Genomic DNA, 50983 nt, shown 5'->3' with positions numbered 1-50983 from the left:
GTTCCTGGTACTACTTCATAGCCAGTTGGTACTTGTAATGGAGTTTCTCCATTTCCGTTACCAATAGTTACGCTAGTTCCAGTCTTACCAGTTAAGGTTTGAGTTCCAACAGTGTTGCCATTATCTACAAAGACGATCTTTCTAGTTTGACCATCTGCAGTGTAGTTAAATGTTACGGTTGAATCTTCAGTTGTACCGGTAATTGCTACTTCTGGTGCGGCATCTGGATTAGTTACTGTGTAACCAGCTTCTTCTGGAGCAGTCATTGCATCAAACTTAGCTCCATCCACGTTCCATGCACCGTAAGTTACTTCACCAGTTACTAAGTCTTCAGTAGCACTTCTGTGAAGAGTTACATTTTGCTTAGTGTATTCACTAGTCTTGCCTGCAATGTCAAGATCAATTGTTCTAGTTACTGTCTTGCTTACTTTATCTGCTTGACTTGGATCATTAGTTACATCCTTTGTTCCGTGTTCAATGTTTACATTGATTGGAGCTGGATTATCTGAACCAAATGTAATTTGACCTGGAACTGTCTTGTCAGTAATTACCCAACCTTCTGGAACATTACTTTGAATGTTAGTATCTACAGTTTCACCGGTCTTACCAGTTACGTCATAATGCTTAATTACATTACCATCTTTATCAACATAGTTGATTAATTGACTGTGTTGGTCAGCACCGTAAACAAAGGTTACTGTTGAATCTTCAGTTTTTGCAGTTACATCCATTGCTGGAGCAGCATCTGCATTTGATGCAGTGTAGCCATCAATTGTTGGTGCAGTAACAGCATCAAACTTAGGAGTACCAACTGGAGACCATGCACCGTAATTTACGTCACCGGTTACTAAGTCCTTAGTTGCGGTTCTATGGAATTGTACTGATTGAACTTTGTATTGCTTAGTTTCACCAGTAGTTGGATCTACATAATCAATAGTTCTAGTTATTGTCTTGTTAACGTTCTTATCTTCTGATGGATCGTTAGTTACATCTTCAGTCTTGTGATCTAAGTAAATCTTAATTACTGGGTTAGTTACACCTAAAACAGGAGTTTCGGTTGGTAAAGTTTGACCTTCAGCTAATTCATAGTTATCTGGAACAGTTAAACTTACTCGAACTTGTTTACCAAAGTCACCCTTAACTGAAATTGGGTCACCAACATTTTGACCATTAGTCTTATCAACAAATTGATATTGTTGAGTTTCTGAATCAATGTTGTAAGTTACATTTACAGTTACATCTGCAGTATTTGGAGTTACGTTGTTGTTTGCAGGAATTACTGTTGCGTCATTACCATCTACTTGTGAAGTGTAGCCATCTACTTGTGGTACATCTACTTGAGCAAAGCTACCAGTAGTCTTGTCAGTTTGTGCACCATTTTCAAATACTTTGTAGTCTCCAAAAGTAGTTACAGCCTTACCATCTTGTTCAGTGACAGTCTTAGTACGTGCAAAGACTACTGTTTGTGGATCTGAAACCTTCTTACCATCTGGAGTAGTTCCATCAATAGTTCTAGTTACGATCTTGAATAAGTCTTTTTGATCTTCATTAGTTGGATCAGTTGGCTTTTCAGTACCAGTTACGATGATCGTAGTTGGTACGTCTTGGGTATTGCCATCTGGGTAGTGAACAGTTACTGTGACTGGACTTTCACCAATCTTGCTTACATCTGGAGTCTTATCATCTTTCCAAGTGTAGGTTGTACCTGTTGGTAGGTCTGGTACATTACCAATACCTTGTTCTGGGTTTGGTTCTTGACCTTGTGGAGTAACAATTGGAGTTGGCGTAGCTTCACTTACGATGACCTTAACTGGAACATCTTCACTTGAACCATCTGGGTAGTTTACAACTACTACAGCGTCCTTAGTTCCTGGAGTCTTGGTATCTGGTTCGCCATCTTTCCAAGTGTAAGTTGTACCTGTTGGTAAGCTTGGAATATTGCCAATTCCTTGTGATGCTTCTGGAGTACCACCAATGTTGGTGTGAACATCTTGTCCTTCTGGAGTGTACTTGTGTGCATCAGTTTCTTTGTAAGTTACGTTTACAGTTACGTTTTCAGTATCTGGAGTTACATTATCAACTGCAGGAATTACTGTTGCGTTCTTACCGTCTACTTGTGAAGTGTAACCATCTACTTGTGGTACATCTACTTGAGCAAAGCTACCAGTAGTCTTGTCAGTTTGTGCACCATTTTCAAATACTTTGTAGTCTCCATAAGTAGTTACAGCCTTACCATCTTGTTCAGTGACAGTCTTAGTACGTGCAAAGACTACTGTTTGTGGATCGGAAACCTTCTTACCATCTGGCGTAGTTCCATCGATAGTTCTAGTTACAGTCTTGAATAAGTCTTTTTGATCGTCACTAGTTGGATCAGTTGGTTTTTCAGTACCAGTTACGATGATAGTAGTTGGTACGTCTTGGGTATTGCCATCTGGGTAGTGAACAGTTACTGTTACTGGGCTTTCACCAATCTTGCTTACATCTGGTTCACCATCTTTCCAAGTGTAGGTGGTGCCTGTTGGTAAGTCTGGTACATTGCCAATACCTTGTTCTGGGTTTGGTTCTTGACCTTGTGGAGTAACAATTGGTTTACCTGTTGCATCTTCAGTACCGACATTAAGTGAACCTGCTGGCAATTCAACGTTCAAGTAAGTTGCTTGACCATCTTTAGCCTTATCACTAAATGTGATCTTAACAGTACCCTTAGTATCACCAGCCTTAAGGTCATTTGCCCAAGTGTATGATACTGGCTTGTTAGCAGTTAACTTGTTTAAGTTAGTAAGATCAAGTAAAGCCTTTTCTGCATCAGTTAAAGCATCACCGGCATTGGCTGGACTAACTACAAGTTTCTTAGAAGCTGCATCAGCAACTGGAGTAGCACCTTGTACAGTTACAGCATTACCATACCAACGAACGGTTTGATTACCACCTTGAGGAGTAAATAGTCCGTTACCAGTATCCTTAATTAAATCACTGTTTGCACCGTAAGTTACCTTGATTGCTGGGTTTACATCAGAAACAGTTGAAGTACCAGTACCTGGAAGAGTTTCAGAACTTGTAGCTGAATCTACATTAGTGTTAATTGGAGTAGTCCATTCTGCACTAACATCAGTAAGGTTACCAGTACCATTAGCTCTGTCGTAAACTACTGTACCTTGAGTATTAATACCCTTGCGAACATCATTATTGTTCCAGTAAGTAATCTTGCTAATGATGCTAGTAGCATCTGGATACATACTGTTATCAGTAGTTTCGTGAAGGTTGTTCAAGTTAGTTTCAACAGTAACACTGTAATCAGTACCGATGAATGTGTTTGAACCAACAGCGATTGGTGCATCAATAGTTTCTTGTGAACCATCTGGGTAAGTTACTGTTACTGGTACAAAGATTGGTCCTTCTGGAGTGTTTGAACTAGTAGTTACAGTTACGTTACCAGTGTTTGGATCAACAGTTGCAGTTACACCAGTTGGGTAAGTAGTGCCATCTGGAATCTTGTAAGTAGTGCCTGTTGGAGCAGTTACACCTTCACCATATGATGGAACACCAGTTTCAACTTTACCACCTTGGTTTACCTTTGCTGGGTTGTATTTTGGATTGTAATTATCAGCATCATTCTTACTAATAGTTACCTTAGCAGTAGTGTTATCTACTGAACCATCTGGATAAGTTACAGTAACTGGAATATCAACTTCACCAACTGGGGTATTATCCTTAGTAGTTACCTTAATTTCACCACTAGTTGGGTCAACAGTGATAGTTGCACCATCTGGAGTAGTAAAATCACCTGCTTTAAATTGAGTACCTGCTGGTACAGTAGTGGTCTTACCATCAGCACCGGTAATAGTTACTGGAATAGTAGTATCTGAACCACGTTTTACAGTAGTATCTTGGTAACTTGGTGTGTAAGTATTAGCATCACTTGCAGTGACAGTAATCTTAGCAGTTACGTTATCAGTAGAATTATCACCTGGGTAAGTTACTGTTACTGGTACGTCAATTTCACCGACTGGAGTTTTTGCACCAGCATTAACAGTAATCTTACCAGTAGTACTATCGATAGTTACAGTAGCATCTGCTGGAGCTTGGAAACTATCATCAATCTTGTAACTAGTACCTGCTGGAGCAGTTGCAGCCTTACCATCATCAGTAGTGTAAGTTGGAGCTTCAGTAGTTACACTCTCACCTTGTTTTACACTAGTATCTTGGTAACTTGGTGTGTAAATATCTGCATTAGTCTTATCAGTAATGTTTAATGGGATATTTACGAAATCAATTGAGCCATCGTTGTAAGTAACCTTTGCCCATGCTGAAGTATCAGTAGTCTTCAAGTTGCCTTCTGGGTTAGTTGGTGCATCAATACCACTCATGTTGTTAGACCAATCAGTTGCATCAGCTGGAGTGTACCAAGCAACACTTTGAACATTCCCATCAACTGGAACAGTAGTCTTAGTCCAGTTACCATCTGCATCCATGGTTGCCTTTAAAAGATCCTTAATACCATCTTTTGGATCAAGGTCATTTAAGGTCTCACGAGTATTACCATTAATGGTTTGAACTTCTGGATCATATAAATCGTTATCCTTAACTGGAACTGGTGAATCAGGAGTCAAAAGTTGTGAACCCATTGCTAAACGTTGTGAGTCCCAGTAGTTGTAATTATTTAAGAATTGGTTCAAGTATGGAGTGTAATAATTTACGCTACCAGAACCTTGAACGATAATACCTTGGTTACTGTCTTTATTTGCCTTTTGACTACCATTGTATTCAAATGAGTTAGTACCTGATTGGCTTGGTGCCATGATAACTTTACCATTTGAGTACAAGAATTTATCTTGCCCATCTTTATTTTGAGGACTAGTTTGACCAGCTACAGTAAGACCGTATTTAGCATTAGTCCCCCAGTTGTTCATTGAGTTAACACTTTGAACCATCCAAGTGAAGTTTGGTGCAGTTGACATATTAGCTGCTTGCCATTCTGCAATTGGAGAGTTGGTAATGTTAATTCCGTTATTTCCACCTTCAAGGTAGATTAAGTCTGATCCGTTCTTAGGAAGCGGATTGTTTAATCTTTGTAAGTTGACGTACTTAGGGTTAACGATGTTAAGGTGTGAATCAACTGATGAACCTGATACATAAATCATACCAAGGTCAGTTTGAGTTCTTGAACTTTGTAAATCTAAAGTAGCACCTTGGTTAATATTAATGGTAAAGTTACCTTTGATTAAACCAGATGAACCTGATCCCATTGAGATAATTGGGTTCATACCTTCATTAGTTGAGGTAACTTTAACTCTAATCACACCATTATCATTAATTGTGTTTGAATCTTGGTTAGTTAAGTTAACTGGGTTACCATTACCAATTGAAAGCACACCATATTGTTCACCGTTGAAGTTAGAGAATGATTTCTGAATTTGACCCCAGTCATGTGTCGCATCGTAAGCAGTAGTTACATCAAGAACACCATCTTTACCAACATTTAAGTTACCAGCAAAGACTGCCATTGAGTGACCAGTACCTAAGTCCATCTTGACATTACCATCAATATTTACAGTACCTTGAGTACCATCTACAGCAAAGATACCTCTAACATCTTTACCACCTTTGATGTTTAAAGTAGCATCCTTAGCAATATCAAAAGTGTACTTAGTAATAGCACCATTTTCGGTTACATCTTTTTGTGTAGTACGGATAGCATCCCCACCGTAGTTGTTAGAAGCATCACTAGTATCAGTCATTTCTAAGTTAGTGGTACCATTTGCAACTTTTACATAACCTGCACTAATAGCTGAACCACTATCAGCTGAGCCATTAGTATTAGCCTTATTGTAAATAGTGTTGTTACCTTCAAGTACTACAGTAATATATTCGCTACCATGGCCAGTTCCTTTAGCACCACGAATTAAGCCACGATCGCTAATGTTAGCGTCAATATCTTTAAAAGTAATCGTATCTTTCTTTTGATTATCAGCACTTACTTCACCAAAGTAAAATGGAGGGTACCAACCAGCTTCATTACTACCTACATCGCCGGCTTTAATCTTAGTGTTATCAACAGTAATATCCCATGAACCACCATCTTTTTGGTTCTGATCTTGGAATTCTAAGTAGTACTTACCAAAATCAACAGTATGACCATTACCAGTAATTGTAAGCTTACGAGCAACGTTAGTACCATCTAATTCCATTAAGCCTTTGTAACGTGGGAAGTGGAATGCACTTGATCCAGTAATACCACTAACGGCACCAGTTACAGTAATATCTTTAGTAATGTTAATATTATCAACACTAGCATCGTTTAAAGCATTAGCAAAACTTTGCCAGTCATCTACATTCATAGTGTTCTTGTAAGCTACTGGAGCTGCTGGAGTAGTAGCATCCATAGCTGCCCAAGTACCCTTTGAGTTCTTACCAGTTATAACACCGTTACCATTGGAAGTAATAACATTCTCATCTTTAGCAGCCGAACCAGTTACTGGGGCGTTGTTTTCTGCTGTCCCTGATAGATCAGTAGATAAGTTGGTAAGTAATTCATTAATATTGGTTGTGATTGCATCGGAACTAGTTAATGAAGAATCACTTTCTCCTGAAGCACTTACAGGAGTTTTAATTGCACTCTTAGTATTAGCTGCCGCATTAGTATCAGCAGCGGAGCTAGTTGCTGAAGCATTACTTTCATTAGCTGCACTAGCAGAAGTTTGGGCCGCACTCTTAATATTAGCTGCCACATTAGCAGCAACAGCTGATTGGTAACTATCGGCCACCGGTGTAGCAGGTGCAACATTAGTTGGCTTAGCAGATTCAGAATTTACTTGTGATGCACTATTGTTTAATGTGACACTAGCTGTACTCTGTAAAGCAGTACTTGCATTTGATTGTGTATCATCATTACTGTTAGCCGGTTGGGTTGGGGTATCATCAGCACTTGCTTGGGTATTGAGGCCCATAAAAGTGAACCCAATTAAAACAGAAGCTACCCCCACTGTTAGCTTCTTAATCGCAAACCGTTGCTTTTTCGGCTCCTGTTTGCGGAATTGTTCTTGTCTGTTATTCTTAGATAACATAAAGTTAACTCCTCCTTTTATTGTGCGTGATAAGCAGGACTTATAAATTGATAGGTGATCAACCTAAATAAGCTGTTTTCTTAATCACTCGTTCAACAGAATTATAATACATCTCATACCAATAAAAAAGGCTTAATTTAAATAAAAGCGTTTAAACCGTTGCTTTCACAAACTCTAGTGGTAAAGCATAGTCTTTCGATCATTAAGCATAACGTTGCTTATCTTACTTTTTAAGTGAAAAATTATCAGCAAAACATTTATATCCCTATAAAAGTTTTTTCATATCTTTCAATCCCCCAATTAGGATGGCTAGAATATATTTTTAGGATTTTTCGAATATTATAATCAAGTCCTCCGCAAAGAAAAATCATATACTTTACGATAAAACTGCAGGTAAACAAAACAGGCGCCACCGCTCGAATAAATTCGACCGTTGACGCCTTTTTTGCTCTTTAATTAGATTTTTATTTAAGTATATAAATCACATCTTACCACCATAAACTGGGAAGACATCGAAATCGCCGTAGTCTAATGGCTTTACTCGCCGTAATAAGTCCATATCAGCTTCGGAAATTTCAAAATCGATTTCAGCATTCTCCTTCATGTGTTGTGGATTGGTTGTCTTTGGTAAAACAATCATTCCTAATTGCCAATCATAGCGAATACACAATTGGGGAACAGAAACATGATACTTCTTTGCCATCTTTTCAATTACAGGATTATCCAAAGCTGCCCCATGAGCAACTGGTGAATAAGCTTCAACTGCAATATCGTGTTCGTGAGTGAATGAAAGGAGATTAAATGGCGTATGACCAATGTGGGCTAACACTTGATCAACCGCAGGAACGGTATCACTATTCTTGATAATGTTTTCCAAGTCTGCTTTTTCAAAATTAGAAACCCCAATTGTCCGAATCTTACCCTCATTTACAGCATCTTCCATAGCCCGCCATGCCGCAAGATTTCCTTCAAGGTATCGATTGTCAGACTGATTTACTTCTTTCCATGGTTGTGGACTATGAATGATCATCATATCGATATAATCAAGACCCATCTTTTCGAGAGTTTCATCAATTGACTTTTTAGTTACATCATAGTCTTTGTGTTCGGCCGCAACCTTTGAAGTAACAAAGATTTTATCTCGATCTACACCGGCTGTGCGAACGCCTTCACCAACTCCTCGCTCATTTCCATATGCTTGAGCAGTATCAATATGTCGGTAACCAATTTTAACGGCATTACGAACTGCTTCCGCTGCCTGATCATCATCAATCATCCATGTCCCTAAGGCAAATTTGGGAATTTTCACCCCACTATTAAGCGTAATTGTCTCATCTAAAATCATTGTTCTCCATCCTTTCACGTTTTAAGTTCTACTTACAAGACCATTGTCGTCATTTTTTCCATAAATGTAAAATGGTAAGCCTTGATAAAAGAAAAGAGATTAGAAAATAACCCTCTCGACAAGACGATGGACTAAGCTAATTCCACGTTATCTTATATTGTTCGTGAAGACAGTAGAGGCTGAGAGAAAACTTTTGTTTTCTCTCAGCCTCTACATTAATTAAAATGGCGACCCATCATATAGAGGGAACGCATCCGACCATTGATTTTTGATATTTGTGGGAGCTTTCCCCATTTTTCATACCCACAGGAGGTAAATAAGCGATAACTGGCATTATTTTCAACATAAATATAAGCAATTACTGTCCTTATATCTAAATTACCTTCTGCCTGCTTTTGAACATAAGTCAATAAGTCATGACCAAGGTGTTGTCCTCGATAATCCTCATGAATATAAATCGCAATCTGTGCCGAATGATCATAAGCGGGGTGCGGGTAAAAGTATTCCAGTGCACACCATGCAATTACTTGACCATTCACTACTGCTACCCAAATTGGATGGGTGTGATCAAACTGTCTAAACCATTCACGCCGATCAGCGACTTTAATTGGTGTACTTTCATCGTTAACCTGTAATGGAACAGCTTGGTTAAAAATCTCAACAATCGTTGGTAAATCATCAATTGTTGCTAAACGAATTTGATAATCCATAGTATGGCTTCCTTATAGAATTCTTTTCTAACCCATCTTACTTATCATAGAAGTGTTGCCACTCTTTATTAACATTTTCACGGGTTGTCTTTGTACCAGTCCACGATGGTACCTTTACCACCCCATCAATTTTACTCTTCGGAACAAATCCCCAGTAGCGGCCATCATTTGAAACGCTCCGGTGGTCCCCAAGAACAAAGTATTCACCCTTCGGAACTTTTGTGGCACCATTATTCTTTAGCCAACTATTCTGAACTGAAATACTACGCAATGTCCAGTTTCCCGTACCGGTTGTTCGTTGACTCTTGCTAATGTAGTCTTGATTAATCTTTTTGCCGTTAACATAAATATTTCCATTCTTAGAGCTAACAGTATCACCAGGAAGCCCAATTACTCGCTTAACATAATCAGTCTTGACTGATACTTGGGGGTCAACGCCATTAGCATCAAAAACAACAACACTTCCATGATGGATCTTGGCAGCTTTCAAACAAAATACTCGTTCATTATTTTGTAAGTTTGGTTGCATGGAAGGTCCATCAACCCGGACAATTTGAAAGAAAAACTGCTTAATTACTAATGCGATTATTAACCCAATTAAAATGGGAATAATCCAACTCATTGCTTCACGAAATGTTTTCATTATAATAATTCCTCAATTTCTTTATTTAACTGTTATTAATCATACAACTAGTAATAAAACCTGAAAAGTTATTTATAATAAATAATATATTATTTTCACATTTAATAGCATTAGACAGAAAATCCACTCATGACTTCGTTTTTCGACGCGAAGATAGCTGGGAGTCCCTGCAATCAACAAGGCCTCCAATATTCGGTTTTACCGAGCATTGGAGGCCATTGTTGCACTGTGCTATTTGTCTTTTGTGAAAGGAACCTGACTTATGTCACAACCCCTTTAATTTTTATTTCTTTTCGACAAAATATTTTTCAAAGTTCTTTTGGTAGTTATGATTAATCCGTTTTTCCATCAACCACCGCATAAAGTTCATATCCTTATTATAATGGAAAGTTGTTCCATAGCGACCTTCTTGAATTAGCTTTTCAGCCTGCTTTTTAATTTCATTATTTTTAGCATACTGAAGGAAGGTCTTTTTCGAAACCCCAAGCCATAACTTGTAATTACTTTCATCTTTGTTTCCATAAATTGTATCTTGATCCTTTAAGTTATCAAAAACATAATCTTCTACTGGGAAAGTAGCAAGTTGATAGCCATTTAATGAAACGAAGAAACTACTGCGGCCTTGGCGTGGATTGAGGTCAAATACCTTAAATTGACCATCACGACGGTCATACTTTAAATCAAAGTTAACGAAGCCAGTAAATTCAATCTTTTCCAGGAAGTTTTTGATATTATCGTAAATTTGTTGGTCATATGCTGGCATAATCGCAACGTAATTACCAACATTTGCTGGATTACAGTCTTCAAGTAGCGGGTGACCCAAACACATCATCTTTACTTTATGATCTTTATCAACGTAACAATTAATTGTCCGCATATTACTATCATCGCCCGGAATAAATTCTTGTAAAACAAGATCTCCCTTATATGGACTGTGCTCATAAATTATCTCAAGAACTTCTGCCAATCGTTCTGGTGTTTTAATAATATAAGCTTTTTCGTATCCCTCAAAATTTCCCTTATGCCATTGCACCGCATCAGCAGCCTTCAAAGCAATTGGGAATTCAAATGGTGATTTATAGTTCTTATAATCAAGGTCGGGTTTTAAAATATCCGTCTTTGGATAAGGCAGACCATACTTTTCACAAACGTTGTAAAACTTCTCTTTATCAGTTAATGTTGCTACTTCCTCGTAGTCAGCATACGGGCAGAACATATGCTGAGAAAGTTCTTTACGATTTTTTGCAACTAATTCAGTATAGTCATCCCCACAACTAATTAAAACGGTCTTCTTACCTTGCTTAGCATACTCATCAGCCGCTTCAATTAATACCTTCGTAAATACTTCTGGTGATTGTAATTGTTCATTATAATGTAACTCGACAATTTTTGAATAACGGGTTGGTGCCAATGGTTGTCGAGCATATAATTGTGACTTAATTCCATACTTTTCATACATTGATCGCGCCATTCCATAAGCGTTGAAATCACTACCTAGAATCAATGGAACAAATGGTTGTTCACTCATTAAATCCCCACTCCTCTTTATTTTTCTAGTTCATTAAGATAATCATATGCAATCTTCACATCAGTTGGGTAAGGGACATCTTTCCCGTTAATCTTTTGGTAAGGATCTTCACCTTTCCCTGCAAGAACTACAATATCATTATTTTTACTACCGTCAATTGCCTTTTTAATCGCCGTTTCCCGGTCCATTTCAAATTGAATATGCTTAACCTTATCGTGATCAATATAAGAATCTATTTCCCGGGCAATAGTCATCGGATCTTCAAATCCGGGATCATCAGTCGTCAAAATCACTTCATCTGGTTGTTCCTCAGTTAAAGCTTTCCCAAATCCTGGACGACGCGAAATACCTTTATCGCCAGTCGCTCCTAAGACAACTGTTACTTTGCCAGCACTTGTTTGTCGTTTTAAAAATGCTAACAGTCGCTTCAAGCTAGCGTAATTATGGGCATAGTCAACATAAATTGTTCCATGTGTATTACTGTTAATCATTTCCATTCGACCACGGATGTGAACATGATTTAATGTTTCGACAGCATCATTAGCACTCGCCCCAGCTAATCCACTAGCAATGATTGCAGCAACCGCATTTCCTTCATTATAATCTCCTGGAACACTCGTTTTATAACGGCCATCTAACTTCAACTGCTTTGCTTTCTCAGTTAAGGCGGTCAATTCAAATTCACTTTCATGGAGATCTTCCAAATCATTTCGGTATTCAAAGTCTACTTGTGCATCATCAGGTAATTTAATTTTGGCCCCTCGCCGCGCAAATAAGAAAATATCTTCTGGTTGTGTAGTTGCTTTAGCCGTGTAATAGACATCGGTGAATTTTTCAGTTTCAGCATTGATTAAGCATTTAGCAGAATTTACTAATAATTGTTCCTTACAGTGAAGATAATCAGCAAAAGTTGGGTGTTCATTTCGCCCAATGTGATCTGGCGAAATATTTAGGAAAATTCCAACATCATATTTTAAACCATAAATACGATTTTTCTTGTATGCTTGCGATGATACTTCCATTACTAAGTGCGTCATCCCATTATCAACGGCAGTGCGCATATCATGGAAAAGGTCTAAGGATTCAGGAGTAGTCAAATCAGATTTAAATTTATCTGCTGGCTTATTACCTAAGATCCGGTCAAGCGTTGAAAAAAGGGCAATATGATTATCCGTACTTTGAGCTAAAATATGGTCAGCAAAATAGGCGGTTGTTGTCTTACCCTTTGTTCCTGTAACCGCAATAATAAATAAATCATTTTGTGGGTAGCCATAAAACGCTGCTCCCAGTAAGGACATCGCTTTTTGTTCGTCATTTACGATGATCGCCGGCAATCCTTCGCCCTCTGAATATTCTTTTTCAGCCACATACGCAATCGCACCTTTTTCTTTAGCCGATGCTAGGTACTTAGGCAAAAAATTCCCTTTACAAAAGAATAAAGTTCCTGATTTTACCTTCCGTGAATCATAGGACACGCTAGTTGCGGTAAAATCAGTCAAATTACTAACATGATCCAATAAGTGATGCTCGCGTAATAATGCTAAAGCAGGTGTAATATGCAATTCCATCTTGCAAATGACTCTCCTTCAATCTAATCTGCCCTATATTATTTCATTTTTTAGCATAAAAATAAATAAGGGTTGCCAATTAACAAAAAAAGGAGGCTTAGAAGAGTCCTATAGCCCTTCGCCAGCCTCCTTTAATATTTTTCTATGCTTCTGTTGTCGCTGCCTTTTGTGCGCGATCAATCCCTGATTCATCAGGTTTAAAGTTGTCAATGAAGTATAACTTATACCATGTTAAGAAGGTGTAAATCGTCCAAATCTTACGACGACCATCCACCTTACCCTCGAAGTTATCATCAGCAAGTTTTAGAAGCTTTTCTTGATCAAAGAACTCTTTTACGAAGTCTTGTTCAAATAGTTCACGTACTTCTTGGTAATATTTCTTTTCCCGAAGCCAAGCACGAACTGGGGTTGGGAAGCCCATCTTAGGACGAGTAGCCCATTCTTCAGGCAAGTGCCGGTTAGCTGCCATCCGGAAGGCCCATTTTGTATCCTTATAGTTAAAGAGGTACTTGGTTGGTGTCGTTTCAGCCACTTTCATTACCTCTTTATCAAGAAGTGGTACCCGGATTTCAACAGAGTTAGCCATACTCATCTTATCGGCCTTTAAACAAATATCGCCAGGCATGAACCGATGTAAATCAACATATTGCTTCTTTGCGACTTCATCGATATCTTTATCTTCCATCTTGTCAAAAAGCGGATTAAGAATATCAGCAATACTTGGTCCGCAATCAAATTCTGGTTGCAAGTAGTCAGCAGCTTCTTCCGGACTAAAGATGTATGCTTGACCAATAAAAGTATCGCGTGCTGGCGCTAAGTTACGGTACATATGCTCTTGGCCATGGAAGTGTTTCCCATCTAACCACTTAGCAAACTTATACCGGCGTTCACGAGGCATCTTCTTTAATTGGTCCGTTACCCACCGGATAAACTTAACTTTCGTATTAAATCCATAATCAATGTATCCCGCGAATAATTCATCAGCACCTTCACCAGAAAGAAGGGCCTTGTAGCCATTATCCTTTGCTAACTTGTTCAAGAAGTATAAAGGAACAACAGATGGGTTAGAATCAGGTTCATCTAAGTAGTACTGAATCATTGGGAAGGCATGGAAAGCTTCTTCGTTAGTTAACTTTTCATCAGTATTCTTTAGACCCATCTTAGCTGCTAATTCACGTGCTTGTTTAGTCTCATCGTAAGTACTATCAAAACCGATTGAGAACGTATTATCTGGACGCATCAAGGCCGTTACTAAACTTGAATCAACCCCGGCGGAAAGGAATGAACCAACCTTAATTCCTTTATCGGCAAAGGTATGAGCCTTAACAGAATTCTTAACAACATCGTCAATCTTGTTAACAGCTTCATCAAAGGTCTCGTCTTCTGGTTCAAAATCTTCGTCCCAGTATTGCGTCATTTCAAACTGACCATCTTTATAAGTGAAGTAATGACCTTCTGGAAGCCGGTAAACACCTTTAAAGAAAGTTTCCTGAGTAACTGGGTATTGGAATGTCATGTATGGTTTAAGGGCTTCTTTATTAAGTTCCTTCTTAAAGTTTGGGTGATCAAGGAATGCCTTAATTTCAGACCCAACAAAGAAAGTCCCGTTCATCTTGGCGTAATATAACGGTTTGATGCCAAAATGATCACGGGCACCAAACATTTCTTTAGTCTTAAAATCCCAAATAACAAAGCCGAACATTCCCCGCAGCTTGTTAACAACATCCTTGCCCCATTCTTCATATCCGTGCAAGATTACTTCAGTATCAGCATGGGTTTTAAATGTGTGACCCTTACTGATTAATTCTTCACGTAGTTCTTCAAAATTATAAATTTCACCGTTGAATTCAATAGCCTTTGAGCTATCTTCATTAAAGATTGGTTGATTACCAGACTTCACATCAATAAAACTTAAACGCCGGAAGCCAAGTGCTACATCATCATCCACATATTGACCCTCCGCATCAGGTCCCCGGTGAATAATCCGGTCTTTCATTTTTTTGATTAATTGGTCTTTAATTTGTGGTTTTTCATTATCAACAAATGCAACAATCCCACACATTATAAATTTCCTCTTCTTTCTCTTAAATTCACGGATCACAAAATAGTTATTTAAAATTCGTTATTAAAACTCGAACCTAAATTATATCATATAATGACAAATTTAAGTATATTATCTCCTTGCTTTAAGAAAACCATAATAAAATCTGGAGAACGGAGTCATTACTCTGTTTCTCCAGATTTCATTTCCCGGGAAATTTTATTTATGATCCTTCTTAGAAAATTTTCCTTGTCGTACATAAACGCTCAAGATTGCTATATCCGCTGGGTTAACTCCACTAATCCGCGAGGCCTGCGCTAAAGTTTCTGGACGAATCTTCTCTAGCTTTTGACGACCTTCAGTTGCTAGGCCATCAATATCACCATAATCAATATCATCTGGAATCCGTTTAGCTTCCATCCGCTTCATCCGTTCAACCTTAACTTCCTCTTTCTTGATGTAACCAGCATACTTTAATTGAATTTCAACCTGCTCAATCACGTGACGATCAAGTTCCTGTTCTGGTGCTGGAATAAATTTTGCCAACGTTTGGTAATCGAAGTATGGTCGCTTCAAAAGGTCAGCTGCTGCAATTCCATCTTTTAAGCGGTTATCTCCGTGGGCTTCAATGAATTCATTAACCTTATCATCACTTGGCTTAAGCTTAATTTCTTCCAAGCGCTTAATTTCTGCTGTAACTTGCCGCTTTTTATTCTCCATTTTAGCAAGCCGCTCATCACTAACAAGGCCAACTTTATGTCCCATTTCCATTAACCGGAAATCAGCATTATCATGACGTAAAATCAGCCGGTATTCTGCTCGACTTGTAAGTAAACGGTAAGGTTCCTTGGTTCCCTTGGTTACTAAGTCGTCGATCATCACGCCAATGTATGCATCCGAACGCTTAAGGACAAATGGTTCCTTATCCTGCGCCCGTAAGCCAGCGTTAATTCCCGCAATCAAACCTTGGCCCGCTGCTTCTTCATAACCTGAAGAACCATTTGTTTGACCAGCGGTATAGAGGTTCTTAATAATCTTGGTCTCAAGTGTTGGATGAAGTTGGTATGGCGCAACTACATCATATTCAATCGCGTAACCCGGCCGCATCATTTCAGCATTTTCTAATCCTTTGATTGAATGCACAATCTTTTGCTGGATTTCTTCTGGCATTGATGTTGAAATCCCATCAAGGTAATATTCATCCGTATCACGGCCTTCTGGTTCAAGGAAAACTTGGTGCCGTGGCTTATCAGCAAAACGGACAATCTTATCCTCAATTGAAGGACAATAACGAGGGCCAACCCCTTTAATAACTCCCGAGAACATTGGTGCCCGACTAAGGTTTTCTCGAATAATCGCATGGGTCCCTTCATTTGTATAAGTCAGCCAGCAAGATAGCTGCTCGCTGATTGGAAGATAAGAACTATCAGGGGTATCAAAACTAAAGTGATGTGGCTCCTCATCCCCGGGTTGTTCTTCCGTTACACTGTAGTCAATTGTCTTTCCATTGACCCGTGGTGGCGTCCCCGTCTTAAACCGTTCAAGGTCAAAGCCAAGTTCTTCAAGATTTTCCGAGAGTTTTACTGCCGACTTAGAATTATTTGGACCAGATTCATATTGCAATTCACCAATAATAATCTTTCCGCGCGCCGCAGTTCCAACTGTCAATACAACCGTCTTAGCGTGGTAACGAGCTCCTGTATTAGTGACAACCCCTTTGCAAACACCATCTTCAACGATTAATTGATCAACTGTTGCTTGACGGAGAGTAAGGTTAGGTTCTTCTTCAATTGTTTGCTTCATCGCACGGTGGTAAGCATGTTTGTCTGCTTGAGCCCGTAATGCACGGACAGCGGGACCTTTACCGGTATTTAACATCCGCATTTGGACATAAGTTTTATCAATATTGTGGCCCATTTCACCACCAAGCGCATCAATCTCGCGGACAACGATTCCCTTTGCCGGACCACCAACAGAAGGGTTACATGGCATAAAGGCAACCATTTCAAGATTAATTGTTACCAATAACGTTTTATTACCCATTCGGGCTGCAGCAAGGGCGGCCTCACTTCCAGCATGCCCTGCACCAACAACAATTACATCGTAGGATCCTGCTTCGTATTGAACTGCATCCGATGTTTGCAATGCTTCTGAACTCTTCATTCTTCTATTCCCTACTTTCCTAAACAGAATTGACTAAATAACTGGTCAAGTAACTCATCTTGGTAACTATCTCCAGTAATCTCACCTAATAATTCCCAACACCGGGTCATATCGATTTGAACCAAATCTACCGGCATTCCATCGTTAATCCCTTTTAAGACATCGCTTAATGCATCATTAGCTTGGTGTAATAAGCCAATGTGCCGCGCATTGGTAACCATTACATTATTTTGGTTACTTTCAATCCCTTCATTGAAAAACAGGTGACTGATTTGTTTACCAAGTTGGTCCATTCCTTCATGGTTAACGATTGAAGTTTCAATAACAGCACTCTTGCCAGCTAGTGATTTTAACTCCTCCAAATTAACCTTCCGTGGAAGATCCGTCTTATTTAAGATAATGATCCGCTGCTTATCCTTTGTTGCTTCAAGTAATTGGCGATCTTCATCAGTTAATTCATTTGAACTATCAATCAAAAGAAGTACTAAGTCCGCGGCTCCCAAGGCTTTACGACTCCGCTCTACCCCAATTTTTTCAACTTGGTCATTCGTATCACGGATTCCCGCTGTATCAATTAGTTTCAATGGTACTCCGTTGACATTGACGTATTCTTCAATTACATCCCGGGTAGTACCGGCAACATTTGTAACAATCGCTTTATCTTCATGAAGTAAGGAATTTAATAAACTCGATTTACCAACATTTGGCTGCCCGATAATTGCCGTTGCTAACCCATCTCGCAGAACCTTTCCTTGTTTAGCTGTTTTTAGCAGACTTTGAATTCGTTGTTGAATATCCACTGCTTTTTCTTTTAAAAGTTTAGTCGTCATTTCTTCAACGGCATCGTATTCGGGATAGTCAATATTAACTTCAACCTGGGCTAACACATCTAAAATATCTTGACGCAAGGTCCGAATTAGCCGGGATAAATCACCATCAAGCTGGTTTAATGCAACCTTCATCGATTTATCTGTCTTTGCACGAATTAAATCCATAACTGCTTCTGATTGAGATAAGTCAAGCCGGCCATTCAAGAAGGCTCGTTTAGTAAATTCCCCTGGTTCTGCCATTCGGGCCCCAAAGCTTAGTACCAATTGCAAAATCCGGTTAGTTGCTAATAATCCCCCATGACAGTTGATTTCAATTACATCTTCCCGTGTATATGTCCGAGGAGCACGCATTACTGAAACCATTACTTCATCAACTTCCTGGTCCGTATCCGGGTCGATGATATGGCCGTAGTTAATGGTATGCGTTGCCACTTTGGCGAGATCTTTTCCTTTGTAGATCCGTTGGGCAACTTTCACCGCATCATCCCCACTGATTCGGATAATGGAAATTCCACCTTCACCAACCGGCGTCGAAATTGCTGCAATCGTATCATTTTCGCTATTTGCCATCGCTACTTTACTCCTTCCTAACAAAAAAAGTGCTAGTCCATGCATAGCAATAAAAAAACATTGCTAACATGGTCAAAGCACTTTCACTACTTTAACGAATATTAAATTTATAACCGCTCATATTCTAAAATCATTACCAAAAATTGTCAATAAATAAATTAGTCGTTGGGAGCAATTACGATACTCCGATAAGGTTCTCGACCATGGGAGTAAGTTTTTACGTGGTCGTTATCCTCAAGTTCTTGATGAATTTGTTTCCGTTCACGAGCTGGCATCGGGTCCATAAACACTGCTTTTCTACTTGCAACTACTTCCATCGCTGCCTTTTGCGCTAGGTTATGCACTGCTTCTTGACGCCGTTCACGATAATTGGAAGTATCAAGTTCAACACTTACCTTCGCTGCGCCGTGATAATCCATAAATGTATTGCTAAGCTGTTCCATTGCATTGATCCGTCGACCGTGCTTACCGATCACCCGTCCATTTTCCTCAGTTTGCAGATCAATTTTAAGGTCATGAGCTTCTAAATTAATAATCCGTGGTTCAACAGTAATACCTAACTCCTTAAATACTGTTGTTAGATATTCAACCAATTCTTTACTAGTCGCTTGAACTTTTTGCAGATTAGCCTGTTGCCGCCGCTTGATTTCAGCAGGATCGAGCTCATCTTCATCTGAGTTTAAGCTTGCCGGCTTTTGTTCTGGCTCTTTTGCCGGTTGCTCATCTTTTTCTTCCAGTGAGGGCAGCGCATTTTCCTTATCTTTTATTACTGCATCTACTTGTGCATGCCGTCGTCCAATTCCTAAAAAACCGTGTCGCGGCTGTTGAAGAACCGTAAATTCAATTGTCTGATTAACGGTTGGTTTCAGTTGCGTCCTTGCCGTTTCTTTTGCCTCTTCAATTGTCGTTCCAGTAAAGATTGTCATTTTTATCCCCCGTGAATTTAATTAACTTTTCACTCTTTAAATTTATTACTAAATAAAAAGGCTCGCAACAACTTTACGTGTCACAGCCCTAACAACTTATTTCCGTCGACTCTGGTAAGCACGACGTTTTGCTTTTTCAATTTTACGACGTTTTGCCTTTTCAGCCCGTTGCTTTTCTTCACGTTCTCGCCGAATCTTAAATGGATTCTGAATGATAAGCGTTTGGACAACTTGAAAAGCATTCGTCACTACCCAGTATAAGGTAATAGCTGAAGAAAAACCTAATGCCATGAAGAATACCATGATTGGCATAAACCACGTCATTGTAGTTGTCATTGAATTTTTTTCAGGCATTGAAGCCATGGATAACCATGAACTAATAAACGTTAATAATGCCGCTAAAACAGGCATGATATAGTACGGATCTGGATGACCTAACTGAAGCCACAAGAACGTTCCATTCCGTAAGGCCGATGTCCGCCAGATTGCTTGATAAAGAGCCCACATAACTGGTAATTGAACCAGTAATGGAAGCATCGAAGCCCATGGATTAACCCCTGCTTCTTTATAGAGCTTCTGGGTTTCCATTTGCATCTTTTGCATTGACTCGCGATCACGTGATGAGTACTTTTTCTGAATTGCTTTTAATTGAGGAGCAAGTTCTTGTGTCTTCATCATCGTCCTTGTTTGGTAGAACATTAAAGGCAGTAAGATGATCCGGATGATGATCGTAAAAATAATGATCCCCATGCCATATCCGCCAAAGTGCCTTGATAACCAAATGATAAATTGTGAACAGTTATAGATAATATAGTGGTCCCAGATACCAGTGCTATGACTAGTAATCGGCTTATTGGAGCAAGCGGCTAAAAATAGGGTTAAGCTCATGATTGCTCCCAAGCTTAGGAATTTTTTTGTTTTCTTCTTCAAATCCTAATCCTCACTTTTTTCATCTAACAAATGTGCTCGCTTTAAAACGTGCACTAGGTTTTTCTTTGTTTCTGCCATTGATAAACCATCTGCCGCCGACCGAGCAATAACCAAGAAATCAACATCAGACCGTAATTTTGGTTTCACTTCTAATAATGTTTGACGAATGCGCCGCTTAACCCAATTACGATGAACAGCATTTCCAATCTTTTTCCCGACAGAAATACCGACACGAAAATGTTTTTGTCCTGGCTTTTCCATTTGATATACGACAAATTTGTGGTTGGCCACGGAATTATGGGTTTCAAAAACCCGTTGAAACTCACTTTCCTTTTTTACGCGATATGATTTTCTCATTTGTATAATCCCCAGCCTTAATTTAAGTAGATATAAAAATAGGGCTGGGCATACGACAACTTTAACGATTCAAATTGCTCGTCAAGCTGACTGCCCTGCCCCACACAATAAAAAAAGCCACTATAAAAGTGGCCGTGGTTATGCAGATAATACTTTTCTGCCCTTTTGACGCCGACGTGCTAATACCTTACGGCCGTTACTGGTGCTCATGCGCTTACGGAAGCCATGGACACGTGCACGGTGACGCTTCTTTGGTTGAAACGTGCGCTTCATACAATTGCACCTCCTATTAAATTCGAGTGGTTTGGTTTCTAGAGTCTAAAAGACGATCTCTTCAAACATACTTTGGTAGTATAACACACTTACCAAAATTAATAAACGGCGAATTTTTATTTAAATTTTTTGATTATTAACAAAATTAGCAAAATAATCCACAGCGTTGTGTAGATTTACAATTTGTGGACAAGTTATCAACAGTGTTTTTCAGAGATTATCCCCAGATTCACACCTGTTGATAAAGTTATCCACAGGTATCCTTTTAGGTGTTGATAACTCCCCACTTCACTATTATATCAACATCACATATTAACATTATTCTGTGGATAAGTGAGATTAAAATTCCCTTTTCCCCATTTTTCACAGGATTATTCTCAATTTACACACAGCGTTGTGTAAACTTTTTTATTATTGTCCACTTGGTTGTGGAAAACTTTCCCATGTAATGATAAAATACCGTTTGTAATTTAATACTTTTAGGAGGAAATTATTTTGACTGAGCTCGATTCTCTGTGGGAAGCGATCCAAAATTCATTTCGTCAGGATACCACTCCGGTTACCTTTGACACTTTGATTGCTCCGGCAAAAGCAATTTCTCTCTCTCAAAATCAACTAGAGATCGAGGTGCCCACTCCGGTGCACCGCGATTTTTGGCGCAAAAATTTAAATACGCAGCTTAAAGAGTTCGCCCAACGTGAATTAGGGCGTAATATTGAGCCGCATTATGTTTTAGAGGGAGAATTTACCTATACAAATAAAAAAATAGAAGATGATCCAACTCCTTCTTTTGAGATGGATACTCCACTAAATCCTCATTATAATTTTGGAACATTCGTTGTTGGAGAAGGAAACAAGATGGCACACGCTGCGGCATTTGCCGTTGCCGAAAGTCCCGGTAGTCTTTACAATCCGCTCTTTATTTATGGGGGGGTTGGTTTAGGAAAGACCCACTTAATGGAAGCAATCGGTAACCATATGCTTCAAGTTAATCCAAATTCGCGTGTCAAATATGTTACGAGTGAGGATTTTACCAACGATTATATTAATGCTATTCGTAATAATACGACTGAACAACTAAGAGAAGAATATCGTAATCTTGATCTATTATTAATTGATGATATTCAATTTTTAGCCAACAAAGAGGGCACACAGCTCGAATTCTTCAATACTTTTAATGCCCTTCACGATCGTAAAAAACAAATTGTTATGACATCTGATCGAATTCCCAATGAGATTCCTGAACTGCAAGACCGGCTTGTATCGCGCTTTAGATGGGGACTTACTGTTGAAATTACTCCTCCTGATCTAGAAACGCGAATTGCCATCTTGCGGAGTAAAGTTGAGGAAGATCATATCGATATTGGCAATGACACCCTTAACTATATTGCTGGTCAAATTGATACAAATATCCGTGAACTAGAGGGTGCCTTAACAAAAGTTCAAGCATTTGCTAATTTAAGCGGCGAGCGAATCACTCCCAGCTTAGCGTCTCAAGCATTAAAGGGGCTTCACCGAGTAGCAAAAGATGAAATATCAATTGCTGCAATTCAAAAACAAGTTGCCGACTTTTATAATATAACCCAGGGAGATATCCTTGGTAAAAAGCGAGTTAAACAGATCGTTATGCCTCGACAAATTGCAATGTACCTTTCTCGTGAACTCACTGATTCTTCTTTGCCAAAAATCGGAAACGAATTCGGCGGCAAAGACCATACAACAGTTTTACATGCTATTGATAAAATCGAAGCAGAACTAAAAAAAGATACTGACTTACAAAACGATATTACAAAGTTAAAAACTAAGTTACGATCATAGCTTGTGGATAAGTGCATTAATTATCCTCAAACTTATCCACAAGTTATCAACAGGTGGATAAGTCAATACAAAAGGTTATTCAAGAGTTTTCCACAGTATTAACAAGCCCTACTACTACGACTATATTTTAAACTATTAAATATATTTATATACTTACACAAAAGGACTGAAACATATGAATTTTACAATTAATCGATCAGCATTCATTAGTCAATTAAATAATGTCTTACGTGCTATTTCTTCTAAAACAACTATTCCAATTCTTACTGGATTAAAGATGGTAGTAAATGAAGACAACATTGTGTTAACTGGTAGTAACTCAGATATCACTATTGAAAGTGTTATTAGTGCTAATGATGCCGACAATGATTTAACAATTGAAGATACTGGTGCGATTGTATTACCAGCTCGATTCTTCAGTGATATTGTTAAAAAGTTACCAGATAAAAAAGTAACTATTGAGGTTACAAGTGGTTTTCAAGCAGATATTACATCTGGTTCAGCCAAGTTCCAAATTAACGGACAAGATGCTGAAAACTTTCCCCATTTACCAGAAATCGAAACTAATAAATCAGTAACCCTTCCTAATGACATTCTCAAAGAAGTGATCCGACAAACAGTTATTGCTGTATCAAAGCAAGAAAGTCGTCCAATCCTTGCCGGAGTTCATATGACATTAAAGGATGGTGTCTTAACGGCAGTTGCAACTGATAGTCATCGGCTTGCACAACGGAAAGTGGTCCTTGAAAATATCGACAACGGCATTGATTTTGATGTGATCATTCCCGGAAAGAGTATGGAAGAACTTTCTGGAATGATTAGTGATGTTCATGAAGATGTTCAAATGCAAGTAACTGAAAATCAAGTGTTGTTTATCTTTGGTAATACTCATTTCTATTCTCGGCTGCTAGAAGGAAATTACCCTGAAACTAATCAATTAATTCCACAAACCGCGGATACAACCGTTGAATTAGATGCTGGTACATTTTTAGCATCAATTGAACGTGCTTCGCTTCTATCTCATGAAAGTCGTAACGACGTAGTTAAGTTAAGTCTAAAGCCATCAGAAAACCTTGTACGAATTAGTGGTGATTCTCCAGATATCGGTACCGTTGAAGAAGAGGTAGGCACATCTGCTCTTGACGGGAATGATCTTGAAATTTCATTTAATCCTAACTACATGAAAGACGCTTTACGGTCATTTGGCCAAGCAACAATCAAGATTTCATTTACTTCACCATTACGACCATTTACTTTAGTTCCAACAGAAGATCAAGAGAATTTTGTTCACTTAATTACACCCGTACGGACATTTTAAATTAAAGAAAACGAGTCGAGTCTCATAAACAATAATGGCCTCCAACGTCGGTTTTTACCGGGCGATGGAGGCCATTATTGTACAGATGACAAATAAAATGAATACACTCAATCATAGTTAGACCGAGAATAATTTCAATTAACAATTTGGATTTATATTCAGATTTTTAACCATAGAGCAAATTTAACCGAATTTTGATAAAAAAGGCTAAAATAAGCTAATGCGCTCAGAAAGGCCAATAACGCGAAATTAGATCAAATAATGTGGTATAATATAATTACAAAAGTAGGTGAAAAAAATGGAAGAAAAGTCAGTGTTGATTGATAGTCCATTTATTACACTCGGCCAGTTACTCAAAGAAGAGGGGATTATTCCTACTGGCGGAGCGGCTAAATGGTTTCTAAAAGAAAATACTGTATTAGTAAATGATGAGCCAGATGATCGGCGGGGACGCAAATTATATCCCGAAGATAAGATTCAAATTCCTGACCACCAATTACTTATTATTAAAAGTAAGTAGGGATAAGCATGATTCTGACGGAATTGCATTTACATCACTTTCGAAACTATCAGGATCTAACCGTTCACTTCAACCCTGGAGTGAACGTTTTAATTGGTCATAATGCACAGGGTAAAACGAATATGCTAGAGGCAATTTATGTCCTTTCCCTGACCAAGAGTCATCGAACAAGTAATGACCATGAACTTATTAAGTGGCAAGAAAAATCGGCCTTAATAAGTGGCACAGTAGAGAAAAGTATTGGCAAAATTCCGCTTGAATTACAATTTTCAGGTAAGGGTAAAAAGGCAAAGGTAAATCATTTAGAACAAGCGCGGTTATCACAGTATGTGGGTCAACTAAATGCAATATTGTTTGCTCCAGAGGATTTATCATTGGTAAAAGGGTCACCAGCTTTACGACGCCACTTTATGGATCGAGAGTTTAGTCAGATGAGCAGCAAATATCTCTACAATGCAGGTCAATATCGCACACTCTTACGACAAAAAAACAAATATTTAAAACAGTTAAAATATAAGCAACAAACTGATCGTGTTCTTTTAGGCGTTTTATCTGATCAGCTTGCTGCTTTTGGTGCGGAAGTAACTATCGCCCGTCAGCATTTTCTAAAGCACCTTGAAGGATGGGCAGCTGATTTACATCAAGAGATTTCGCTAAATAAGGAATCATTACGGCTTGAATATGTTAACCAATTAAAAGTTAATGATGAGACTACTGTTGAAGAGGCGTACCAAGCCCTTTTTAAGTTATATCAGGATAACGAACAGCGTGAAATTGAGCAGGGGACGACAATTTACGGTCCACATCGTGATGATATTCGCTTCCTGGTAAATGATAAAAATGTTCAGGCTTTTGGGTCACAAGGACAACAGCGAACGACAGCACTATCAGTAAAACTAGCAGAGATTGATTTGATGAAAGAGCAAACCGGCGAGTATCCATTATTATTGTTAGACGATGTGTTATCGGAATTAGATACAATTCGCCAAACACACTTATTGACAGCCATTCAGAATAAAGTTCAAACATTTTTGACGACAACTAGTCTGAGTGATGTTGCTCGCCAGCTAATTAATGAACCCACGATTTTTGAAATTGAGCACGGCACTTTGAATAAGGAGGAAGTAAAGTGAGCAACGAACAACAAAAAGAAACCAAGATGGAATTGGCTAGCGAATATGATGCTAGTCAAATTCAGGTTTTAAAGGGATTAGACGCAGTTCGAAAGCGTCCAGGAATGTATATTGGTTCCACTTCAGCTCAAGGACTTCATCACCTTGTTTGGGAAATTGTCGATAATGGAATTGACGAAGCCTTAGCAGGATTCTGTGATGAAATTAATGTTGTAGTTAATCCAGATAACAGTATTACTGTTAAGGATAATGGTCGTGGAATTCCTGTTGATACGCAAAAGGAAACAGGAAAGTCAGCCTTAGAAACTGTCTTTACTGTTCTGCACGCTGGAGGAAAATTTGGTGGCGGCGGATATAAGGTTTCTGGGGGCCTTCACGGGGTGGGGGCATCTGTTGTAAATGCCTTATCCACTGAATTGGACGTTAAAGTTGCTCGTCAAGGTAAACGTTACTACATGGATTTTGATCATGGTCACGTTAAGTCTGCTATGAAGGTAATTGAAGAAGGGCTTCCAGAAACTGAGCATGGTACGACTGTTCACTTTAAGCCAGATCCAGAAATTTTCCGTGAAACAACGACTTATAATATTAAAACTTTAACTGATCGTCTAAGAGAGTTAGCCTTCTTAAACAAGGGACTTAAGATTACGATCGAAGACTTACGACAAGAAGATCATGAACGTAAAGAATTCCATTATGAAGGCGGAATTCGTCATTATGTTGAATATCTCAATGAAGACCAAAACGTTTTATTTGATCCACCGATTTACGTAGAAGGTAAGGAAAATGATATTACCGTTGAAGTCTCTTTACAATATACAGATTCATACCGTAGTAACCTACTAACTTTTACTAACAATATTCATACTTATGAAGGTGGGACTCATGAGACCGGATTTAAGATGGCTCTTACACGAGTTATTAACGACTATGGTCATAAAGCTGGTGTCTTAAAGTCTAATGAAACCTTATCAGGGGATGATGTGCGTGAAGGTTTAACTGCCGTTGTCTCCATTAAGCACCCTGACCCGCAATTTGAAGGGCAGACTAAGACTAAGTTAGGAAACTCAGATGCACGAACAGCGACAGATCATGTCTTTGCGGCAACATTTAACCGGTTCTTATTAGAACACCCAGAGGAAGCGCGGCAAATTATTGAAAAAGGCCAACTTGCTTCCAAAGCACGAGTAGCGGCTAAGCGTGCACGTGAAGTTACCCGCAAAAAGAGTGGTCTTGAAATTAGTAATTTACCAGGTAAGTTAGCTGATAATACAAGTAAGGATCCGGAAATTTCAGAATTGTTTATCGTCGAGGGTGATTCCGCTGGTGGATCAGCAAAGCAAGGGCGTTCTCGGCTTACCCAGGCCATCCTTCCAATTCGAGGAAAGATCTTGAACGTTGAAAAAGCAACCCTTGACCGTGTTTTAGCTAATGATGAAATTCGTTCGTTATTTACTGCTCTTGGAACAGGATTTGGTGATGACTTTGATATTACAAAGGCTAATTACCATAAATTAATTATCATGACTGATGCGGATGTCGATGGGGCTCACATTCGGACATTACTTCTAACTTTGTTCTACCGCTTTATGAAGCCAATGATTACGCATGGATATGTTTATATCGCCCAACCGCCGCTATATCAAGTTCGGCAAGGTAAATTTGTAAAATACATTGACTCTGATGAAGAACTAGAACAGGTAGTAAGCTCACTGCAACCAAGTCCTAAGCCAGTTATTCAACGTTATAAGGGGTTAGGTGAAATGGATGCTGAGCAATTATGGGAAACGACAATGGACCCTGAGAATCGGCACCTATTACGAGTACAATTAGATGATGCAGAACAGGCTGATAAGATTTTTCCAATGCTAATGGGAACCAAGGTAGGACCACGACGCGACTTTATTGAGCAAAATGCTAGGTTCGTTGAAAATCTTGACCTGTAATTAACCGTTGTTTACTGCTGACGCAAAAAAGGAGGAACGACATTGGCTGAACATGATATGCCTAATCGGATCACGGATGTAAATCTTACGAGTCAGATGAAAAACTCATTCTTGGATTATGCAATGAGTGTTATTGTTTCACGTGCGCTTCCAGACGTCCGTGATGGATTAAAACCGGTACAACGCCGGATTCTATATGGGATGAATGAATTAGGGGTTACGCCAGACAAACCTTACAAGAAGTCAGCCCGGATTGTCGGGGATGTAATGGGTAAGTTCCACCCTCATGGGGACTCTTCGATTTATGAAGGACTTGTGCGGATGGCTCAAGACTTTAGTTATCGTTACATGCTCGTTGATGGTCACGGTAACTTTGGGTCGGTTGATGGTGATGGAGCTGCCGCTATGCGTTATACCGAAGCAAAGATGAGCAAAATTGCGGTTGAAATGCTTCGAGACATCAACAAAGATACCGTTAATTTCCATGATAACTATGATGGTACGGAAAAAGAACCAGATGTGTTACCAGCCCGTTTTCCTAATTTATTAGTTAATGGTGCTTCAGGGATTGCCGTGGGAATGGCTACCAATATCCCAACCCATAATTTAGGGGAAGTCATTAACGGGATCCATATGTTAATGAATAATCCAGATATTACAACGGAAGGCCTAATGAAGGCTATTCCGGGTCCAGATTTTCCAACTGGAGGAGTAGTAATGGGTAAGTCTGGTATCCGGAAGGCTTATGAAACCGGGCGGGGAACTATTACTGTTCGTGCAAAAGTTGATATTGAAGAACAAAAGAATGGTAAGCAACGGATCATTGTCCACGAAATTCCCTACATGGTTAATAAGGCAAAGTTAATTGAACGGATTGCTGAATTAGCACGGAATAAAGATATTGATGGTATTACTGATGTTAATGACGAAACTGACCGTGATGGAATGCGGATCGTAATTGATGTTCGTCGGGATGCTAGTGCAGAAGTTATCTTGAATAACCTTTACAAGATGACATTGATGCAAACAACATTTAATTTCAATATGCTGGCAATTGTGAACGGTGCTCCGAAGATTTTAAGTTTGAAGCAAATTTTGCAATATTACCTTGAACACCAAGAATCAGTTGTACGTCGACGGACAGAATTTGAATTAAAGAAAGCCCAAAATCGTGCGCATATTGTTGCTGGATTGCGGATCGCTTTAGACCATATTGATGAAATAATTAATATTATTCGTAATTCACAAACAAGTGAAGTAGCGAAGAATGAGTTGATGAATAATTATGGTTTATCAGATCGGCAAGCACAAGCTATTCTTGATATGCGATTAGTTCGGTTGACTGGCCTCGAACGTGAAAAGATAGAGGATGAATACCAAAAATTAATGGCAGCAATTGCCGATTATAAGGATATTCTTGCTCATCGCGAACGGATTAACCAAATCATTTATGATGAATTAATGGAAATTCAAAAACGCTTTGGGGATGAACGCCGGACTGAGCTTCAAGTTGGTGATATTACTAATATTGAAGATGAAGACCTAATTGAAGAAGAAGATATTATCGTTGCATTAACCCACAATGGATACATTAAACGTCTTCCAGTTGATGAATTTAAATCTCAGCATCGTGGAGGCCGTGGGGTTAAGGGAATGGGAGTTCATAAAGATGACTTTATTGAACAACTAATTTCTAGCTCAACTCATGATATGCTGCTCTTCTTTACTAATTCAGGAAAGGTATACTCCATGAAGGGATATGAAGTTCCTGAATATGGACGGACTGCTCAAGGAATTCCAATTATTAACCTTCTTGGTATTAATAATAAAGAGAAGATTAGCGCTGTTATCAATGTTTCACATGAAACTAACGATGATGATAAATATCTCTTCTTTACTACTAAGCTAGGCACCGTTAAACGGACAGCAGTAACAGAATTTAAGAATATTCGAAGCAATGGATTGAAGGCACTTAATCTTCATGAAAATGATGAATTAATTGATGTGGAAGTTATTAGTGAAGAGCAACCGATGATTATTGGTACTCATAATGGGTATGCCCTTAGCTTTAAATCATCAGTTGTTCGGTCAATGGGACGAAGCGCAGCCGGAGTTCGTGGAATTCGCTTACGAGATGGAGACTACGTAATCGGCGCTGCCCCTCTTAACCCTAATAGCAATGTTCTTGTAATTAGTGAAAATGGTTTCGGAAAGCAAACTGCTGCTTCGGAATACCCAATCAAAGGACGAGGCGGACTAGGAGTTAAGACGGTTAACGTTACTGAGAAGAATGGTTCGTTAGTTGGTTTAACAACTGTCAATGGTGATGAAGATATCATGCTGGTTACCGATCAAGGAGTAATTATTCGTTTTGGTATTGAAAGTGTATCGCAAACTGGTCGGTCAGCTGTTGGTGTTCACTTAATTAAGATGGATAACGACGCCCGTGTTGCTACGATTGCAAAGGTTGATAAAGAGGTAGATGAGGAGACTGAAAAAGTAACTAATAATCCATCACAAGAAGAAAGTCAACCAACAGAAAATTAAAAAATAAAGTGAAAAGGTAGATATTTTACGTATATATAATTATAGTGACCGCAACATTTAGGATTTCTTGTTAGATGCTCCTTGTTTTAAATAGAATTTTATGCTATATTTTATGTCTGTGAGTATACGTAATGACGTCTACTTTCCTTGTTCTTCTCAAATAGCGAGAAGAGCCAGAGTCCATAAGGAGGTGTAACATTCATGGAAACACGCAAATATGAAATTACTTACATCATTCGTCCTGATATTGAAGAATCTGCAAAGAGCGAATTGGTAGACCGATTCGACAAGATCTTAGCGGACAATGGTGCAACTATCGCTGACTCAAAGGATTGGTCAACTCGTCGTTTTGCTTACCCAATTGCTAAGTACACTGAAGGTACTTACCACGTGGTAAACTTAACTACTGATTCAGATCAAGCTTTAAACGAATTTGATCGTTTAGCTAAGTTCAGTGATGATATCCTACGTCACATGATTGTTAAGCTTGATGCTTAATTAATTTGTCAATAAAGTAAAGAGAGGAGAAAGATCTATGCTTAATCGTGCAGTCTTAACTGGGCGTTTAACAAGAGATCCCGAGTTGCGGTACACAACCAGCGGGACGGCAGTTGTTTCATTTACGTTAGCTGTTGATCGGCAATTCCGAAACCAAAATGGTGATCGTGATGCTGACTTTATCAATTGCGTTATTTGGCGTAAATCCGCTGAAAACTTTAGTAACTTTACGCACAAGGGTTCACTTGTTGGCATTGAAGGGCGTATTCAAACCCGGAATTATGAAAACCAACAGGGTAACCGTGTATATGTTACCGAAGTTGTTGTCGATAACTTTGCATTGTTAGAGCCTCGTCAAAATGGTGGAATGAACCAATCAACGGCTCAACAACCATTTAATAGTAACCAACAATCATTTGGTGCTCAGGCTCCACAATATGGTAGTCAACCACAACCTGGAAATAATGCTCCTCAAAGTAATCCGTCACCAAGTATGGATAATGGTTTCGATCCCAATCAAAATGCTGGCAACCAGTTCCCTGGAAGCAGTGATGATGGTGGTCAATCCATTGATTTAGCTGATGACGAATTACCATTCTAAATAAATTTTTACTCAGAATAGGAGGGTAATTTCATGGCACAACAACGTCGGGGCGGACGTCGTCGTCGTAAGGTCGACTTCATCGCCGCAAACCATATCGAATACATCGATTACAAAGACACTGATTTATTACGTCGGTTCATTTCTGAACGTGGTAAGATCTTACCACGTCGGGTTACTGGTACTAGTGCTAAGAACCAACGTAAGTTAACTATCGCTATCAAGCGTGCACGGATTATGGGTCTTTTGCCATTTGTTGCAGAAGATTAGTTTCCGCAAGAATAAAAATAATAAAGAGGCCGAGGTTTACTCAGCCTCTTTATTATTTTAAATTTTTGTTCCCTTCTCGATAATTATTCGACTGCTATATTAATATTCTTATGTATTAATAATCATTAGATGATATAATCTATTGACTAAGTATTTGATGTGATATGATAGATTTATCCGATTAATAATTTAAAGCTATTTTAGGAGGACTAGCATGCGAAAAATTTTCAGTCGCGAGAACTGGGAAGGTTATCTTAAACACCCAGCCGTCCGCTGGAATATCTGCTATATAGTGCTTTTAACAATTATTGGGCTTATTTTAGGGTTTATGGATAACTGGATTATTGGACTAATTATTTTAGTAATCGCAGTTATTGGTGGAGCTATTAGCATTCGGCGGTTAAGGAAATTAGTAGTCGATGCTCATGAATATTTAAATGAATTAACGTATAAGGTCCAACGTGGGCAACAAGAAGCATTGCTAGAAATGCCCATGGGAATGATTATGTTAAATAAGCGCCATGAAGTTGAATGGATTAATCCCTATATGGCGCGTTATTTTAATCTTGAAATTGTTGTAGGGAAGCCGATTGCAGATGTTGATGAAAAATTAGCGGAATTAATAAAAGATCATGCGGATGATAAGCAAACCCAAGTAGTAACCTGGCGTGATCACCAATTTGAATTTTTGGTTCAGCATCACGGACAGGTAGTATATTTATTAGATATTACAAAATATGAGCAGATTAGTGCGCAATATAAGGATGAACAAATCTTTATTGGTAATATCTACCTAGATAATTATGATGAGCTGATTCAAGGGATGAATGATTCCGATGTTTCTAATCTTCATAATTACGTAACTTCACAAATAAGTGATTGGGCAGTTGCTAACCACTTGTTGATGAAGATTATTGATGATGATAACTACTTGATTATTGGACATCAAGCTTCGTTAAAAGAACTTGAAAAGCAAAAATTTAAGATTCTTGATGTTATTCGCGAAAATACATCTAAACAAAATTCTCCGGTTACTCTTAGTGTCGGAATTGCTTATGGCGAAAATGATTTGATAAAGCTGGCCGATATAGCGCAAAATAACCTTGACCTTGCATTAGGTCGTGGTGGAGACCAAGTTGTTGTTCGTGCTCAAGATCAGGAGGCCCGTTTCTATGGTGGTAAAACCAATCCAATGGAGAAGCGGACCCGGGTACGAGCACGGATGATTAGTCAAGCATTGCAAGAATTAATGACGCAATCAGATCAATTATTCGTAATGGGACATATCAATCCAGATATGGATTCAATTGGTGCCTGTTTAGGGATTCGACGGATTGCAGAAATGAATGGTAAGGAATGCTGGATTGTGATTGATGACGAACATCCACATTCTGATATTCAACGGTTGATGCGTGAGATTGATAATTACCAAACGATTAAGGATCATATTATCTCACCGGCCGAAGCTTTAGAAAAAGCAACGAATAACAGTTTGTTAGTGCTGGTTGATCATGCTAAGCGGGGAATTACCATTGCCCCTGAATTATATGATAAAATGCAAAACAGACTTGTTATCATTGACCACCACCGTCGTGGCGAGGAATTTCCTGAAAATCCATTACTTGTTTATATCGAACCATATGCTTCATCAACTTGTGAGTTAATTACAGAAATGTTTGAATATCAACCACGTGAAGGAAAAGGGCTTAACAAGCTTGAAGCAACGGCAATGCTAACTGGGATTCAGGTTGATACAAAGTCATTTACCAAGAGTGCAGGTACACGAACTTTTGATGCAGCTAGTTACTTGCGATCTGCCGGTGCTGATGGTTTGATGATTCAATCATTTATGAAAGAAAATCCAGAAACTTTCATGATGCGTAATCATTTGATTTCAAGAGCTGAAATAAATGATAAAATAGCATTATGTACGGGCGAAGAAGGACAGGTTTATGATCCTGTTACTGCTGCCCAGGCTGCTGATATGTTGCTCCAAATGAGTGGGATTGAAGCTTCATTTGTAATTTTTGAACGTGCTGATAATAAGATTGGGATTTCAGCACGCTCAATGGGAAACGTTAACGTCCAGGTAATCATGGAAAAAATGGGTGGTGGCGGTCACCTTGCAAATGCTGCTACACAAATCAGTGATAAAGATATTACTCAGGTTAAGCAAGAGTTAATCGACATTCTAACTAAACCTGATAAAGAGCAGGACGATATAGAGGAGTGATCATAATGAAAGTTATTTTTACACAAGATGTACGGGGACGTGGTCAACGTGGTCAAATTAAGGAAGTGCCAGATGGCTATGCCCAAAACTACTTAATTAAGCGTGGATTAGCAAAACAAGCAACTAAGGCAGCGATGAGCCAATTGAAGGGCCAACAACGTGCTGAAGAAAAACATGCTGCTGAAGAATTAGCTGATGCCAAGCGAATGAAGAAGATTCTTGAAGATGATAATACAGTTGTTGAATTAAGCGGAAAAGCCGGTACAGATGGTCGGATGTTTGGTTCAATTTCAACAAAACAAATTGCAACTGCTTTACAAAAGCAATTTAACCTTAAAATTGATAAGCGAAAGATTGAGCTAGCAGCCCCAATTAAGGCGCTTGGCTACGTTAATGTGCCAATTAAGCTTCATCCAGAAGTAGAAGCTCAAATTCGTGTTCACATTGCTGAAAAGTAATGAGGGTGAATAGATTTAAGGAGCGGTATCGTCATGGATAATGCACCAGTGCAAGAAGAGCCACGCGATATTGAAGCAGAAAAAGCAGTTCTTGGAGCTGCTTTTTTAAGTAAAAACGCGTTGGCCGATGCGATGGAATATCTTGAGCCACAAGATTTTTATCGAAAGGCTCACCAAATCATTTTTGAAAAGATGGTCCAATTAAATAATGAGGACCAGCCAATCGATCCGTTAACGATGAAAAACGTTCTTGATCAGGATAATCAAACGGAAAATGTTGGTGGAGTTGCTTATATTGCAGAACTTGCAACGGCAGTTCCGACTGCTGCTAACGTTGTCTATTATTCTAAAATTGTTCATGATAAGGCGATTTCACGGCGGTTGATCAATACTGCAACTAAGATTATCAATGATAGCTATGCCGGAAATGACAAAATTGAAGATCAACTTGACCGGGCTGAGCAAGAAATTATGTCAGTTTCGGAAAACAGTCGTCAAACTGGTTTTAAGAGTATTAGTGACGTTTTACAAGAGTCAATTAATCATGTTAGCGAGCTATCTAGTCAGGATTCGGAGATTACGGGGCTTTCAACTGGGTATGCCCAATTAGATGAGATGACGACTGGCCTTCATAAAGACGAGTTGGTGATTATTGCTGCACGGCCTGCTGTTGGAAAGACCGCCTTTGTGTTGAATATTGCCCAAAACGTTGCCACTAGAACTGATAATACAGTTGCAATTTTCAGTCTTGAAATGGGTGCGGAGTCTTTAGCAAACCGGATGCTCTGTGCTGAAGGGAACATTAATGCTAACCATTTACGGACAGGACAGCTTACTCAAGATGAATGGCAAAGTTTATTTATTGCCACTGGAGCCTTAAGTAATGCTAGTATCTATATTGACGATACACCGGGAATCAAGGTAGCGGAAATTCGGGCACGTTGTCGACGATTAGCAAAGGAAAAAGGTAACTTAGGATTGATCGTAATTGATTACCTTCAATTGATTGAAGGAAGTAATCCTGATAACCGACAACAAGAAGTTTCAGAAATTTCTCGACAACTAAAGAAGCTGGCAAAGGAATTAGAGGTTCCGGTTATTGCCCTGTCACAGTTGTCTCGGGGAGTTGAACAACGACAAGATAAGCGCCCTGTTTTATCTGATATTCGTGAATCAGGATCGATTGAACAGGATGCGGATATTGTTAGTTTCCTTTATCGTGATGACTATTATGAGCACGATGAAGATTCAGATGATAATAACCAGGGAAATAATCAAGATGACGATGGATCCAATGCAAGTGAAGTTGAAGTCATCATCGAAAAGAATCGTAGTGGTCCGCGTGGGACAGTTAAATTATTATTTGCAAAATCTTATAATAAATTTACTTCGATTTCTTATATTCCTGAAGATAATAATTAAAAACTAAATTTTTGAGAGGGCATTTCAGTAAAACTGAGGTAGCCCTTTTAGTGCGCTTAAGACATTAAAAATGTTTTTACAAAAATAAACGGGATGGTAATAATTGAGGAGGCGTAAATAATGAACCGTCAAGGCGTAGAATTAAAATGGCTGTTATTTGGAATGTTTCTCGGAAGTATTGGGAATAGTTTTGTTTGGCCATTAACAACAATTTATATTCACGATCAGTTGCATGAGTCATTAACTGTTTCGGGAATCGTTTTGCTCTTTTATTCGGGAGCAAATGTTGTCGGAAGTTATATTAGCGGAATGCTATTTGACCGAGCTAACCCGCGGAAATTAATGATTGGCGGGACACTGCTAGCGACCATCGTAATGGCTATTATGATTTTTTTCAATGGCTGGCCGATATATGGAATTCTTTTAACGGTCATTGGGTTCTTTAACGGTTGGATCATTACAATGGTTAATTCTTTTGCGACCCGTTCAGGACGAGATGGGCGTTATGTCTTTAATATGTTGTATTTTGCCAATAACTTGGGAATGGTGATTGGAACTACTATTGTCGGTCCACTTTATCAGTATGCGGATGGTAATGTTTCTCCAATGTTTTTAATTACCACAATCTTATATACAATGTTCTCCCTTGTCGTTATCTTTTTCTTTAAAGATAGTCAACAAACAGCTGCAAAGGCTGAAGATGAGGAAGATAAAGAGACTAAGCCAATTAATATTAAGTTGCCCCAAGCTAACTTATGGATTAACTGGATTTTCTTCATTGCCTTAGTTGTAATTTGGACAATGTATGAACAATGGGCAAGTAACTTATCGGTTTTCATGACTGATCAAGGAATTTCAATGACGAAATATAGTTTGCTTTGGACCTTAAACGGGATCTTGATTGTTATCTTTCAACTGGGGATTACTTGGCTTAATCGGTGGGTTAATCGCCCATATATGCAAGTATTAGTTGGAATGTTTACAATTGGTTTTTCCTTTGTTTTATTACTTTACGCCCACTCATATAGTTGGTTTGTTGCGGCAATGGTAGTTTTGACAATTGGTGAGGCCACAGCTTTGCCAACAATGCCTGCCATTGTAAACAGCCTTTCACCGGTTGCCGTTAAAGGAAAGTATCAGGGGATTTTAAACGCATTTTCTTCTTTGGGAAAAGCAATCGGTCCGCTATTTGGTGGATTGATGATTGAAGCGACCTCCTATCATATCCTCTTTATTATTTGTGCGATTTCAATTTTTGTAATGGAACTAATAGTAGTCTTTGTTATTAAGGTCAAGCGGGCAAAAGCAGTTGAATATTAAAGAAGGGATTAGATGTTTTACAATAATTTTGATAATGTTCATGGTGAAGACCGTTACGGAATGGTAGGAAAGACAGGGGACCCTTTTAGGGAAGAATGTGAACTAGGAATATCTTGTTATCAGTGCTGTGAACAGCCGTTAGTAATTGCAGAAAGAAATTGGATGGATACGAATAATGATGACTCGCAACGGTACCAAATTGTGGTAGTTTGTGAGCATTGTGGTGCTATTGATGAATTTATTGTTAATGATGGTCAAGAGCATCGAATTAGTAAATTGAAACATAGTAAATACCAGCCAACAGAAAAGAATATTATAAATAATGGAACTGTGGACTAGAATGTTCATGGTTCTTTTTTAAATTCGTTTTTATAACCAAAACCTGAGAGATTTGCTATGATGGTAGTTGAAATCAAATTAAAAGCAATGAGGTGAATGTTGATGAAAACCAAGAAATATCGTTACACTGGAAAAGACTTTGATATTAAGAAGGCACCAACTAAGGTAAAAGATTCTGCTGATGATCTTAAGAAGATAAAAAAGAAGATCAAGAGAAATGTAAAGTCAATCAAGAATGCGCAAAAGATGATGTATGCACGGCGTCATTATGGTGTTTTAGTAGTATTTCAAGCAATGGATGCGGCAGGAAAAGATAGTATGATTTCGCATATCTTTGCAGGTGTAAATCCAGTTGGGTTTAAGGTTGCTAACTTTAAACAACCAACTGGACGCGAATTACGTCATGATTATCTCTGGCGAATAAATCGTGAATTGCCAATGCGTGGTGATATTGGTGTTTTCAATCGATCCTATTATGAAGATGTTCTTGTTTCACGTGTTCACCCTGCTTTAATTTTACAAGCTAATATTCCAGGAATTGAGTCTGTTCATGATGTTAATAACAAATTCTTTGATAGTCGCTATGAAGATATTCGCCAGTATGAAAGTTATCTAACGCGGAATGGTTACTTAATTGTAAAATTCTTCCTCCATGTATCAAAAGAAGAACAGAAGAAGCGATTCTTAGCGCGGATTGATACCCCAGAAAAGAATTGGAAGTTCTCTGCAGCTGATATTCGCGAACGTCAATATTGGGACGATTACCAAAAGGCATATGAGAAGGCAATTAATGCTACTGCTACAAAGGAAAATCCATGGTATGTTATCCCGGCTGATGATAAGTGGTATTCACGTTTAATTGTATCTGATATTTTGACAAAGAAGATTAATAGTTTGCCATTAGCTTATCCCGAGGTTTCACCAGAAAAAGAAATGAGTTTACTTCAGGCAAGAAAAGAATTAATGGCAGAAGATGCCTAGATAAAAAAGGACGCTCGAATGACGTCCTTTTTATTAATGTCTTTAGACCTAGTTGAGTGCGTGAGCAGAGCGAATGCACGAAACAAAAGTAATCGGGAAATTATCAACATTACTACCAGATTTGTAGAAATTTTGAAAGGTTGCTGAACTAAATGGAAGGTAGTTTTCTCGGCTGTCCTTCTCTGATTTTTTTCAGTTTCTTTCAATAATAAGTCGTAATTTGGTTCATACATTTGTGTAAGTCCTTGCATGTCAGGTGGAGATGCAAAGATAATTCCAATAATATTAGGATGATTTTTGTAATAATACCTTGTTAGAACCGAAGCTATGTCCTGCTAAAACAATGCGTTTATAACCCAATTCATAAGCTTTCTTGATCAACATTTTGACATCTTTTAAACAATTTTCGAATATTTCAAAAGTTGTACCCAAAGTTACTGAATTTTCACTTTTAGTAATAATATCATTGGGACTGGAATAGCCACTAGATTAAGGCACAGTATTATTAGATATTTTGAGTAAAGACAAAGTTGGTTATCAAATATATACGTATTTAAACATAATTTTTTTAACACATCTTAATGCCTTTTCTAAATTATTCTTCACTCTCATCAACAGTATTGACTTTAAGCTGTAGTAAAAATAGTGATTAAAAAGAAATGATAATTTTTAGAATTAAATCACTTCTCTTTAGGGATACGACGATCATTTTTTATTTCAAGTAAAGAAACCTTATTTTTACTTACAAATTTTTCAGTTCCATCTCGTACTGCTTGACTATAATATTCTTTTTTATAATCGACAATACGTGAAATTTCTTCTAATCTCTCTAGCCTCTTCTTCAATGTCTTATCAAGATTAATAAACAAACTTAAACGATTTGATAGGGTTATATCACCTTCCAAATTCCACTTTATAAAGAGCTTAATATCTTTTAAAGGCATATTCACCTCTTTTAAACATTCAATAATTTCTATGGCATCAATGTTTTCACTATTAAATTTTCGATGGCCTGACGCGTCTTTATTCAAATTTGGGATTAAGCCTTCTTGATCATAGTATCTTAAAGTTGATACTGAAAGATTAAACATTTTTGCAACTTCACCAATAGTATAGCTATTTTTCTCCATAAAATTTTTCCTTTTTTCTTGACCTAAAGTTAACTTTAAGTCCTATTATATACTTATTAATTTAATTAATTTAATCAAAGAAAGGAAATTTCAATGAAATTTAACAATACAAGTCTTGCTAATGATAGTAGAGTATTTAATATTAATCCTAAAATTCAAGTTCAAAATGTACGTTTTGGTAATCGTTATGGTTTTACCATTGCTGGACATCTTTATTTACCAGAGGACTTTACCACAGAAAAACAATATGCTGCAATTGCAATTTCAGGACCTTTTGGTGCCGTTAAGGAACAAGTAAGTGGTTTATATGCTCAAACACTAGCTGAAAAAGGCTTTGTTACATTAGCCTTTGATCAGTCAATGACTGGTGAAAGTAGTGGTAATGTTCGTAATATGGCTTCTTCTGATATTTTTGTTGAAGATTATTCTGCAGCAGTTGATTATTTAGGAGTGCAACCATTTATCAACCGTGAACGTATCGGAGCAATTGGAATCTGCGGATTGGGTTCTCATGTTTTAACTGCTGCAGCTGTTGACGTTCGCATTAAGGCGGTTGCTACAAGTGTAATGTATGATATGTCTGACTCAATGTGGAAAGGCCTTAATAATAGTAAAACTGAAGAACAACGAAAATTAGAAAAAGATTACTTAGCTAAAATACGTTGGCAAGAAGCTGAAAATGGCTATGTTCCTGGTCCTCATGAGTTAGACTTTGACCAAAATAATAAGCCAATTTATTGGAAAAAGATGTTTGGTGATACGCTTCCAGTAAATGCTGATCCCGTAACAACTGAATTCTTTAAGTATTATGTTAAACGCGCTTTTCATCCTCGCTCTATTAATTCAAATGGTGCCTGGGATGCAACAACACCAATGGGTTACTACAATTTTCCACTTCAACAAAAAATTGAAACTATTGATGCACCAAAATTAATTGTAACTGGTGAAAAAGCACATTCTCGTTATATGGCGGAAGAAGCATATAACCGTCTTAAAGATCCAAAGGAATTAGTAATAGTGCCTAATGCTACTCACGTTGACTTATATGATCAAGTTAATAAAATTCCTTTTGATGCCTTTGATAATTTCTTCAGAACCAATTTGAAATGATTTACGTGTTTTAAAGATGTACTTGTGAGTAAAGAAGTAAATTGCTAATGTAGAACAGAAAATCAGTTAGATTTAGGAATTAAAGATAATGATATTATTGAAACTCTAAAGAAGAGTGATCGTCGTTATCCCATGACAAAGACTAAGTCAGCTATTGAAGAATTAGAAGTACTTGGCGCAATTAAAATTATTTCTAAGCGTCCTAAACAGCATGTAATTAAAATTTTATAATAAAAAAAGACCACCCGCTTAAGCGGTGGTCTTTTTTTACATGATGGGCAGTCAGGGGATCGAACCCTGGACCCACGGATTAAGAGTCCGTTGCTCTGCCAGCTGAGCTAACTGCCCATGTCTTTGACAACATAAATTATAATATCAACTTCCGATCACTTTCGCAAGTGTTTTTTTGAATTTATTTAATAAATTTCCAAATTAATATTTTGATTAGATATCTAACTGTTATAATTAACAATAAAATAAAAACTAGGAGTAATTTCATGGGATTAAAAAAAGAAAAATTTGAGCAAATGAACCGTTTATTGCGTAACTATATGATTAACATGAAGCATTTTTATACTGAATTTGCCCCAGAATTAGACATAACTCCACAGCAAGCGCATACGCTTTTTTATATCGAAAAGCATGCGGGGCTTATTCAACGAGAATTAGGTGACCATTTTCATTTGCGGAATGCCAGTGTTACAAGTATGGTAAAAAATCTTGAACGAGATGGCTATATTATCCGCAAGTCAGATCAAGAGTCAGCACGAATTAAGCGTATTTTTCTCACTAAAAAAGGGATAGAAAAGACTAATAAGGTGAGAGAAATATTTGATAAAGCTTATTTGCAGATTATTGCCCGTCTCGATGAAGAAGATATTAATACAATAATTAATGGAATGACTAATATTAATGATAGTCTCAAAAAATAAGTTAGTCACTTGACAGTTAGGTACCTATGTGTTTAAATGTTAATCATCATTAAAGTTAGATACTTAACTGTTAGGAGGGTTATACTTTGAGCAGAAATAAATTTAGTTTTCGAAGTTTCTTTAGTTTAATAAATCAATTGCATCCGCATTATATTAAACTTTTTACGGGGATTTTGCTGGGCTTTATTTCCACAGGGGCCAATCTATTCGTACCCCAATTAGCGCAGAAGTTAATTAATAATTTCAAGAGTATTAGTCCAACTTTGGCCATTTTGACAGTTGTAATTTTTATTGCTGGATTAATTACAAGTGCATTGTCTGGGTTGTTATTAGGGATCTTTGGTGAAAATGTTGTTGCTAAATTACGGAAACAATTATGGCAAAAATTACTTAAAATGCCCGTAAAATATTTTGATGATGTTAAAACAGGTGAAATCAGTTCACGATTAGTTAATGATACGTCACAAGTAAAGGATTTACTTGCTTCAACATTACCAAATGCAATGACATCACTGTTACAATTCGTGGGAGCATTGGTTATTATGCTAGCAATGGATTGGCGCATGACATTATTGATGTTTGTAGCGGTTCCTTTAGTAATTTTAGTTATGTTACCGGTGATGAATCAGTCGCGTAAAATTGGACGTGTCCGGCAAGATGAATTAGCAAAATTTTCCAGTGATTCAACTGATGTATTAGGCGAAGTACGATTGGTTAAGTCTTCCAACGGTGAAGAACATGAACTAGCAAAGGGAAATCATCGTATTGACAATTTATATCATGTCGGTAGAAAAGAAGCATTGATAAATTCTGTAACGCAACCAATTACAAACATGCTGATGATGATAATGTTTCTGGGAATTCTTGGCTACGGAGCAATTCGTGTTATGAATAATGCAATGACGATGGGCGCTTTAGTCTCGTTTTTAATGTATCTTTTTCAAATTATTAGTCCCGTGGTTATAATTAGTCAGCTCTTTAACAATATGGCTAAAACTAGTGGGGCCACGGAACGTATTCAACAAATCTTAACCGAACCGGAAGAATTTATTACTGATAAAGCAGAAAAAGATATTACAAGTGCGCCATTGAGATTTGAGAATGTCGATTTTGCATATGAAGAAGGTAAGCCAGTCTTACGAGATATTAATTTTAAAACTAAACCAAATGCTGTAGTAGCCTTTGCAGGTCCATCTGGAGGCGGAAAATCAACAATTTTCTCGTTGATTGAACGATTCTATCAGCCAACAGGTGGGAAAATTTTGATCGGTGAAGAAAATATTGAAAATATAGACTTAGCTAAGTGGCGTGAACAAATTGGTCTCGTAAGTCAAGATGCTGCAGTAATGCCAGGAACTATTCGTGATAATTTAACTTATGGATTACGAAGAGAAGTTTCAGATGAGGAGCTTTGGGACGCGTTAAGAATGGCTTATGCAGATAGTTTTGTCAGTGAAATGGAAGATCAGTTAGAAACTGAAATTGGTGAACGAGGGATTAAACTTTCCGGGGGACAACGGCAACGAATCGCAATTGCGCGAGCTTTTCTCCGTGATCCCAAAATCTTAATGCTTGATGAAGCTACTGCTAGCTTGGATGCTGAATCAGAGGCAATGGTTCAAAAAGCACTAGGGGACTTAATGCAAGGACGAACAACACTCGTAATTGCTCATCGCTTGAGCACAATTGTCGATGCGGATAAAATCTACTTTATCGAAAACGGAACAGTATCCGGCGCAGGAACCCATCAAGAATTATTAAAGACAACACCACTATATGCACAATATGTAAAAGATCAATTTAAATAAAAGAAAGACTGCGAAAAGCCAAAATTTCCGCAGTCTTTCTTTTATGTACAAAAAAGCGACTGAGATAAAATCTCAATCGCTGTAAACCTCTGATGGGCAGTCAGGGGATCGAACCCTGGACCCACGGATTAAGAGTCCGTTGCTCTGCCAGCTGAGCTAACTGCCCATATCCTTTAACAGAATACTTAAACAGTTTAACCCGTTCTTTATTAAATGTCAAATATTTTTTATAAGTTTTTAGAAGATATTTCTGAGACTTTTCCCTGTGCTATAATAGAGGCACTGATATAGCAGATTTAAATTAATTAATCAATTAACCCAATGGAGGGAATCATTGATATGGCAAAGAAAATTTTAGTTGTTGACGATGAAAAACCAATTTCTGATATCATCAAATTTAACCTTGAAAAAGAAGGATATGAAGTTGTCGTAGCCTATGATGGCGAAGCAGCGTTAGAACAAGTTGAAGCAGAAAATCCTGATTTAATTATTCTCGACCTAATGCTGCCGAAGATCGATGGACTGGAAGTAGCCAAGCGGGTTCGTGCTAAGCATACAATGCCGATTATTATGGTAACCGCTAAAGATTCTGAACTAGATAAAGTGTTAGGACTTGAACTTGGGGCTGATGACTATGTTACCAAACCATTCTCTAACCGGGAACTAGTGGCACGAGTAAAGGCTAATTTACGGCGTCAAGCAACTCTTAAGGCACCGGCAGAAGAAGAAAATAATACTGACATTCAAATTGGTGACCTTACGATTCATCCTGAGGCCTACACGGTAACTAAGCGGGGCGAAAATATTAATTTAACGCACCGTGAATTTGAGCTTCTCCATTACCTCGCTCAACATATTGGACAAGTTATTAACCGTGAACACCTTCTTCAGACTGTTTGGGGTTATGACTATTTTGGTGATGTACGGACAGTTGATGTTACTGTGCGGCGGCTTCGTGAAAAAATTGAAGATAACCCTAGCCATCCACAATGGCTAATTACCAGACGTGGTGTTGGTTATTACCTAGCAAATCCTGATCAGAATTAGAGGCTGAACCATTGTGAACAGCAAGTTAAAATTTTATCAATCGATTCGTTTTAAAATCGCTCTTGTGTTCGTGTTAATTTTAATGTTAACACTTGAATGTGTTGGAGCGGTTTTTGTGCGTCAATTAGAGCATCAAAATCTTAATACTTTTAAACAAACCATTGAATTACCGTCTTACGTTGATAATTCTTTAGCAGAGCAGTTATCACGATCTAATACTAAAAAGGCTAACAAACAGATTAACCAGATTCTTTCAGAAGTTAATAATAATAATATTTCTGAAATTCGGGTAGTTGATAATAAGAGTATTGTGCGGGGAACAAGTAATGCTGATAATCGGAGTGCAATCGGGCAAAAAACGACTGACCAGGCTATTAAAGCCACCCTGCTAAATAATCGGTCGCATACAGAAAATTTATACGACAATTCAAATCACACACGCTACTATGTAAATGTTATTCCCCTCGTTGATAATAGTAATAATAACGTGGTGGGAGCTGTTTATCTGCGGGCTAGTTTGGAAAGTGTTTACTCTAATATTAATAATATTACTTTGGTATACCTCTCCGCGGCAATGATTACGATTGTCCTTAGTTTAATCTTGGCAATTATTATTTCCCAGGAAATTACCCGACCGATTGAAGAAATGAGGAAACAAACACTACGAATTGCACGGGGAGTTTACTCGGGCCAAGTAAAAGTATTAGGAAACGACGAGTTAGGACAATTAGCAGGAGCAATTAATAATCTTTCTGTCCGGGTTGAAGAAGCGCAGGAGTCGAGTGATTCTGAGCGACGGCGACTTGATAGTATTTTATCCCATATGTCCGATGGGGTTTTAGCCACAGACCGACGGGGGAATGTAACAATTGTAAATAACATGGCGTTACAATTACTAGGTGTCGAAAATGAAGATGATTTAATTGGTAAGTCAATTATTGATGTTTTGGATATTCGCCATGAATATACTGTTCGTCAACTAGTAAATGGTGAACAGCGAGAGATGATAATTGATATGTCAAATTCTGGCAACAATCTAATCCTAAACGCTTATTTTTCACCAATTCAACGTGAATCCGGTTTTGTTAGTGGACTCGTCTGTGTTCTCCATGACGTAACGAGTCAACAAAAAGAAGAACGTGAACGAAAGCAATTTGTTTCAAACGTGTCGCATGAGTTGCGGACACCATTAACAAGCGTTCGTAGTTATGTCGAAGCATTGAGTGATGGTGCTTGGCAGGATAAAAAAATAGCTCCCAAGTTCTTAAGAGTTGTTCAGGACGAAACCGACCGGATGATTCGGATGATCAATGACCTGTTAAGTCTATCACGGATGGATGCAGGAACAACTAAACTTAATCTTGAATATGTAAATATTAATGAATTATTCAACTATATTTTGGATCGTTTCGATATGATTATAAAAAAGGGAGAAGATCCCAAAAAGAAAAAATATACCATTGAACGATACTTTACTAAGAAAGACTTATGGGTTGAGATTGATACCGATAAGTTTACCCAGGTAATTGATAACATTATGAATAATGCGATTAAATATTCTCCAGATGGTGGGGTGATTACAACACGCTTACTTGAGACACATAATCATGTTATTTTAAGTATTTCTGATCAAGGACTAGGAATTCCTCGAAAAGATCTTGGTCGAATTTTTGATCGATTCTTCCGAGTTGATAAGGCAAGAAGTCGAAAGCAAGGTGGGACCGGTTTGGGACTAGCTATTTCCAAGGAAGTTATCAATATGCTTGGCGGACAAATTTGGGTTGATAGTGTAGAAGGCAAGGGTTCCACATTCTATATTTCCTTGCCGTATGTACCGTATGAGGAGGAAGACTGGGATGATGAAGAAACTGAAAAGTAATTGGCAATCAATCGCCTTAACGGTTGTTGTGCTTCTTAGTTTATTCATTTCATGGATTGTTTGGACCAACCCCTTTCCTTTTGAGGGAGCACGACATGAAAGCCTCAATAATAACCAATCCCAACAATATACTCCGCAATCAATGGGGGATGTTTATCTCCCAACTAAAGCGGTTGAGACAGATAAAAAAGGAACTCAGAATCAATTATATAGCCCCAAAGCTAACTTGATTTTGAGTGTAAAAAAAGAATTAGGGAATTGGAAATTAGGGCGGACAAATGTTGTTAAACAAAATAATAGTGATGTTTACTTGAGTTATTTACGGCGGCGAAACTCATTAATGCTGACATATCCTGATGAGGTCCCCAGTTCGGTCTTCAATGAAACATTTTCACAGTCAATTGATACTGACCGGGTTAATCAGATTAACCATATTGTTATCCCATTAAATGGGCAGCATGAAATTTACTTGCTTGGTGACCATCATTATAGTGTGTACCGAGTACGGGTAGAGCAAGGAAAATTTAACCATATTCGTCAGCTCTTAAAGTCAATGGAGCAGATACCAGTTGACCATAAAATTATTAACGGGGTGGCAGTAATGATGTATCCGCGGTCTTTTGAATTACCAGCATTGGGATACCAAATCACGGCGCAAAATATTGATACTCTTAGTGCTAGCCTAATGAGCACTAACCAACACACAACAATTACTGCGAATCGGAATGATCACGAGACTACTTATACAGATGGAACCAATCGGCGGCTGATTTTTAATCACCAAGATGGGACTATTAAGTACGAAAATTATCTTAGTAAGGATGATCGGGAATCAACAGGCCAGATTTTCCCGCACTTCTATAATAAGTTGACGGCAATTGGGATCCCGCTTGATAATTTACGTTACGATGAGGTGAGTGAACATGGCCGGCGTTTAAACTACCGTGCATATGTTAATAGCTTTCCAATTTTCAATAGCAATGGTTATGGAGAAGTAACGCTTGAATCTACAAGTGGTGGGAATGAACGATTCTGGTTGAGCCTTTATAGCCTGCAAGTGCCATTACCAATCGATCACCAGATGGTTAAGCTCCCATCAAGTACCGATGTGATTAATCAATTACACGCAACAAACCGGATGCGAGATATAAAGGACTTACGGGTCGGGTATGTTTGGAAAAATAATAACGATAATCGTGTCGTAAAGTTAGTGCCCACATACTTCATTAAGTATCGCGGTCATTGGGTCGAATATACCGAGTTAGAAAAGTAGGAGGGTTAAAGAATGAATTTTAAACGTATTCAATGGATCTTTATCCTTGCCTTTTTGCTTTTTGATATCTTTGTTGGCAGCTCATTAATCTTAGAAACCAAATTTACAGTCTCTAATGGTCAGCAGAACCGGCAATCAACGGTGCTAAAAGAGATGCGCAATGATTCGATTAGTTATGGTAATCTTTCTAATAAGCAGCAAACAGGATATTATATTGCGGGGAAAAAATCATCTGATGGTGGAGTTTTAGAGCAGGAAACTGGAAAATTACGTAATCAAAATTTTCGCCTTTCTTCAGGAACATTGACCAGTGAATTTGATAAGCCAATTAAAACGACTGAAGCTAATGATATTCAGCACGCTAGCCGTCTGCTTAAAAATAAAAAAATGGTAAGCTTGGGAAATCATTATCGCTATAACAAGGAATTATCTGATAAAAATACCCTTGTTTATACGCAAATGCTAGAAGGAAAGCCACTATTTTCAACTGATGGACAAATTCGGTTTCGGATAAATTCTGACCATGAGATAACAGGTTATACGCAGACTTACTTACAAGATGTTGAAATTCTCCGGCAACGGTCAAATACGATTAGCCAACGCCGAGCTATTACTTGGTTGTATAAACATAATCAGATTCCTAATAACTCCCGCATTAGGTGGTCGGTATTAAGTTATTCTAAGTTGCTTAACACCACCACTGACGATAAAGCAGTCTATGTTCCAACATGGACCGTTGAAATTAAAACTAAAAACTCAGGAGCAATTCAACAATTACAAGTTAACGCCTTTAATAGCACAGTTATGAAGGAAACACCAGATAGTGTAAATACAAACTCGTTAAATAATAAGTAATTGAGGAGGAACTTTAAGTGACAGAAACGGATCCATTACGTTATAGTGTACTTGCGAGCGGGAGTACCGGGAATGTAACTTATTTGGAAACGCGCAACCACCGGATCTTAATTGATGCTGGTTTAAGTGGGAAGCGGATTGAAAATTTAATGAAAAAGATTGATCGATCATTAAAGGATGTCGATGCAATTTTTGTAACGCATGAACACAGTGATCATACGCATGGTGTTGGGGTATTGGCACGCCGTTATGGGATGGATGTTTATGCCAATGAAGGTACCTGGCAGGCAATGGCTAATAAAGTTGGTAAAGTCCCATTAGCACAAAAGCATATTATCGCACCAAATACTGTTAAGGACTTGGGAGACATGGATATTGAAAGTTTTGCGGTATCCCATGACGCGGCGCAACCACAATTTTACCAAGTTCACCACAATAATAAGACCTTCTGTATTATTACTGATACTGGTTATGTTTCTGATCGAGTTGCGGGAACTATTCGAAATGCGGATGCATATGTAATGGAATGTAATCATGATACGGAGATGTTGCGAATGGGTCCTTATTCCTGGCCATTAAAGCAACGGATCTTAGGGGATGAGGGACACCTTTCAAACGAAGAAGGCGCTGAAGCATTAATGAGTATTGTTGGTCGGCGAACCAAAGAAATTTTCCTCGGTCACCGTAGTCAACATAATAATATGCGATCATTAGCGCACTTAACAGTTGCAAGCTTGATGGAGCAGCATGACTTTGGCGTTGACCATGATTTTAAATTGCAAGATGCTGAACCAGAAGAACCAAGCAAGCTAATGACGTTATAATAAAAGAGATATCACGGTTTTTATCGACTTTATTCAATGATTTTTCATATTTAAATTGTAATTTGAAGATAGTGATTCTTTAACTTAGTGGAGGGTTTAATTGATGAATAAGATAAAACAAGCTTTTAAAAATCGGTTGTGGCTAGGCGTAATTATTGTCGGCCTATTTGCTGGTCTTATTGGTGGTGGGATCGCCTTAGGAATTAATAACCTGGTACAACACCATGAAGAAGTAACAAGTACACGAGTTCCAGCTGGATCTAATAAGTCTGGTGGTACAAAGGTTAATAAGAATAAGGCAGACTTAAACGGAGAGGCATCCCAAGCTTATAAGTCCGTTCAAGGAGCCGTTGTTAGTGTTATTAATAAACAAAAAGTTCAGCAATCAAGTGGGACGCTAGGGATTTTTGGTTATGGCAACAGTAGTAACGGAAGCAGCAGCAGTGATTCTTCTAGCGATAATAAATTAGAAACAGCTAGTGAAGGATCAGGAGTTATTTACAAGAAGAGTGGAAATTCGGCTTATGTTGTAACTAATAACCACGTTGTTAAAGGTTCAAACGCACTTCAGGTAATTTTAAGCAATGGTAAGAAAGTTAATGCTGATTTAGTTGGGGCGGATTCTGCAACCGACTTAGCTGTCTTGAAGATCAATGCTAGAAATGTTAAAACAGTTGCATCTTTTGGTAACTCTAATTCGATTGTTCCGGGTCAAGATGTTCTGGCAATCGGTTCACCAATGGGAAGTGAATATGCTAATACTGTAACGAAGGGGATTATTTCTGCTAAAGATCGGACGTTAAAAGCTGGCACTGATGGAACTTTGACATCGGTTATCCAAACGGACGCTGCTATTAACTCTGGTAATTCAGGTGGTCCATTAATTAACATGGCTGGTCAAGTTATCGGAATTAACTCAATGAAGCTTGCTTCCGATACCCAGGGATCTTCAGTTGAAGGAATTGGATTTGCTATCCCAAGTAATGAAGTTGTGACAATTATTAACCAGTTAATTAAGAATGGTAAAATAACCCGCCCATCACTCGGAATTAGTATGGTAGATCTTAGTAATGTTACTTCTGATCAACAGCAATCAGTCTTAAAATTGCCAACAAGCGTAAGCAAGGGTGTCGTAATTATGGATGTGAATAGTGGCTCAGTTGCTGATACGGCTGGGTTGAAAAAGTATGATGTCATCACAAAACTTGGTGATACTCGAGTTACAGATACAGGTTCATTAAAGGCGGCATTGTATAAATATAAGGTTGGGCAAACTGCTAACATTACTTACTACCGTGATGGTCAACAGCATACAGCAACCCTTCATTTAACAAAGAGCGCTGATACAACGTCAACTGATGACTCACAACAAAGTAGTAATTAATCGCTAAAAAGGGGGGACATAAGTCAGGTTCCCTTCATAAAAGACAAATAGCGCAGTACAACAGGCCTCCAACGCTCGGTAAAACCGAACATTGGAGGCCTGTTGTTGCTTACGGCTAAGTCTGAACGAAAATCAGCCGACCATCTTGGGGCTGTGACATAAGTCCCTAATAATAAACGGAGTTGGATGAAATCTTCGGATTTCATTCAGCTCCGTTTTCCTTTAAAATATAGATATGTTGAAAAAAGAAAAAGGCATCGACTGACCCTCGATGCCTTCAATACCCTCGAAAGGATATACATAATAATGCAGAACAATTATAACATTAATCAACTTAGTTTGGCTATGGCAACTGACTATCAACCTGAAGAAAATCATCCAGCTTATTA

Annotated in this window: 39 protein-coding genes and 2 tRNA genes; 25 read left to right on the top strand and 16 right to left on the bottom strand. The window is 38.2% G+C overall.

Annotated features, from left to right (window positions below; all coding sequences use genetic code 11):
• The 13 genes from H5R88_RS08555 to rpmH form a co-directional block, all read right to left on the bottom strand.
• On the bottom strand, positions 1–7064 hold a 7064-nt coding region (locus tag H5R88_RS08555), incomplete at its 3' end, for a Rib/alpha-like domain-containing protein (protein WP_182600787.1).
• Positions 7065–7545: 481 nt separating this feature from the next.
• A complete protein-coding gene (locus H5R88_RS08550; protein ID WP_182578780.1) occupies positions 7546–8409 on the bottom strand; it encodes an aldo/keto reductase in 864 nt (287 codons plus the stop codon).
• Between the two features lie 215 nt (positions 8410–8624).
• On the bottom strand, positions 8625–9119 hold the full coding sequence (locus H5R88_RS08545; RefSeq protein ID WP_182600786.1) for a GNAT family N-acetyltransferase: 495 nt from the start codon (positions 9117–9119) through the stop codon (positions 8625–8627).
• 37 nt (positions 9120–9156) lie between these two features.
• The gene (gene lepB / locus H5R88_RS08540) at positions 9157–9762 is read right to left on the bottom strand and encodes a signal peptidase I (RefSeq protein WP_182578782.1); all 606 of its coding nucleotides are present in this window, start codon (positions 9760–9762) and stop codon (positions 9157–9159) included.
• 283 nt (positions 9763–10045) lie between these two features.
• Positions 10046–11290, bottom strand: a complete 1245-nt coding sequence (locus tag H5R88_RS08535; protein WP_182578783.1) for a carboxylate--amine ligase — start codon at positions 11288–11290, stop codon at positions 10046–10048.
• 17 nt (positions 11291–11307) lie between these two features.
• Positions 11308–12858: a UDP-N-acetylmuramoyl-L-alanyl-D-glutamate--2,6-diaminopimelate ligase gene (locus H5R88_RS08530; RefSeq protein ID WP_182600785.1), complete on the bottom strand. Its 1551-nt coding sequence runs from the start codon at positions 12856–12858 to the stop codon at positions 11308–11310.
• A 142-nt stretch (positions 12859–13000) separates the two neighbouring features.
• Entirely contained in the window at positions 13001–14920 is a 1920-nt protein-coding gene (gene asnB / locus H5R88_RS08525) for an asparagine synthase (glutamine-hydrolyzing) (RefSeq protein WP_182578785.1), read from the bottom strand.
• A 198-nt stretch (positions 14921–15118) separates the two neighbouring features.
• Entirely contained in the window at positions 15119–17062 is a 1944-nt protein-coding gene (gene mnmG / locus H5R88_RS08520; RefSeq protein ID WP_182578786.1) for a tRNA uridine-5-carboxymethylaminomethyl(34) synthesis enzyme MnmG, read from the bottom strand.
• An 11-nt stretch (positions 17063–17073) separates the two neighbouring features.
• Positions 17074–18462: a tRNA uridine-5-carboxymethylaminomethyl(34) synthesis GTPase MnmE gene (gene mnmE, locus H5R88_RS08515; protein WP_182578787.1), complete on the bottom strand. Its 1389-nt coding sequence runs from the start codon at positions 18460–18462 to the stop codon at positions 17074–17076.
• Positions 18463–18620: 158 nt separating this feature from the next.
• Entirely contained in the window at positions 18621–19388 is a 768-nt protein-coding gene (jag, locus tag H5R88_RS08510; RefSeq protein ID WP_182600784.1) for an RNA-binding cell elongation regulator Jag/EloR, read from the bottom strand.
• Between the two features lie 96 nt (positions 19389–19484).
• Positions 19485–20318, bottom strand: a complete 834-nt coding sequence (yidC, locus tag H5R88_RS08505) for a membrane protein insertase YidC (RefSeq protein ID WP_182578789.1) — start codon at positions 20316–20318, stop codon at positions 19485–19487.
• A gap of 3 nt (positions 20319–20321) precedes the next feature.
• Positions 20322–20675 (bottom strand): ribonuclease P protein component, encoded by a 354-nt coding sequence (gene rnpA, locus H5R88_RS08500; protein WP_182578790.1) that lies wholly within the window; start codon positions 20673–20675, stop codon positions 20322–20324.
• Positions 20676–20813: 138 nt separating this feature from the next.
• On the bottom strand, positions 20814–20948 hold the full coding sequence (gene rpmH, locus H5R88_RS08495; RefSeq protein ID WP_003665227.1) for a 50S ribosomal protein L34: 135 nt from the start codon (positions 20946–20948) through the stop codon (positions 20814–20816).
• 495 nt (positions 20949–21443) lie between these two features.
• Between rpmH and dnaA the strand changes: the two genes are divergently transcribed.
• The 15 genes from dnaA (at position 21444) to H5R88_RS08420 (ending at position 38352) form a co-directional block, all read left to right on the top strand.
• Positions 21444–22766, top strand: a complete 1323-nt coding sequence (dnaA, locus tag H5R88_RS08490) for a chromosomal replication initiator protein DnaA (RefSeq protein WP_182600783.1) — start codon at positions 21444–21446, stop codon at positions 22764–22766.
• A 175-nt stretch (positions 22767–22941) separates the two neighbouring features.
• Positions 22942–24084: a DNA polymerase III subunit beta gene (gene dnaN, locus H5R88_RS08485; RefSeq protein ID WP_182578792.1), complete on the top strand. Its 1143-nt coding sequence runs from the start codon at positions 22942–22944 to the stop codon at positions 24082–24084.
• A 298-nt stretch (positions 24085–24382) separates the two neighbouring features.
• Entirely contained in the window at positions 24383–24604 is a 222-nt protein-coding gene (yaaA, locus tag H5R88_RS08480) for a S4 domain-containing protein YaaA (protein WP_182600782.1), read from the top strand.
• Between the two features lie 8 nt (positions 24605–24612).
• Complete coding sequence (recF, locus tag H5R88_RS08475; protein WP_182600781.1) at positions 24613–25737, top strand: DNA replication/repair protein RecF; 1125 nt, start codon at positions 24613–24615, stop codon at positions 25735–25737.
• 26 nt (positions 25738–25763) lie between these two features.
• Entirely contained in the window at positions 25764–27683 is a 1920-nt protein-coding gene (gene gyrB / locus H5R88_RS08470) for a DNA topoisomerase (ATP-hydrolyzing) subunit B (RefSeq protein WP_220477600.1), read from the top strand.
• Positions 27684–27725: 42 nt separating this feature from the next.
• A complete protein-coding gene (gyrA, locus tag H5R88_RS08465; RefSeq protein WP_182578796.1) occupies positions 27726–30230 on the top strand; it encodes a DNA gyrase subunit A in 2505 nt (834 codons plus the stop codon).
• Between the two features lie 201 nt (positions 30231–30431).
• Positions 30432–30728, top strand: coding sequence for a 30S ribosomal protein S6 (gene rpsF, locus H5R88_RS08460; protein ID WP_003665235.1), 297 nt, complete (start codon positions 30432–30434; stop codon positions 30726–30728).
• Between the two features lie 37 nt (positions 30729–30765).
• Positions 30766–31329, top strand: coding sequence for a single-stranded DNA-binding protein (gene ssb, locus H5R88_RS08455; protein WP_182578797.1), 564 nt, complete (start codon positions 30766–30768; stop codon positions 31327–31329).
• A 33-nt stretch (positions 31330–31362) separates the two neighbouring features.
• Positions 31363–31599, top strand: coding sequence for a 30S ribosomal protein S18 (gene rpsR / locus H5R88_RS08450; protein ID WP_003665240.1), 237 nt, complete (start codon positions 31363–31365; stop codon positions 31597–31599).
• A gap of 214 nt (positions 31600–31813) precedes the next feature.
• The gene (locus tag H5R88_RS08445; protein WP_182578798.1) at positions 31814–33832 is read left to right on the top strand and encodes a DHH family phosphoesterase; all 2019 of its coding nucleotides are present in this window, start codon (positions 31814–31816) and stop codon (positions 33830–33832) included.
• Positions 33833–33837: 5 nt separating this feature from the next.
• Positions 33838–34290, top strand: a complete 453-nt coding sequence (rplI, locus tag H5R88_RS08440; protein WP_019251853.1) for a 50S ribosomal protein L9 — start codon at positions 33838–33840, stop codon at positions 34288–34290.
• A 33-nt stretch (positions 34291–34323) separates the two neighbouring features.
• Complete coding sequence (gene dnaB, locus H5R88_RS08435) at positions 34324–35712, top strand: replicative DNA helicase (RefSeq protein WP_182578799.1); 1389 nt, start codon at positions 34324–34326, stop codon at positions 35710–35712.
• Positions 35713–35832: 120 nt separating this feature from the next.
• Positions 35833–37032, top strand: a complete 1200-nt coding sequence (locus H5R88_RS08430; RefSeq protein ID WP_182578800.1) for an MDR family MFS transporter — start codon at positions 35833–35835, stop codon at positions 37030–37032.
• A gap of 12 nt (positions 37033–37044) precedes the next feature.
• Positions 37045–37371, top strand: coding sequence for a hypothetical protein (locus H5R88_RS08425; protein ID WP_182578801.1), 327 nt, complete (start codon positions 37045–37047; stop codon positions 37369–37371).
• 96 nt (positions 37372–37467) lie between these two features.
• Complete coding sequence (locus H5R88_RS08420) at positions 37468–38352, top strand: PPK2 family polyphosphate kinase (RefSeq protein ID WP_182600780.1); 885 nt, start codon at positions 37468–37470, stop codon at positions 38350–38352.
• Between the two features lie 680 nt (positions 38353–39032).
• Here the strand turns inward: H5R88_RS08420 and H5R88_RS08415 are convergent.
• A complete protein-coding gene (locus H5R88_RS08415; RefSeq protein WP_182578803.1) occupies positions 39033–39482 on the bottom strand; it encodes a MerR family transcriptional regulator in 450 nt (149 codons plus the stop codon).
• Between the two features lie 93 nt (positions 39483–39575).
• Here H5R88_RS08415 and H5R88_RS08410 point away from each other — a divergent pair, with 93 nt between their 5' ends.
• On the top strand, positions 39576–40592 hold the full coding sequence (locus tag H5R88_RS08410) for an alpha/beta hydrolase (RefSeq protein WP_182578804.1): 1017 nt from the start codon (positions 39576–39578) through the stop codon (positions 40590–40592).
• Between the two features lie 275 nt (positions 40593–40867).
• Here H5R88_RS08410 and H5R88_RS08405 read toward each other — a convergent pair.
• Positions 40868–40940, bottom strand: a tRNA-Lys gene (locus H5R88_RS08405).
• Positions 40941–41089: 149 nt separating this feature from the next.
• Between H5R88_RS08405 and H5R88_RS08400 the strand changes: the two genes are divergently transcribed.
• Positions 41090–41524 (top strand): MarR family winged helix-turn-helix transcriptional regulator, encoded by a 435-nt coding sequence (locus H5R88_RS08400; RefSeq protein WP_182578805.1) that lies wholly within the window; start codon positions 41090–41092, stop codon positions 41522–41524.
• A gap of 86 nt (positions 41525–41610) precedes the next feature.
• Entirely contained in the window at positions 41611–43332 is a 1722-nt protein-coding gene (locus H5R88_RS08395) for an ABC transporter ATP-binding protein (protein WP_182600779.1), read from the top strand.
• Between the two features lie 93 nt (positions 43333–43425).
• On the opposite strand, the gene H5R88_RS08390 is transcribed toward H5R88_RS08395, so the two are convergent.
• Positions 43426–43498 (bottom strand) — tRNA-Lys (locus H5R88_RS08390).
• Positions 43499–43671: 173 nt separating this feature from the next.
• On the opposite strand from H5R88_RS08390, the gene yycF reads away from it, so the two are divergent.
• From yycF to H5R88_RS09610, 7 genes are all read left to right on the top strand, one after another.
• The gene (gene yycF, locus H5R88_RS08385; protein ID WP_011953351.1) at positions 43672–44379 is read left to right on the top strand and encodes a response regulator YycF; all 708 of its coding nucleotides are present in this window, start codon (positions 43672–43674) and stop codon (positions 44377–44379) included.
• 13 nt (positions 44380–44392) lie between these two features.
• Positions 44393–46258, top strand: a complete 1866-nt coding sequence (gene walK / locus H5R88_RS08380) for a cell wall metabolism sensor histidine kinase WalK (protein ID WP_182578808.1) — start codon at positions 44393–44395, stop codon at positions 46256–46258.
• The gene (locus H5R88_RS08375) at positions 46236–47531 is read left to right on the top strand and encodes a YycH family regulatory protein (RefSeq protein WP_182578809.1); all 1296 of its coding nucleotides are present in this window, start codon (positions 46236–46238) and stop codon (positions 47529–47531) included. Before walK ends, H5R88_RS08375 begins: the two co-directional genes overlap by 23 nt.
• 12 nt (positions 47532–47543) lie before the next feature.
• Complete coding sequence (locus H5R88_RS08370) at positions 47544–48386, top strand: two-component system regulatory protein YycI (protein ID WP_182578810.1); 843 nt, start codon at positions 47544–47546, stop codon at positions 48384–48386.
• 17 nt (positions 48387–48403) lie between these two features.
• Positions 48404–49210, top strand: coding sequence for an MBL fold metallo-hydrolase (locus tag H5R88_RS08365; protein ID WP_182578811.1), 807 nt, complete (start codon positions 48404–48406; stop codon positions 49208–49210).
• 103 nt (positions 49211–49313) lie between these two features.
• Positions 49314–50594: a S1C family serine protease gene (locus H5R88_RS08360; RefSeq protein WP_182600778.1), complete on the top strand. Its 1281-nt coding sequence runs from the start codon at positions 49314–49316 to the stop codon at positions 50592–50594.
• A gap of 186 nt (positions 50595–50780) precedes the next feature.
• Positions 50781–50983, top strand: a 203-nt coding sequence (locus H5R88_RS09610) for a hypothetical protein (RefSeq protein WP_220477592.1), incomplete at its 3' end; no start/stop codon positions are given.

The organism is Limosilactobacillus agrestis, assembly GCF_014145585.1.
Taxonomy (GTDB): Bacteria; Bacillota; Bacilli; order Lactobacillales; family Lactobacillaceae; genus Limosilactobacillus; species Limosilactobacillus agrestis.
Note: the sequence above shows the minus strand (reverse complement) of the source record. Positions and strands in the feature narration are given on the sequence as shown.

Excerpts from the sequence above, each read along its gene's own strand:
- H5R88_RS08530 (WP_182600785.1), bottom strand. The coding sequence starts at position 12,858 with ATGGAATTGCATATTACACCTGCTTTAGCATTATTACGCGAGCATCAC.
- dnaB (WP_182578799.1), top strand. The coding sequence starts at position 34,324 with ATGGATAATGCACCAGTGCAAGAAGAGCCACGCGATATTGAAGCAGAA.
- rpsR (WP_003665240.1), top strand. The coding sequence starts at position 31,363 with ATGGCACAACAACGTCGGGGCGGACGTCGTCGTCGTAAGGTCGACTTC.
- mnmG (WP_182578786.1), bottom strand. The coding sequence starts at position 17,062 with ATGAAGAGTTCAGAAGCATTGCAAACATCGGATGCAGTTCAATACGAA.
- H5R88_RS08415 (WP_182578803.1), bottom strand. The coding sequence starts at position 39,482 with ATGGAGAAAAATAGCTATACTATTGGTGAAGTTGCAAAAATGTTTAAT.
- H5R88_RS08410 (WP_182578804.1), top strand. The coding sequence starts at position 39,576 with ATGAAATTTAACAATACAAGTCTTGCTAATGATAGTAGAGTATTTAAT.
- H5R88_RS08400 (WP_182578805.1), top strand. The coding sequence starts at position 41,090 with ATGGGATTAAAAAAAGAAAAATTTGAGCAAATGAACCGTTTATTGCGT.
- H5R88_RS08445 (WP_182578798.1), top strand. The coding sequence starts at position 31,814 with ATGCGAAAAATTTTCAGTCGCGAGAACTGGGAAGGTTATCTTAAACAC.
- lepB (WP_182578782.1), bottom strand. The coding sequence starts at position 9,762 with ATGAAAACATTTCGTGAAGCAATGAGTTGGATTATTCCCATTTTAATT.
- recF (WP_182600781.1), top strand. The coding sequence starts at position 24,613 with ATGATTCTGACGGAATTGCATTTACATCACTTTCGAAACTATCAGGAT.
- ssb (WP_182578797.1), top strand. The coding sequence starts at position 30,766 with ATGCTTAATCGTGCAGTCTTAACTGGGCGTTTAACAAGAGATCCCGAG.
- mnmE (WP_182578787.1), bottom strand. The coding sequence starts at position 18,462 with ATGGCAAATAGCGAAAATGATACGATTGCAGCAATTTCGACGCCGGTT.
- rpmH (WP_003665227.1), bottom strand. The coding sequence starts at position 20,948 with ATGAAGCGCACGTTTCAACCAAAGAAGCGTCACCGTGCACGTGTCCAT.
- H5R88_RS08420 (WP_182600780.1), top strand. The coding sequence starts at position 37,468 with ATGTTGATGAAAACCAAGAAATATCGTTACACTGGAAAAGACTTTGAT.
- yaaA (WP_182600782.1), top strand. The coding sequence starts at position 24,383 with ATGGAAGAAAAGTCAGTGTTGATTGATAGTCCATTTATTACACTCGGC.
- rplI (WP_019251853.1), top strand. The coding sequence starts at position 33,838 with ATGAAAGTTATTTTTACACAAGATGTACGGGGACGTGGTCAACGTGGT.
- asnB (WP_182578785.1), bottom strand. The coding sequence starts at position 14,920 with ATGTGTGGGATTGTTGCATTTGTTGATAATGAAAAACCACAAATTAAA.
- yycF (WP_011953351.1), top strand. The coding sequence starts at position 43,672 with ATGGCAAAGAAAATTTTAGTTGTTGACGATGAAAAACCAATTTCTGAT.
- gyrB (WP_220477600.1), top strand. The coding sequence starts at position 25,764 with ATGGAATTGGCTAGCGAATATGATGCTAGTCAAATTCAGGTTTTAAAG.
- H5R88_RS08370 (WP_182578810.1), top strand. The coding sequence starts at position 47,544 with ATGAATTTTAAACGTATTCAATGGATCTTTATCCTTGCCTTTTTGCTT.
- H5R88_RS08425 (WP_182578801.1), top strand. The coding sequence starts at position 37,045 with ATGTTTTACAATAATTTTGATAATGTTCATGGTGAAGACCGTTACGGA.
- rpsF (WP_003665235.1), top strand. The coding sequence starts at position 30,432 with ATGGAAACACGCAAATATGAAATTACTTACATCATTCGTCCTGATATT.
- H5R88_RS08545 (WP_182600786.1), bottom strand. The coding sequence starts at position 9,119 with ATGGATTATCAAATTCGTTTAGCAACAATTGATGATTTACCAACGATT.
- H5R88_RS08360 (WP_182600778.1), top strand. The coding sequence starts at position 49,314 with ATGAATAAGATAAAACAAGCTTTTAAAAATCGGTTGTGGCTAGGCGTA.
- H5R88_RS08375 (WP_182578809.1), top strand. The coding sequence starts at position 46,236 with ATGATGAAGAAACTGAAAAGTAATTGGCAATCAATCGCCTTAACGGTT.
- dnaN (WP_182578792.1), top strand. The coding sequence starts at position 22,942 with ATGAATTTTACAATTAATCGATCAGCATTCATTAGTCAATTAAATAAT.
- H5R88_RS08430 (WP_182578800.1), top strand. The coding sequence starts at position 35,833 with ATGAACCGTCAAGGCGTAGAATTAAAATGGCTGTTATTTGGAATGTTT.
- rnpA (WP_182578790.1), bottom strand. The coding sequence starts at position 20,675 with ATGAGAAAATCATATCGCGTAAAAAAGGAAAGTGAGTTTCAACGGGTT.
- H5R88_RS08550 (WP_182578780.1), bottom strand. The coding sequence starts at position 8,409 with ATGATTTTAGATGAGACAATTACGCTTAATAGTGGGGTGAAAATTCCC.
- H5R88_RS08535 (WP_182578783.1), bottom strand. The coding sequence starts at position 11,290 with ATGAGTGAACAACCATTTGTTCCATTGATTCTAGGTAGTGATTTCAAC.
- jag (WP_182600784.1), bottom strand. The coding sequence starts at position 19,388 with ATGACAATCTTTACTGGAACGACAATTGAAGAGGCAAAAGAAACGGCA.